The 57,671-nt window shown below is 67.2% G+C and carries 48 protein-coding genes and 1 tRNA gene (1 of these 49 running past the window's edge); 33 read left to right on the top strand and 16 right to left on the bottom strand.

Annotation, left to right across the window (positions count from 1 at the left end; translation table 11 throughout):
* A protein-coding gene (locus GLS40_RS15125; RefSeq protein WP_160383584.1) for an acyl-CoA dehydrogenase family protein crosses the window boundary here: on the top strand, nt 1–1,774 show its 3' portion. The gene continues 416 nt to the left of window position 1, outside the view; only the last 1,774 of its 2,190 coding nucleotides appear in the window; its start codon lies off the left edge, out of view; the stop codon is at nt 1,772–1,774.
* 18 nt (nt 1,775–1,792) lie between these two features.
* Here the strand turns inward: GLS40_RS15125 and GLS40_RS15120 are convergent, their stop codons facing one another.
* Together GLS40_RS15120 and GLS40_RS15115 are read right to left on the bottom strand one after the other, a co-directional pair.
* Nucleotides 1,793–2,416, bottom strand: a complete 624-nt coding sequence (locus tag GLS40_RS15120; protein ID WP_160383583.1) for a TetR/AcrR family transcriptional regulator — start codon at nt 2,414–2,416, stop codon at nt 1,793–1,795.
* Nucleotides 2,417–2,548: 132 nt separating this feature from the next.
* Nucleotides 2,549–4,108, bottom strand: a complete 1,560-nt coding sequence (locus tag GLS40_RS15115) for a carboxylesterase/lipase family protein (RefSeq protein ID WP_160383582.1) — start codon at nt 4,106–4,108, stop codon at nt 2,549–2,551.
* A gap of 301 nt (nt 4,109–4,409) precedes the next feature.
* On the opposite strand from GLS40_RS15115, the gene GLS40_RS15110 reads away from it, so the two are divergent.
* From GLS40_RS15110 to GLS40_RS15100, 3 genes are read left to right on the top strand one after another with little or no spacing between them, the layout of a single operon-like run.
* On the top strand, nt 4,410–6,539 hold the full coding sequence (locus tag GLS40_RS15110; RefSeq protein ID WP_160383581.1) for an acetate--CoA ligase family protein: 2,130 nt from the start codon (nt 4,410–4,412) through the stop codon (nt 6,537–6,539).
* Nucleotides 6,540–6,548: 9 nt separating this feature from the next.
* Nucleotides 6,549–7,727 (top strand): acyl-CoA dehydrogenase family protein, encoded by a 1,179-nt coding sequence (locus GLS40_RS15105; RefSeq protein ID WP_160383580.1) that lies wholly within the window; start codon nt 6,549–6,551, stop codon nt 7,725–7,727.
* 22 nt (nt 7,728–7,749) lie between these two features.
* A complete protein-coding gene (locus tag GLS40_RS15100) occupies nt 7,750–8,523 on the top strand; it encodes an enoyl-CoA hydratase/isomerase family protein (protein WP_160383579.1) in 774 nt (257 codons plus the stop codon).
* A gap of 10 nt (nt 8,524–8,533) precedes the next feature.
* On the opposite strand, the gene GLS40_RS15095 is transcribed toward GLS40_RS15100, so the two are convergent.
* Nucleotides 8,534–9,490: a LysR substrate-binding domain-containing protein gene (locus GLS40_RS15095; protein WP_160383578.1), complete on the bottom strand. Its 957-nt coding sequence runs from the start codon at nt 9,488–9,490 to the stop codon at nt 8,534–8,536.
* Between the two features lie 147 nt (nt 9,491–9,637).
* Between GLS40_RS15095 and GLS40_RS15090 the strand changes: the two genes are divergently transcribed.
* Nucleotides 9,638–10,486, top strand: coding sequence for an alpha/beta fold hydrolase (locus GLS40_RS15090; RefSeq protein WP_160383577.1), 849 nt, complete (start codon nt 9,638–9,640; stop codon nt 10,484–10,486).
* 362 nt (nt 10,487–10,848) lie between these two features.
* Nucleotides 10,849–12,066, top strand: a complete 1,218-nt coding sequence (locus GLS40_RS15085) for a CaiB/BaiF CoA transferase family protein (protein ID WP_328598914.1) — start codon at nt 10,849–10,851, stop codon at nt 12,064–12,066.
* Nucleotides 12,067–12,112: 46 nt separating this feature from the next.
* On the opposite strand, the gene GLS40_RS15080 is transcribed toward GLS40_RS15085, so the two are convergent.
* The 3 genes from GLS40_RS15080 to GLS40_RS15070 form a co-directional block, all read right to left on the bottom strand.
* Nucleotides 12,113–13,699, bottom strand: coding sequence for a carboxylesterase/lipase family protein (locus tag GLS40_RS15080; protein ID WP_160383576.1), 1,587 nt, complete (start codon nt 13,697–13,699; stop codon nt 12,113–12,115).
* Between the two features lie 92 nt (nt 13,700–13,791).
* Nucleotides 13,792–15,042, bottom strand: a complete 1,251-nt coding sequence (locus GLS40_RS15075) for an MFS transporter (RefSeq protein WP_160383575.1) — start codon at nt 15,040–15,042, stop codon at nt 13,792–13,794.
* The gene (locus GLS40_RS15070) at nt 15,039–16,121 is read right to left on the bottom strand and encodes a Zn-dependent alcohol dehydrogenase (protein ID WP_160383574.1); all 1,083 of its coding nucleotides are present in this window, start codon (nt 16,119–16,121) and stop codon (nt 15,039–15,041) included. Before GLS40_RS15070 ends, GLS40_RS15075 begins: the two co-directional genes overlap by 4 nt.
* A gap of 273 nt (nt 16,122–16,394) precedes the next feature.
* Between GLS40_RS15070 and GLS40_RS15065 the strand changes: the two genes are divergently transcribed.
* Nucleotides 16,395–17,171: an SDR family NAD(P)-dependent oxidoreductase gene (locus GLS40_RS15065; protein WP_160383573.1), complete on the top strand. Its 777-nt coding sequence runs from the start codon at nt 16,395–16,397 to the stop codon at nt 17,169–17,171.
* A gap of 43 nt (nt 17,172–17,214) precedes the next feature.
* On the opposite strand, the gene GLS40_RS15060 is transcribed toward GLS40_RS15065, so the two are convergent.
* Nucleotides 17,215–18,453 (bottom strand): MFS transporter, encoded by a 1,239-nt coding sequence (locus tag GLS40_RS15060; RefSeq protein WP_160383572.1) that lies wholly within the window; start codon nt 18,451–18,453, stop codon nt 17,215–17,217.
* Nucleotides 18,454–18,886: 433 nt separating this feature from the next.
* On the opposite strand from GLS40_RS15060, the gene GLS40_RS15055 reads away from it, so the two are divergent.
* The 9 genes from GLS40_RS15055 to GLS40_RS15015 all read left to right on the top strand — a co-directional run bounded on the left by GLS40_RS15055 (nt 18,887) and on the right by GLS40_RS15015 (nt 31,775).
* Nucleotides 18,887–22,402 (top strand): rhamnan synthesis F family protein, encoded by a 3,516-nt coding sequence (locus GLS40_RS15055; protein ID WP_160383571.1) that lies wholly within the window; start codon nt 18,887–18,889, stop codon nt 22,400–22,402.
* Between the two features lie 31 nt (nt 22,403–22,433).
* Entirely contained in the window at nt 22,434–23,348 is a 915-nt protein-coding gene (locus tag GLS40_RS15050; RefSeq protein WP_160383570.1) for an NAD-dependent epimerase/dehydratase family protein, read from the top strand.
* 81 nt (nt 23,349–23,429) lie between these two features.
* Nucleotides 23,430–25,400 carry an acetoacetate--CoA ligase gene (locus tag GLS40_RS15045; RefSeq protein WP_160383569.1) on the top strand — a complete coding sequence of 657 codons (1,971 nt, stop codon included), beginning with the start codon at nt 23,430–23,432 and terminating at the stop codon, nt 25,398–25,400.
* A 255-nt stretch (nt 25,401–25,655) separates the two neighbouring features.
* Nucleotides 25,656–28,517 (top strand): monovalent cation/H+ antiporter subunit A, encoded by a 2,862-nt coding sequence (locus tag GLS40_RS15040; RefSeq protein WP_160383568.1) that lies wholly within the window; start codon nt 25,656–25,658, stop codon nt 28,515–28,517.
* A gap of 1 nt (nt 28,518) precedes the next feature.
* Nucleotides 28,519–28,929 carry a Na+/H+ antiporter subunit C gene (locus GLS40_RS15035; protein WP_160383567.1) on the top strand — a complete coding sequence of 137 codons (411 nt, stop codon included), beginning with the start codon at nt 28,519–28,521 and terminating at the stop codon, nt 28,927–28,929.
* The gene (locus GLS40_RS15030) at nt 28,926–30,602 is read left to right on the top strand and encodes a monovalent cation/H+ antiporter subunit D (protein ID WP_160383566.1); all 1,677 of its coding nucleotides are present in this window, start codon (nt 28,926–28,928) and stop codon (nt 30,600–30,602) included. Before GLS40_RS15035 ends, GLS40_RS15030 begins: the two co-directional genes overlap by 4 nt.
* A complete protein-coding gene (locus GLS40_RS15025; protein ID WP_160383565.1) occupies nt 30,602–31,105 on the top strand; it encodes a Na+/H+ antiporter subunit E in 504 nt (167 codons plus the stop codon). The genes GLS40_RS15030 and GLS40_RS15025 overlap by 1 nt, the downstream gene beginning before the upstream one ends.
* Nucleotides 31,102–31,371, top strand: a complete 270-nt coding sequence (locus GLS40_RS15020) for a K+/H+ antiporter subunit F (protein WP_160383564.1) — start codon at nt 31,102–31,104, stop codon at nt 31,369–31,371. The genes GLS40_RS15025 and GLS40_RS15020 overlap by 4 nt, the downstream gene beginning before the upstream one ends.
* The gene (locus GLS40_RS15015; RefSeq protein ID WP_160383563.1) at nt 31,368–31,775 is read left to right on the top strand and encodes a Na+/H+ antiporter subunit G; all 408 of its coding nucleotides are present in this window, start codon (nt 31,368–31,370) and stop codon (nt 31,773–31,775) included. The genes GLS40_RS15020 and GLS40_RS15015 overlap by 4 nt, the downstream gene beginning before the upstream one ends.
* Here the strand turns inward: GLS40_RS15015 and GLS40_RS15010 are convergent.
* Nucleotides 31,745–32,425, bottom strand: a complete 681-nt coding sequence (locus GLS40_RS15010; RefSeq protein WP_160383562.1) for a TetR/AcrR family transcriptional regulator — start codon at nt 32,423–32,425, stop codon at nt 31,745–31,747. The genes GLS40_RS15015 and GLS40_RS15010 overlap by 31 nt on opposite strands.
* A gap of 139 nt (nt 32,426–32,564) precedes the next feature.
* Between GLS40_RS15010 and GLS40_RS15005 the strand changes: the two genes are divergently transcribed.
* From GLS40_RS15005 to GLS40_RS14995, 3 genes are all read left to right on the top strand, one after another.
* On the top strand, nt 32,565–33,734 hold the full coding sequence (locus GLS40_RS15005) for an efflux RND transporter periplasmic adaptor subunit (RefSeq protein ID WP_160383561.1): 1,170 nt from the start codon (nt 32,565–32,567) through the stop codon (nt 33,732–33,734).
* 31 nt (nt 33,735–33,765) lie between these two features.
* Complete coding sequence (locus tag GLS40_RS15000; protein ID WP_160383560.1) at nt 33,766–36,930, top strand: efflux RND transporter permease subunit; 3,165 nt, start codon at nt 33,766–33,768, stop codon at nt 36,928–36,930.
* A 138-nt stretch (nt 36,931–37,068) separates the two neighbouring features.
* Entirely contained in the window at nt 37,069–37,977 is a 909-nt protein-coding gene (locus GLS40_RS14995) for an NAD(P)-dependent oxidoreductase (protein ID WP_160383559.1), read from the top strand.
* 153 nt (nt 37,978–38,130) lie between these two features.
* Here GLS40_RS14995 and GLS40_RS14990 read toward each other — a convergent pair whose 3' ends face one another.
* Nucleotides 38,131–38,541 (bottom strand): hypothetical protein, encoded by a 411-nt coding sequence (locus tag GLS40_RS14990; protein WP_235905947.1) that lies wholly within the window; start codon nt 38,539–38,541, stop codon nt 38,131–38,133.
* A gap of 322 nt (nt 38,542–38,863) precedes the next feature.
* On the opposite strand from GLS40_RS14990, the gene GLS40_RS14985 reads away from it, so the two are divergent.
* From GLS40_RS14985 to GLS40_RS14960, 6 genes are all read left to right on the top strand, one after another.
* Nucleotides 38,864–39,172 carry a hypothetical protein gene (locus tag GLS40_RS14985; RefSeq protein WP_160383558.1) on the top strand — a complete coding sequence of 103 codons (309 nt, stop codon included), beginning with the start codon at nt 38,864–38,866 and terminating at the stop codon, nt 39,170–39,172.
* Nucleotides 39,169–39,513, top strand: coding sequence for a hypothetical protein (locus GLS40_RS14980; protein WP_160383557.1), 345 nt, complete (start codon nt 39,169–39,171; stop codon nt 39,511–39,513). Before GLS40_RS14985 ends, GLS40_RS14980 begins: the two co-directional genes overlap by 4 nt.
* A gap of 110 nt (nt 39,514–39,623) precedes the next feature.
* Entirely contained in the window at nt 39,624–40,427 is an 804-nt protein-coding gene (locus GLS40_RS14975; protein ID WP_160383556.1) for a hypothetical protein, read from the top strand.
* A gap of 34 nt (nt 40,428–40,461) precedes the next feature.
* On the top strand, nt 40,462–41,268 hold the full coding sequence (locus GLS40_RS14970; protein ID WP_160383555.1) for a transglutaminase-like domain-containing protein: 807 nt from the start codon (nt 40,462–40,464) through the stop codon (nt 41,266–41,268).
* Nucleotides 41,269–41,580: 312 nt separating this feature from the next.
* Nucleotides 41,581–42,066, top strand: a complete 486-nt coding sequence (locus tag GLS40_RS14965) for a hypothetical protein (protein WP_160383554.1) — start codon at nt 41,581–41,583, stop codon at nt 42,064–42,066.
* Between the two features lie 175 nt (nt 42,067–42,241).
* A complete protein-coding gene (locus GLS40_RS14960; RefSeq protein ID WP_160383553.1) occupies nt 42,242–42,553 on the top strand; it encodes a hypothetical protein in 312 nt (103 codons plus the stop codon).
* Nucleotides 42,554–42,909: 356 nt separating this feature from the next.
* Here GLS40_RS14960 and GLS40_RS14955 read toward each other — a convergent pair whose 3' ends face one another.
* Nucleotides 42,910–43,152 carry a hypothetical protein gene (locus GLS40_RS14955; RefSeq protein WP_160383552.1) on the bottom strand — a complete coding sequence of 81 codons (243 nt, stop codon included), beginning with the start codon at nt 43,150–43,152 and terminating at the stop codon, nt 42,910–42,912.
* Nucleotides 43,153–43,303: 151 nt separating this feature from the next.
* Here GLS40_RS14955 and GLS40_RS14950 point away from each other — a divergent pair, with 151 nt between their 5' ends.
* Nucleotides 43,304–44,038 (top strand): Crp/Fnr family transcriptional regulator, encoded by a 735-nt coding sequence (locus GLS40_RS14950; protein WP_160383631.1) that lies wholly within the window; start codon nt 43,304–43,306, stop codon nt 44,036–44,038.
* A 255-nt stretch (nt 44,039–44,293) separates the two neighbouring features.
* Here the strand turns inward: GLS40_RS14950 and GLS40_RS18155 are convergent, their stop codons facing one another.
* Entirely contained in the window at nt 44,294–44,425 is a 132-nt protein-coding gene (locus GLS40_RS18155) for a hypothetical protein (RefSeq protein WP_268892968.1), read from the bottom strand.
* A 296-nt stretch (nt 44,426–44,721) separates the two neighbouring features.
* On the bottom strand, nt 44,722–45,441 hold the full coding sequence (locus tag GLS40_RS14945; RefSeq protein WP_160383551.1) for a helix-turn-helix transcriptional regulator: 720 nt from the start codon (nt 45,439–45,441) through the stop codon (nt 44,722–44,724).
* Nucleotides 45,442–45,528: 87 nt separating this feature from the next.
* Here GLS40_RS14945 and GLS40_RS14940 point away from each other — a divergent pair, with 87 nt between their 5' ends.
* Nucleotides 45,529–45,924, top strand: coding sequence for a RidA family protein (locus GLS40_RS14940; RefSeq protein ID WP_160383550.1), 396 nt, complete (start codon nt 45,529–45,531; stop codon nt 45,922–45,924).
* 117 nt (nt 45,925–46,041) lie between these two features.
* Here the strand turns inward: GLS40_RS14940 and GLS40_RS14935 are convergent, their stop codons facing one another.
* On the bottom strand, nt 46,042–46,431 hold the full coding sequence (locus tag GLS40_RS14935) for an acyl-CoA thioesterase (protein WP_160383549.1): 390 nt from the start codon (nt 46,429–46,431) through the stop codon (nt 46,042–46,044).
* A gap of 356 nt (nt 46,432–46,787) precedes the next feature.
* A tRNA-Leu gene (locus GLS40_RS14930) sits at nt 46,788–46,873 on the bottom strand.
* Nucleotides 46,874–47,034: 161 nt separating this feature from the next.
* Between GLS40_RS14930 and GLS40_RS14925 the strand changes: the two genes are divergently transcribed.
* Nucleotides 47,035–48,018, top strand: a complete 984-nt coding sequence (locus GLS40_RS14925; RefSeq protein ID WP_160383548.1) for a complex I NDUFA9 subunit family protein — start codon at nt 47,035–47,037, stop codon at nt 48,016–48,018.
* 8 nt (nt 48,019–48,026) lie between these two features.
* Here the strand turns inward: GLS40_RS14925 and GLS40_RS14920 are convergent, their stop codons facing one another.
* Complete coding sequence (locus tag GLS40_RS14920) at nt 48,027–48,830, bottom strand: undecaprenyl-diphosphate phosphatase (RefSeq protein ID WP_160383547.1); 804 nt, start codon at nt 48,828–48,830, stop codon at nt 48,027–48,029.
* 221 nt (nt 48,831–49,051) lie between these two features.
* Here GLS40_RS14920 and GLS40_RS14915 point away from each other — a divergent pair, with 221 nt between their 5' ends.
* The 4 genes from GLS40_RS14915 to gltB all read left to right on the top strand — a co-directional run bounded on the left by GLS40_RS14915 (nt 49,052) and on the right by gltB (nt 55,965).
* Nucleotides 49,052–50,494, top strand: coding sequence for an NAD(P)-dependent oxidoreductase (locus GLS40_RS14915; protein ID WP_160383546.1), 1,443 nt, complete (start codon nt 49,052–49,054; stop codon nt 50,492–50,494).
* Nucleotides 50,495–50,582: 88 nt separating this feature from the next.
* Nucleotides 50,583–51,017 (top strand): GFA family protein, encoded by a 435-nt coding sequence (locus GLS40_RS14910; protein ID WP_235905946.1) that lies wholly within the window; start codon nt 50,583–50,585, stop codon nt 51,015–51,017.
* Nucleotides 51,014–51,430, top strand: coding sequence for a GFA family protein (locus tag GLS40_RS14905; RefSeq protein WP_160383545.1), 417 nt, complete (start codon nt 51,014–51,016; stop codon nt 51,428–51,430). Before GLS40_RS14910 ends, GLS40_RS14905 begins: the two co-directional genes overlap by 4 nt.
* Nucleotides 51,427–55,965, top strand: coding sequence for a glutamate synthase large subunit (gene gltB, locus GLS40_RS14900; protein WP_160383544.1), 4,539 nt, complete (start codon nt 51,427–51,429; stop codon nt 55,963–55,965). The genes GLS40_RS14905 and gltB overlap by 4 nt, the downstream gene beginning before the upstream one ends.
* Nucleotides 55,966–56,180: 215 nt before the next feature.
* Here gltB and GLS40_RS14895 read toward each other — a convergent pair whose 3' ends face one another.
* On the bottom strand, nt 56,181–56,966 hold the full coding sequence (locus GLS40_RS14895) for an AraC family transcriptional regulator (RefSeq protein WP_160383543.1): 786 nt from the start codon (nt 56,964–56,966) through the stop codon (nt 56,181–56,183).
* A gap of 99 nt (nt 56,967–57,065) precedes the next feature.
* On the opposite strand from GLS40_RS14895, the gene GLS40_RS14890 reads away from it, so the two are divergent.
* The coding region (locus GLS40_RS14890; protein WP_160383542.1) for an MFS transporter at nt 57,066–57,671 on the top strand (606 nt) is incomplete at its 3' end.

Here is a 57,671-nt window from a genome sequence, read left to right as displayed (position 1 = left end):
CAAGGCGGAACGCGACGGCGACGATTACGTGGTGACCGGGCAGAAAATCTGGACCTCCCACGCGCATGAGGCCGACTGGATCTATGCGCTGGTCCGCACCTCGGTCGAGGACAAGAAGCAGAAGGGCATCACCCTGCTGCTGATCCCGCTGGACAGCCCCGGCATCACGGTCAAGCAGATCCGCACCATCGACAACATTCACCATGTGAACGAGGTCTTCTTTGAAAGCGTCCGCGTGCCGGTGGCGAACCGCATCGGCGAGGAAGGCCAGGGCTGGACCTACGGCAAGTACCTGCTGTCACATGAACGTCTGGGCGGGGCGAATACCGCGCCCACCTTCCAGCTGTTCGACGGGGTGAAACGGCTGACCGAGCGGCACGGCGGATCGGCGCTGCGGCGCGCGGACATCCAGCTGCGGCTGATCGAGATCGAGTCGCGGATGCTGGGGCTCAAGGAGCAGGGCCGCGCCGCCGTCGGGGCCGCCATGCGGGGCGAGAGCCTGGGGCTGATGCCCTCGGGGCTCAAGGTGATCTCGTGCAACATTCAGCAGGCGCTGTGCGATCTGGCGATCGAGGCGGTCGGCCCGACCCATGCGGCCCGGCGCGGCACGGTCGACCCCGACCAGGCGGATGCCGAGGCGCTGCGCTGGATTTCGACCTATTTCCTGAACCGCTCGCGCACCATCGTCGGCGGGTCGGACGAGGTGCAGAAGAACCTGATCGCCGGGCAGCTCTTCAAGGGCGGACTCGACCCTGTTGCGCCTGCACTTGTGCCCGGGCCGGTGTTCGACGCGGCGTTGCGCGCGGGCACGGATGGCGGGATCAACTGGGCCGCCGTCCTTGGCATGGGCTGGCCGATGACGCTGGTGCCCGAGGACCAGGGCGGCGCGGGTGCCGGGCTGGAGGACATGGTGGCCATTGTCGAGGGCGCCGCGCGCGGCACGCTGGATCTGAACCTGGCGATGCATTGCGCCGTCACCCCGCTGCTGCTGAGCCATGCGCCCGCGGGTGCCCTGCACGACCGGCTGCTGGCGGGGCATATGGACGGCTCGGCGGTGGTGCTGACTGCCCTGCTGACCGACGAGGGCGGGCTGGACAGCCGCGATTTCAGTCTCGAACCCGGGGCGAACCCGCTGGTGTCGGGGATGCTCGGCGGGGTCGAGGCGCTGCCGGGCGCGACCCATCTGCTGCTCGCCTCGGCCGACCGGCTGCTGGCGGTGCCGCTCGACGGGGTCGGGATCGCCGAGAATGCCACGCTCGACGGGCGGCCCACGGTCGATCTGCGTTTCGGCGGCGCCCGGGCCGAGGTTCTGGCCGAAGGCACCGCCGCCGCGCGGGCGCTGAACATGGCGCAGCCGGTGGGCACCCTGCTGAGCGGGGTCGATGCGGTGGGCACGATGGTGCCGGTGATCGCCCAGACCGTGGCCTATCTGCAGGGGCGGCGGCAGTTCGACCAGCCGCTGGCCGAATTCCAGGTGCTGCGACACCGGATCGCCGACATGTACCTGACCTATCTGAACAGTTCCGCCGCCGTGTTGCGCGCGATGAACGACATGGCCGAGGGCGAGACCGCGCCACGCAGCCTGGCGATGGCCAAGCTGCGCAGCAGCCGCGATGCCAAGACGGTGGCCCACGGCGCGATCCAGCTGCACGGCGGCATGGGCATGACCGAGGAACTGCCGACCACCCGGCTGAACAAGCGCCTGCTGCAGAGCGGGTTCGACTTCGGCGATGCCATGCTGCACGCCGAACGGCTGGCGGCGGGGAACCTCTAGGGCGCCGACCCCGGGGGTTCAGCCCTCGCGGGTGACGTAAAGCCCGTTCAAGTTCATCTTGAGGAAATGGTCCGCGACCTCCTCGGCCGAAAGCGGGCCGTCGAGGCGGTGCCAGCGCGGGAGGTAGTTCAGCCACGACAGGATCATGAGGGTCATCATGCCCGCGCCCTCGTCCTTCAGGATGCCCTGGTCGATGGCGCGCTCGACCTCGACCCGCAGCAGCCCCTCGAAGTGATCGCGCAGGGCGACCATCTCTGTCCGGTCGGAAATCGCCTCGATCGACCAGAAGATGCGCGACCCGACAACCCAGCCCGAGCGGTCGGATGCGATCTGCCGGGCGCAGCCCAGCACAAAGGCCCGGATGCGGTCCATCGGCTCGTCGCTGTCCGCGGCGTCCAGCGCCGCTTCCATGTGCTGGTTCAGGCGGGTCATGCGGTATTTGACCACCGATTTCAGCAGGCTTTCCTTGTCGGGGTAGTGGTAATACAGCGCCGCCTTGGTCATCCCGCATTTCTGCGCGACATCGCGCAGCGAGGTGCCGACATAGCCCGCGACGGCGAAGAGTTCCGTCGCCGCGCGGATGATCTGCGCCTTGCGCTGGTCCGAGGGCATCTTGGTGCTGGAGGGGGCCTGTTCGGTCACTTGAATCCTTCTCCGGGTTTAGACTGCCCTATGCTCTTTGTGAGCCTTTGCCATAGTTTAGCGGTAACGTCGCGTCAAATAAAGCGATTTGCCGACCGGCAGGCGGGGCCGTTCTGGCGCCTGCCGTCCAATTTACAGGCGGGTGTAGGACCCCGCGCCGATCCGGTGTTCGGCCATCGCGGCCAGTTCCGGCCCCGGCGGATCGAAGGCAAAGGTGGGGTCGCTGTCCAGCAGCATGGTGCCGTGGCTGACGTCGTCATAGGGCGCCCAGTGCGGCAGGCCGGGATGGTTCGGGTCGCCGGTGCGGGCAAAGGCGATCCATGCGCCCATCACCGTCTCGCTCAGCGGGGCCAGTTCCGGCCCGGTGCCGACAAGTTCCTCCGCCGTGTCCATCGTGCCAAAGACAAAGGGCACCTCGATGGTGTGGATGCTCTTCAGCCGCCCCTCGCGCATCGGGCTGCGCCAGGTGAAACGGTAGAGGAAGCATGCGGCGGTGCCCTGTTCGGCCTTCATCGCGGCGACGCGCAGGGTGTTCATGCGGAACCGCTGGTCGGTCAGCATGTCGACATAGACGTCGATGGGGGTCTCGTTGCCCGCCTTGGCGTCGTACAGGTCGTAGATCCGGCTCGCCAGCGACCTGTCCATGTTCGACACCGTGGCAAAGCGGTCGATCGCGCCGTCCCGGGTGATATCGTAGATGCCGGGCAGGCTGGCCAGCCGGTACAGCGCCTCGTCCTGGCAGGTGCCGATCATCAGCGGGATCCGCGCCGACAGGCTGGGCGGATGGTCGGCAAAGGGCATCTCGGGCAGGCTGGAAACGCCCGGCACCGGCTCGAACGCGTCAAAGCCCAGATCGGCCACGGTCTTCAGCCGCGCGGCCAGCACATCGGCGGCGGGCAGGCCGCGCAGCTTGTCCGCAGTTGCCGGGGTCAGGCCGAACTGCGCCAGCAGGTGGGCGGCGGCGGTCCTGGCCTCCTCTGCCGAGACCGAGCGCATGCCGCTCGACTGCATCACGGCGCGGTGGAACAGGCCCTTGGCCGCGGGCATGCCCAGCAGGCGGCCGACCTTTCCGCCGCCGCCGGATTCCCCAAAGATCGTGACCATATCCGGGTCGCCGCCAAAGGCCGCGATGGAGTCGCGCACCCATTCCAGCGCGGCGACAAGGTCCAGCAGGCTGGCATTGGTGCTGTCGGCAAAGCTCTCGCCCGCCTCCTCCCCCGGATGGAAGAAGCCGAAGACGTTCAGCCGGTGATTGACCGTCACCACCACCACGTCACCGCGCCGGGCGAGGGCCGAACCCTCGAACCCCGGGGCCGTGCCCGCGCCGGTCGAAAAGGCGCCGCCGTGGAACCAGACCATCACCGGGCGCTTTGCCGTGTCGGGCGCGGGTGTAAAGACGTTCAGGTACAGGCAATCCTCGCTGATCGGCATGGCCGAGCGATACCAGCGCAGGGGGGCGAATTCCTCGCGCTGTTCCTGCATGGAGGATTGCGGCCAGCTGCGAGCCTCGCGCACGCCGTCCCAGGGGGTGACAGGCTGAGGCGCGCGGAACCTCAGCGGGCCGACAGGGGGCTGCGCGTAGGGAACGCCGCGAAAGACATGCACGCCGTTGCGGCGCACGCCCTGCAGGCGGCCGGCCCCGGTCGAAACGACGGGGCCCTCGGTTTCGCGGTCGCGCGCGGCGGTATCCATCCGTTTCCTCCCAGGTGTCGCCGGCCGGGCCGGCACGGTGGTCCATGCGGCAGTATACCGTTTCCGCGGCCACCTGTCGCCGCAGAGGATCCGGCGCCCCCGCATTTGACACGGATGAGAAGGGCAGGGCCCGCAGCGCCTTGGCGGTCCCGCATCGCCAGCCCCGTGATGGCGGGTCGCGGCTTGTTGACCAGTCGGTAAAACGCCGCTAACAGATCCAAAATGGCATACCATTTGGCGCGCGGGGAGGTGTGGCCGGATCGGAGCGATGCCCAGTGGCAGGGAGGCCCGGGGGGAGATCATGACCGTACAACAACCGCCGCTGACAGAGCGGTTTTTCTGGCCCGAGTCGATGGCCTTTGTCGGCGCGACTTCGGATCTGACAAAACTGCGCGGGCGGCTGTTCGCCTTCACCCGCACCACCGGGTATACCGGCAAGCTCTACCCGATCAGCAGCCGCGAGGCCGAGATCGGCGGCTATCCCTGCCACGCCCGGATCACCGATGTGAAGGCCCCGATCGACCTGGCGGTGGTGGCGGTGCCGGCGAAATACGTGCCCGACGCGGTCGAGGACTGCGCCGCCGCCGGGGCGAAGACCGTGATGATCATCTCGTCCGGTTTCGCCGAGGAGGGCGGCGCGGCAACCGAGTTGCAGGCCCGTATCCTGGACACCGCGCGCCGCACCGGCATCCGCATCGCGGGGCCGAACAGCGAGGGGTTCTGGAACGGTGTCGGCAATGTCTGCGCGACGTTTTCCCCCGTGATAGAGACACTTCCCCATGACGACATGCCCCATGCGGCGCCGCACCGGCGGATCGGCATCGTCTCGCAATCCGGCGGCATGGGGTTTGCCATCTTCACCCGGGGGCGGAACCTGGGGCTGACCTTCAGCCATGTGGTGTCGACCGGGAACGAGGCCGACCTGTCCGCCGCCGATTACATGGGGGCGATGGTCGGCGACCCCGACACCCAGGTCATCGTGATGCTCTGCGAGACGATCCGCGACGGGGCCGGGTTCTGCCGCGCCGCCAAGGCGGCGGCCGAGGCGGGCAAGCCGGTGATCGTGTGCAAGCTGGGCCGCTCGGATGCGGGCGCGCGGGCGGCGGCTTCGCACACCGCCGCGCTGACCGGCACGCATTCCGCCTATCGCGCGGTGTTCCGCAAATACGGCATCCTCGAAGCGACCGACATGGACGAGGCGGTGGCCATCGCCGCAGCCGTCGCCACCTGCCCGCTGCCGCGCGGGCGGCGCGTTGGCATCGTCACCGCCTCGGGCGGGGGCGGCACGGCGGCGGCGGATATCTTCAGCGATTTCGGCCTGTCGGTGCCCGAGCTGTCGCCCGCGCTGCAGGCCCGGATCGAAACGCTGGTGCCGCCGCATGCCTCGGCGCTGAACCCGGTCGACACCACGGCGCAGGGCCAGAGCACGGGGCCCGTCTCGGCCGAGATCTGCGAGATGATGGAGGCCAGCGGCGAGGTCGACATGCTGGTCGCCATCGTCTCGGCCGCGCGGGAAAAGTCGGTCTCGCTGGAACCCGGGCGGATCAAGGCGATCCTGGAACGGGGCGCCCTGCCGATGCTGGCCTGGACCTATACGCTGGCGTCCAAACACGCCAAGCACACGGCGGCGCAGGGCGGCAGCGTGCTGTCGACCGACGCGCGCCATGTCGGGCTGGGCCTGTCGAAACTGGCCGATTACGCCGATCACCTGCGCGCCCCGGCGGATGATGCGGGCGATCCCGGGCCGGTGCTGACCCGGCCCCCCGGCGCCCGGGTGCTGAGCGAATACGAAGCGCGGCGCTGGCTGTCGGGCTATGGGCTGGGTGGCGCGGGCGACGTTCTGGCCGACACGCCCGATGCGGCCATCGCGGCGGCCGAGGGCATGGGCTATCCGGTTGTGCTCAAGATCCAGTCCCCCGACATCCTGCACAAGACCGAGGTCGGCGGCGTTCGCGTGAACCTGCCCGACGCCGCGGCGGTCAGGGCAGCCTTTGGCAACATCGTCTCGAACACGGCGGTGCATGCGCCCGCGGCGCGGGTCGACGGGGTGCTGGTGCAGAAGATGGCGCCCCGGGGTGTGGAGCTGGTGGTCGGCGTGGTCAATGACGCGACCTTTGGTCCTATCGTGATGCTGGGCGCGGGGGGCGTGTCGGTCGAACTTTTCGGCGACGTGGTGCATTACCCCGCCCCCTTCGGCCCCGCCCGGGCCGAGGCGCTGCTGCGCGGGCTGAAATCCGCGCCGCTCTTCGACGGGTTCCGGGGCGCCGCGCCGATCGACCTGGCCCCGGCGGCAGCGCTGATCTCGCGCATCAGCCATGCGGCGGCGGCCGGGCGGGACATCATCGCCGAGATGGAATTCAACCCGGTGATCCTGCACTCCGACGGGTCGGGCATCAGCGTCGCCGACGCCGTCGTCATCTTCAGGGATTAGGACAAGGCCATGGATTTTTCACTGACCGAAGAACAGCAGATGCTCAAGGATCTGGTCCGCAACTTCATGCGCGACAATGTCCTGCCGCTGGAACCCGTTGTCCTGAAGCGCGAGGCCGAGGGCGGCGGCATGGCCATCGCGCCCGAGGAACGCGCCGCGCTGGATGCCAAGGCGCGCGAGCTGGGGCTCTATGCGCTGGACGGGCCCGAGGAATACGGCGGATCGGACCTGGACGCGGTGTCGATGATCGGCGTCTGGGAAGAGATGTCGCAAACCTGTGTCGACTACTACTTCCCGCCCGACAGTCCGAACCTGCGGATGCTGATGCAGACCTGTTCGCCCGATCAGAAGGTGAAGTATCTGGAACCCTATGCCCGGTCCGAGGCGATCAGCGCGATGGCGATCTCGGAACCCGGCGGCGGCGGCGATCCGGCGGCGATGAAGACCCGCGCCGTGATGGACGGCAACGAATGGGTGATCAACGGCCGCAAGATCTGGATCGGCAAGGCGGGCTATGCCGATTTCACCATCCTCATGGCCTCGACCGACCCAGAGAAGGGCGCGCGGGGCGGCATCTCGGCCTTTCTGGTGGACAAGGACACGCCCGGGTTCAACGTGCAGCGCCGGATCCCCATGCTGGGCGGGCGCTACACCTACGAGATCGCCATCGAGGACCTGCGCCTGCCCGCCGATGCCCTGCTGGGCGAGCTGGGCAACGGCTATGGCCCGATGCAGCTGCGCCTGTCGGTGCGCCGGGTGCAGATGGCCGCATGGTGCGCGGGCAAGACCCGGCGCGCGCTGGACATGATGAAGGAATGGGTCAAGCAGCGTAAGACCTTTGGCGATTACCTGTCCAACCGCCAGTCCATCCAGTGGTGGATCGCCGATGCCGAGACGCGCCTGCACGGGCTGCGGCTGATGATGTACAACACCGCCGCCAAGATCGACGCCGGCCAGCAGGCCCGGACGGAGTGTTCCATGATCAAGCTGGCAGGCACCGAACTGGCCTGGGACACCATCGACAAGGCGATGCAGGCCTTTGGCGCAATGGGCATGACCAAGGAGCTGCCCTTGCAGATGATGGCCAACCATGTGCGATTGATGCGGGTTTACGAGGGCCCGAGCGAGGTTCACCGTATGCTCATCGCGCGCCACGCCCTGCAGGATCGCATCCCGGGGCTGGTCTGAACGACGCCCCTGGGAGGACAGAATGAGCGACATCGAGATTACCCGCGACGGCAGCGTCGCCACGGTCGAGCTGCGGCGCGGCCCGAACAACTTCGTCGACATCCAGCTGATTGCCGAAATCGCGGATGCCTATGACGAACTGGACGCCGACATGGCGATCCGCTGCATCGTGCTGTGTTCGGACGGCAAGCATTTCTCGGCCGGGGCGAACCTGGCCCAGCGGGTGAAGGACGACGGCGACTCGATCACGCAGGAGGCGACGCGCCATCTGTACCAGGAAGCGCACCGCCTGATGTCGAATGCCAAGCCGGTGGTTGCCGCCGTGCAGGGGGCCGCTGTCGGGGCCGGGATCGGGCTGGCGCTGACCGCCGATTTCCGCGTCGGCTGCCCCGAGGCGCGGTTCTCGGCCAATTTCGCGCGGCAGGGCTATCACCCCGGTTTCGGCACGACCTACACGCTGGAACGGCTGGTCGGCCCGCAAAAGGCGACCTGGATGCATCTGACGGGCGAACGTGTCGGGGGCGAGGATGCGTTGCAGATGGGCCTCATCGACTGGCTGGTCCCGCAGGACGAGGTGCGCGCCAAGGCGCAGCAGGTCGCGGACGAAATCGCCGTGTCCGCCCCGCTGTCGCTGGTTGCCACCCGCCGCACCCTGCGCGAGGGGATGCTGGAGGCGTTCCGCAAGGCGACCTATAACGAGGCCTTCGAGCAGAGCCTGCTGCGCCCGACCCATGACTTCAAGGAAGGCGTGGCCGCGATGAACGAACGGCGCAGGCCCGGGTTCAAGGGACACTGACGGGCCGACCCTAGCGCAGGGCCAGCTCTCTCCGGTCGAATTCGGCGTCGAAGGGATCGGCCTGCGCGAATGGCCCCGAGATCTTCTCGCCCTCCTGGATCAGCCAGCGCAGGAAGGCCCGCACGCTGACCGACCCCCGGTTGCCCGAGGGGTAGAGCGCGTAGAGGTTCGGATAGGGCAGGTCGAGCCCGGGGAACGGCTCGACCAGGCGGCCGCTGCGCAGGTGCTGTTCCATCAGCTCGTGGCTCAGCAGGGCCAGGCCAAGGCCCTTGAGCACCGCCTCGATCAGCACGAAGACATGGTCGAATTTCATCCGCTTGGCCGATTTCGGCATGTTGAGGCCCCGGGCGCGGATCCAGTCGTCCCAGACGCCGGCCTGGCGCCGCCCGTCGCCGATCAGCAGCGTCTGGTCCAGCACGTCGGAGGGGTCCTTCAACCCCGCGCGTTCGACCAGTTCGGGCGTGCAGACCAGCACCCGGCGGTCGCGGAACAGGGCGCGGCATTCGAACCCGTCCCGCTGCAGCGGGGTGCGCCGCAGGATGATGTCGTTGCTGGTGACAAGCTGGTCGATCGGCTCGCGCGAGGCGGCGAGGCTGACCTCGACCGCCGGGTGGCGCTTCTGGAACTCGCCCAGCCGGGGGACCAGCCAGTGCATCGTCATCGACGGTGTGCCGCTGACCCTGACCAGCCGCGCCGCCGCCGGTTCCCGCAGGCGCGAGGTGGCCTGTGCGATCCGGTCCAGCGCGCCGCTGCATTCGGTGGCGTAGTAGCGGGCCAGTTCCGTGGGCACCAGTTGGCGCCCGTTGGTCTGGAACAGCTTGCAGCCAAAGAATTCCTCCAGCACGCGGACCTGGCGGCTGACGGCGCCGTGGGTGACCCCCAGCTCGGCGGCGGCGTTGTTGTAATTGCCCAGCCGGACGACGGCCTCGAACCCCTTGATCGAGTTCAGTGGCGGCAACTGACGCATAGTCTCCTCCCTGACGGAGCCTGCCTGCGCGGCACATACGAAAAATGCTTCGCCTATTGATAGCGGCGCGGTGTTTCCCAGCCTAACGCGGGACGGTATACCAAATCAACGGCCCTGACCCAGGTGACCGTAGCGAAAGGAGACCCGATGAACATACCTGCCCGCCTCTCCATGCCCGACCCGGTCCTGGACGATCTGGACCGCTGCAGCGAACATGTCTTCACCAGCCATGACGGCCGCCGGATCTCGTGGCGGATGTGGGGCGAGGGCATGCCGCTGGTGCTGCTGCATGGCGGGTCCGGCTCGTGGAAGCACTGGGTGCGCCAGATCGGACCCTTCGCGGCGACCCGCCGGGTGATCGCGCCCGACCTGCCCGGGTTCGGCCTGTCCGACTACCCGGCCGAGCCGGTGAATTTCGAGGAAATGGGGCGGGACGTCGCCGCCGGGCTGGACGAGGTGATGGGCGGCCCCATGACCTATGACATCGCCGCCTTTTCTTACGGCGGGTCGATCACCAGCCAGCTGCTGTTCGTGCATCCCGGGCGGCAGCGGCGGGTGGCGCTCTGCGCGGCGGCGGGGTTCGGTAAGCCCGCCATGCCGCCGATGCGCAAGGTGCGCGGGCTGCAGGGCGAGGAGCTGGTCGAAACCCACAGGTTCAACCTGAATTCGATCATGATCGCGGACCAGGACCGGATCGACGACCTGGCCCTGCGCATCCAGCACGAGAATACCATGCTGTCGCGTCTGCGGGCGCGGGACATGAACCGGGGCGTCAACCTGCTGGACGTGCTGCCGGGTTTCAGCGGAGAGGTCGCGGCCTTCTGGGGGGAATGCGATGCCTTCATGCTGGCCCGTCCGCCCACCGAACGCGGCAAGCTGCTGCGCGAGCTCAGGCCCGATGCCGAGGTGCATTACCTGCCGGACACCGGCCATTGGCTGATCTACGAGGCCGCCGACCGGGTCAATCCGCTGCTCACGGGCTTTCTGAACCGGTGACCGCCGGGCCCGCGGGGTCGCACCGGCCCCGTTTCAGGGACGGGACCGGTGGAATGAACCGCATCCACTGAAGAGCGGGCGGCTCAAGGGAGAGGACCCCGGCGTCAGGCCGCCCGGGTCCGGGCGGAGCGTCAGACCCCGCCCGAAGGCGCGTCTCACGGGTCCGACGCGATCCAGAGCCAAGGCTAGGTCAGCCAACCGGATGCCACAAATTCGTTTTCCTGCGGTCCGGCGCATCTTTTCTGCGACCCGCCGGGGGATGACCCGCCTCTGCATCCGTGTGATGCGCGGCGGCGATCTGGCGCGCCGTGCTGCGGAACGGTATTCCAGGGCAATGCGCTGAGAGACATGGCGGAGGCATCGTGACCCTGTTCGACCAGACCGGCCCCGGACGCGACGGCGCCCCGTCTTCCCCGGGGGCGCCTGAAGGCCCGCTGAGCGGCATCCGCGTCATCGACCTGACGCAGATCTATAACGGCCCCTATGCCACCTTTCTGATGGCCCAGGCCGGGGCCGATGTGATCAAGGTCGAACCGCCCGGGGGCGAACACACCCGCCGCCGCCAGCGCGACGGGGGCGGGGTGCATATCCCCCATGCGATGCTGAATTCGGGCAAGAAATTCGTGATGCTCGACCTCAAGACCGCCGAGGGCAAGGCGGGGCTGGAGGAACTGATCCGCACCGCCGATGTGCTGATCGAGAATTTCCGCCCGGGCGTGATGGCCCGGCTCGGCTTTCCGGTGGAGCATCTACGCGAACTGAACCCCCGGCTGGTCTATGCGGCCTCGTCGGGCTACGGCACCAGCGGGCCATACAGTGTCTATCCCGCGATGGATCTGGCGGTACAGGCGATGTCGGGGGTGATGAGCGTGACGGGTTTTCCCGATCAGGCCCCGGTCAAGGCCGGCCCGGCGATCTGCGATTTCAACGCCGGAACGCATCTCTACGCCGGGGTGATGACCGCCCTGCTGGAACGCGAGCGGACCGGCCGCGCCCGCACCGTCGAAGTGTCGATGTTCGAGGCGATCTACCCCGCCCTGGCGTCCAACATCGGGCTGACCGGGGGCGAGGGCGGCGGCAAGCCGGACGAGCGCACCGGCAACCGGCATGGCGGCCTGTCGATCTGCCCCTACAATGTCTATCCGGCGTCGGACGGCTGGCTGGCGATCCTGGCCAACAACAACCAGCAGTGGGACCGTCTGGTGACATGGTTCGGACAGGCCTGGGCCGCGACCGATCCCCGCTTTGCCACCATGTACGACCGGGTGGTGCATATGGACGAGGTCGACGCCCTGATCGAAAGCTGGACCCGCGACCGCCCCAAGGAAGAGCTGTTTCGCGGCCTTGCCGCCGCCGGTGTGCCCTGCGCCCCTGTGCGCGAGATCGCCGAGGTGATGCGCGACGAGCATCTGCATGCCCGCGGCGCGCTGGTCGAGGTCGACCACCCGCTGTTCGGCAGGCTGGTGCTGCCGACCTCTCCGATCATCTACGAGGGGCTGGAGCGGACGATCCGCTGGCCCTCGCGCGCGCTTGGCGCCGACCAGGACGAGGTGCTGCCAGAGCGCAAGGCGCAGGAGTAGAGACGGCTTTGCCGCGCCGGGTCTGGCCCGGCGCGGCGGATGGGTTTCAGACTGCCGCGCCCAGGGTTGCAGCGCCGGAATCGGTGGAATAGGCCGGGCAGGCCGCGATCGCCTTGCGGGTTTCGGGCAGCGGATCCATCGCAACGTGGCATTCGTCGTCAAAGATCATCGTCGGGCGGGTGGTGGTCTCGTGCACCGGCCAGTCGGGCAGGCCGGCGTGGTTCGGGTCGCCGGTGCGGGCAAAGGCCAGCCATGTGTCCATCACGCTGTCGGCCAGGGCACGCGCCTGTTCGGGCCGTCCAAGCAGCGGCGCCGCGGCCGCGACCGAGCCGAAGATGAAGGGGATGCACATGGTGTGCGGGCTCTTCAGATGCCCGTCCAGCGCGGCGGTCTTCCAGCGGAAGAGGTAGGTCCACACCGGCGCGCCGCCGGCGGCTGTGCGCAGGTCCGCCGCCTCGCGGTCGTTGCGGCGGTACATCTGTTCCGACAGGGCGCGGACAAGGATCTGCGAGGGCAGCTCGTCAGGGTGCCCGGCGCGGATATTGTCCAGCACGGCGCCCGCCAGGTCGGGCGAGGCGCGGCTGAACCCGGCAAACCTGGCGCGGGCCATGTCCATGTCGATCCTGTCGAAATCCACACCCGCAGCGGCCAGGAAGAACGACATTTCGTCCTCGCAGGTGCCGATCATCAGCGGGATATGGGCCGAACGGGCCAGCGAGGCGGGTTCGAACGGGTTGGCGGGCAGGGTGCCCGGATCGACCACGGGGCGGAAATCGTCGATGCCGTCATTGCGGGCCACGGCGCGCAGGCGGGCCTGCAGCACGGTTTCCGGATCGGCGGCCGACAGCGCCTCGGGCGTGGGATCGTCGATGCCCAGTTCCTCCAGCAGCAGGCGGGCGCAGCGGGTGGCGCGCTCGGGCGTGGCCATGCGCAGCAGGGAGGAGGCGCTTTGCACCACGGCCCGATGAAACAGCCCCTCGGCCGAGGGCATTGCCATCAGGATCGCCACCTTGGACCCGCCGCCCGACTGGCCGAAGATGGTGACATTCCCGGGATCGCCGCCAAAGGCCGCGACGTTGTCGCGCACCCATTTCAGCGCCAGCACGATATCGGTCATGCCCGTGTTCACGCCGGTATGGCCCGGGACGATTTCGGGCAGGTAGGTGAAGCCAAAGGCGTTCAGCCGGTGGTTCAGGCTGACAACCACGACGTCGCCCCGCGCCGCCAGATGCGACCCGTCCGCCCCCGGCGAGCCGCCCGAGCCCGAGATATAGCCGCCGCCGTGCAGCCAGACCATCACCGGGCGCTTGCCCGTGGCCGGGATGTCGGGGGCAAAGACGTTCAGCACCAGGCAGTCCTCGCCCGTCGGCGTCGGATCGTTGAGGAAGTTCAGCCAGTCGCCCTGCGCCATGCGGCGGATCTGCGGGCAGCGGGGGCCGCGCGCCTCGGCCCGGTAGGGGGCGGTGAAGGGCGGGCAGGGCTCTGCCGTCTCGAACCGTCGGGCGGTGCCGTAGGGGATGCCGAGGTACTGCTGCACACCCTCGACCCTCAGCCCCGAGATCGCGCCGCAGGGCGCATCCGCCACGGGGGCCGCCCCGGCGCGCCCGGTTTCCAGCATTGCGGGAATTTCCATCTGTCTTCCTCCCTGACCGGGCGCCGCGCGGGCGCCCCCTCTTTATGGTATTCCATTTTCGGGCGCGGGGCGATGCCCGGTTCCGGCTGCCCTCAGACCTTCAGGTCGCGCAGGCGGGGGGCAAAGATCCACAAGGCCACGGCAAAGACGACAACCACCGACGCCATGCCCGACATCGCCCAGCGGGCCCCGATCAGCGCCGCCAGCCCCGCCATCGCCGCCGTGCCCAGCGACACCAGCCCCCGGGTCATGATCAGGGTCGACAGCACCCGCCCGCGGTAATCGTCATCCACCACCAGCTGCAGGATCGTGCTGTTGGTCGAGTTGTAGGCGATGTGCATCGCCCCGGCGATGAAGAGGCAGGGCAAGGCCGCATAAAGCGACGGCATCGCGGCATAGGCGATCAGCGACAGGCCGAACATCCCCATGAAGGACAGCATGATCGACCCGCGCCTGGCATCGCGCTGCAGCCGCGCGGCCAGCAGCCCGCCGCAGAGCGAGCCGAGCGCGGCTGTCGAGGTCAGGATGCCCAGCCCGGTCGATCCGGCGTCAAAGACATCCTTGGCAAAGACCGCCTGGATCGACAGGTAGGGCTGGCAGAAGAAGACGGGCACCAGCCCCACGAGCACCAGCAGCAGCAGGGTCGGTTCGCGGCCCAGATAGGCAAACCCCTGCCGCATGCTGGTCAGCACCTTTTCGCGCCGCGCCTCGCGCACCGGCTTGGGCGGGATGCGGATCATCAGCAGCGACACCAGCACGAAGGTGAAGCTGACCGCGTTCACCACGAAACAGGCGGCAATCGAGAAAAAGGCGATCAGCCCGGCGGCCACCAGCGGGCCCATCACCTTGGCCATCTGGATGGTGACCGAATTCAGCGCCACCGCGCTGGCCACATCGGCGCGCGGGACAAGCTCGAAGATCAGCGTGTGCCGGGCGGGCAGGTTGAAGGCGACGACGACGCCCCGGCAGGTCGCCAGCGCAGCGATGACCCAGATGTTCACCTCGCCGGACCAGACGACGGCGGCCAGCAGGACGGACACCAGCATCGTCGCGGTCTGGGTGGTCATCAGGTACATGCGCCGGTCGTAGCGGTCGGCCATCACCCCGCCGAACATGGAAAACACCATGATCGGGATCCCCCGGCCCAGGTTCACGAGGCCCAGCATCACCGGGTTTCCGGTCACCGTGATCACCAGCCAGTTCAGCGCCACCTGGTCCATCCAGTCCCCGGTGAGCGAGATCATGTTCCCGATCCAGAACAGGCGGTAGTTGCGGTGCTTGAGGGCGGTCAGAACCCCGGCGCGGGGCAGGGGTTCGTCCTGTGGCTTGGCGGCATCCGTCATTCGAAGGTGATCACGCTCCGTGCCACCTCGCCGGCCTGAAGGGCGCGGAAACCGTCGTTGATCTCCTCCAGCTTCAGCCGGCGCGAGATCAGTCGATCCAGCGGCAGGCGGCCCTGCATGTAGAAATCCACCAGCCGGGGAATGTCGGTCGGGAACTGGTTCGATCCCATGAGCGAGCCGATGATCCTTTTCTGCCGCAGAAAGCTGCGGCCCGGGATTTCCAGGATCATGTCCGCGGGCATCACGCCCATCAGCGTCGCCGTCCCGCCCGCGCCCAGCATGTTGAACGCCTGTTCGGCCGTCGGTTTCAGCCCGATGCATTCGAAGGCGTAGTCGACCCCGCCGCCGGTGAGCTCCATCACCTGCTGCACCGGGTCGCCGTCACCGGGATTCACCGTGTCGGTCGCGCCGAATTCGCGCGCCATGTCCAGCTTGGAGGGCAGCCTGTCGATGGCGATGATCCGCAGCGCCCCGGCCAGCTGCGCGCCCATCACCGCCGACAGGCCGACGCCGCCGCAGCCGATCACGGCCACCGTGGCCCCGGGCGGCACCTGAGCGGTGCGAAAGACCGAGCCGGTGCCGGTCAGCACGCCGCAACCGATCAGGGCGGCGCGGTCCAGCGGCATGTCCTCGCGGATTTTCACCAGGGCGTTTTCATGCACCAGCAACTCTTCGGCAAAGGCGCCGAGGTTGAAGGCCTGGCCCACATGCGCGCCCTGCCGGGTCAGCCGTCGCGCGACGCCCGGCGCATGTTTCACATCGGGGTTGGCGCAGAGCACCATCTGGCCCGAGATGCAGTGTTCGCAGGTTCCGCAGAAGACCGAGAGGCAGCCGACCACGTGATCGCCGGGCTTCAGGCGGCGCACCTCGGGGCCCACGGCCTCGACCACGCCCGAGACCTCATGCCCCAGCACAACGGGCATCGGCTGGCTGACGGTGCCGTCGATGAAATGCAGGTCGGAATGGCACAGGCCCACGGCAGCGGTGCGCACCCGCACCTCATGCGCGCCCATGTTGCCCAGTGCGACGTCGGCGATGACCAGCGGCTGGCCGTGCTGTTCCAGGATCGCGGCCTTCATCCTGCGGCCTGCGTGATATGGTCTGTCATGCTCTGCCCCTTCGGTGCGGCGGAACGCGCTCCGCCAGGAATTCATGACTCCAGCATACAATTCGGCGCCGGAGCCGCAACGGATAGGCCGCCCTGCCGGGTCAGATCGCAGAGACGTGGATGATCCCGCCGGGCGGCACGCCGCTGCATCCGTGCGACCGGTGCTGAACCGGCCGTCGTTCCATTGACCGATCGGTAAGCGCCCGCATAGGCTCCGCCCGTCATGGGGAAGGGAGGAGACCACATGCAACTCAGGGACAGGATCGGCATCGTCACGGCCGGGGCCTCGGGGATGGGCCGCGCGGGGGTGCTGCGCTTTGCCGCCGAGGGGGCCGCCGTCGCGGTGGTCGACATCGACGCAGAGGCGGTGGCGGCAACCGTCAAGGCGGTGGAGGCGGCGGGGGGCACTGCGCTGCCGCTGGTGGGCGATCTGACCGACGACAGCTTTTCCCGCGACATCGTGGCCCGCACGGTCGAGGCCTATGGCGGGCTCGACTTCTTCTGGGGCCATGCCGGCCACCCCGGCCCGGCTGCGGTCGAGGATATGGACCCGGCGCTGCTGGACCTGGCAATCGACCTGAACCTGCGGACCATCGTGCACACCACCGCCGCCGCCATCCCCGAGATGCGCAAGCGCGGCAAGGGCGGGCTGCTCTACACCGCGTCGACGGCGGGGCTGGCGGGCTCGCCGCGCAGCCCGGTCTATTCGATGATGAAATTCGGTGTGGTCGGCTGGACCCGCTCGCTGGCCAAGCGGCTGGCGCCCGACAACATCCGCTGCAACGTGATTTGCCCCGGTGGCGTCGACACGCCGATGCTGCGCACCTTCCTCGCCCGGCCCGATGCGCCGCCGCCGAACATGGATCCGGACGAGATGGTCGCCGCCCGCGGCAAGCAGACCCCGCTGGGCCGCAACTGCGAGGCGGACGAGATCGCCGCGACGGCCCTGTTCCTGCTGTCCGACGCCGCCAGCTACATCACCGGCGCGGCGCTGCCGGTGGATGGCGGCATGACCGCGTGACGGCGGTGCCCCGGCCCTGCGCCGGGGCCTCGCTGCCCCGGGGCTAGAGCGTGTCTTCCAGGATGCTGCGGAAGCGTGCGAATTCCAGCAGGTAGTAAAGCATCAGGCACAGCAGAACGGTGACACCCGCGATCAGCGGGATCCGCATGCCGTAGTGATCGGATGCGACGCCGATCAGCAGCGCCCCGATGGCCGGAGAGCCGCGCATCACCAGCCCCAGCACCGACAGCACCCGCCCCCGCAGGTGGTCGGGCACGATGATCTGGGTCAGCGTCTGCCCCGACACGGCGGCCGATACCATCGTGGCACCCGTCAGCATGGCCAGCGGCAGCGCCATCCACAGCGCGGTTGAGGCGGCAAAGAGCAGCAGCACCAGACACATGGCGATGTTCGACCAGACCACGATCCGGGCCAGCCCGTGCGCGTCCTTGCGCGCGGCCAGCCACAGCCCGCCGACAATCGCCCCGACCCCGAAGGCCGAGGTCAGCGCCGCGAAATCGCCCGAGGCGCCGTTGAACGCCCGCGCCGCCCAGCCCGGCAGCAGTTCCAGCACCGGCCGCACGAAAATGCCCGAGACGATCAGCTGCAGGATGATCGCGTTCACCCCCGGCAGGGTGGCGGCATGTTTCAGCCCCTCGACCATGTCGGTCATGAAGCTCTTGCCCGAGGGCGGCGTGCGCGTGCCGTAAAGCCGGACGACGTTCAGGAACATGAAGAAGATGATGAAGCTGAGCGCGTTGATGACAAAGGCCAGCCCCATGCCGCCAAGCGCGATCAGCACGCCCGCCAGGGCCGGCCCGACAAACCGCGCGAGGTTGAAGGTGACCGAGTTGATCGCGATCGCCGCCGTCAGCCATTCCTGCGTCACCAGCCGGGGCGTGATCGACAGGCGGAACGGCTGCAACCCCCCGGTGACGAATCCGTTGAACAGGGTCAGCAGGAACAGGGGCCAGATCGTCAGATGCCCCGACATGTAGAGGATGCCCAGAACCAGCGCCTGGGCAAAGCCCAGAAGCTGGCCCAGCTTCATCACCCGCATGCGTTCCCAGCGGTCGGCGGCGGCCCCGGCGAAGGGGCCGATCAGCATGCAGGGAAACAGGTCCGCAAAGGCGATGGCGCCGACCCAGCCCGCGCTTTCGGTCAGGGTCCAGGCCAGCCAGCCGCTGGCGATCCGCTGCATCCAGGTGCCGATCAGCGACATCGAGTTGCCAAGCGTGAACAGGCCGTAGTTCCGCTGCCCGAGGACCTGGAAAATGCGGTTGAAACCTAGACTTGCGGGCATATGCCGGAACCTTTGCGCCGGGTGCCTTTCGGACCGGCCTCATGTTGCTGGCGGGCCGCGCACGGGATACCTTCGCATCCTGGCGGTGCGATCATCGGGTCCGGACGGCGGCAGGGCGCCTGTTTTATCTCGTCTTATCCCGCCCGGATTACATGCTCAACACATCTTTTTTGGTATTCCATATCCGTGGGTGCCGTGCCGCCCGATCCCGTGGCCTGGATAGGCGCGGCGCAGTGGCGGCGGATCGCGCAGGGGCGATGTCCAATCGGTACGTTTTGGCCGCCGGATCCGTGCGATTGTGGCACCCGGGGCGCGATTTTCCTGTCCTTGCGGCGGTTTGCAATGGAGTCTCGGTTTCGCATGTTGCACCGTGGCAATGTGCGAGTTAGCCGGTTAGAAGCCATTTCCAAGACACGAATTGCCGGAGCATATCTTGGCCGACCGTAATATCGACTATGACTTCCTGACGCCTCCCCTCTACAATGCGATGTCGTCGTGGGTCGAGCATGTCCCCTTTGCCATGTGGCTGATCCGGCGTGCCAGGCCCCGGGTCTTTGTCGAACTGGGCTCGCATTACGGCATGTCCTATTTTGCCTTTTGCCAGACGGTGGCGGCGCGCGATCTGGGCACCCGCTGCTACGCCGTCGACACCTGGGCGGGGGACGAACACGCGGGGTTCTATTCCGACGAGGTCTACCAGCAGGTAAAGGCCCATAACGAGGCGCATTACAGCGAATTCTCGTCCCTGATGCGGATGCGGTTCGACGAGGCGCTGGACCATGTGCCCGACAGGTCGGTCGACCTGCTGCATATCGACGGGCGGCATTACTACGAGGACGTGAAAGAGGATTTCGAGACCTGGGAGCGCAAGCTTTCGGACCGGGCCATCGTGCTGTTTCACGACACCACCGTGCGCGAACGCGGGTTCGGCGTGTGGAAGCTGTGGGAAGAGCTTGCGGGGCGCTATCCCTCGTTCAACTTCCTGCATGGCCATGGGCTGGGCGTGATCGCCCATGGCAAGACCATCCCCGCGGAGATGGCGCCCTTCTTCGACATGGCCAGGGATCCCGAGGCGGTGCGCGACCTGCGCTGGATCTTCCGCCAGACGGGCAAGCTGCTGGGGGACCGCAACACCGCGCAGGACAGTGTGAAAGACACCAAGGTGCTGGTGGCGGACCTGCGCCAGCACGTCGCCAATATCGAGGGCGGGATCGGCGCGATTCACAACCTCTTTACCGGCGACGAGACCACCGATGTCGGGGAACGGCTGCAGGCCATCCTGCAAGGCGCACAGGAGCTGACCGGACTGAACGGCGGCAACCGGATCGAGCCCGGCCAGCTGCGCGCCCGGATCGCCGCGCACAGCGAAGAGGTCGCCCGGCTTGAGGCGCAGATCGCCGAACAGAAACAGGCGCTTGCAGGGGCCGAGGCGCGCGCGGTCGCGGCCGAGGCGAACGCCCGGGCGTCGGTGGAAACCGAACGGCAGATCGCCGTGCTGGCGGCCGAGCTGGCACATGCCCGGCGCAAGGCGTTCAAGACGCTTGGCGATTACCTGAAGTTCAAGATGCTGCGCAAACTGGCGAAATTCAGCCCGCCAATTCCCTCGCGCACCGCCGCGCGGTTCGCCCGCAGCGCCTCCAAGCGCAACCCGATGCGCTCGGTCACCGAATACGCCCGGGCCGACGCGCCCGCTCTGGCCCATGCCGGTTCTGCCGTCGAAGGGCCTGCGATCCGGCCCACGGTCACCGGCGATCCGGCGCGCGAAACCGTGGTGGTCGTCAGCCATGACGCGACCCGGACCGGCGCCCCGGTGCTGGCCTTTAATCTGGCCCGCGAGCTGGAAAAGGACTTCAACGTCGTCTGCCTGCTGATGGGGCCGGGCGAGCTGCACGACGAGTTCGAGGCGCACAGCATCGCGACCTACGAGATCGACCGCCGCTTCATGACCGATGCCCAGATCGGCGAAGCGGTGAACCGGATCTGCGATTTCCACAAACCGGCCTTTGTCATCGCGAATTCGGTCGAATCCCGGCGCTGCCTGCCGCCCTTCAAGGGCCGGGGCGTGCCGACGGTTAGCCTGCTGCACGAATTCGCCGCCAATATCCGCCCGGTCACCGCCTTCCCCGAGGTGTTCGCCACCGCCGATCAGGTTGTCTTTTCGACCCGGATCACGCTGGAGAACGCGCTGGAACAGCATGCGATGGAGCGGACGCAATCCGTGCATATCCTGCCGCAGGGCAAGTGCATGATCCCCGGCTCGATGAAGAACCCCGGCGCGTCCGAGACCGAACGCGACTGGCTGCGCGGCCTGCTGCGCCCGGGCGGCAAGGACGACGATTCCTTCCTCGTGATCGGGGGCGGGGCGCTGGAATGGCGCAAGGGGCTGGATCTCTTTGTCGAGACGGCCAACCAGGTGATCAATGCCCCGGGCGGGGGCAAGTACCGCTTCGTCTGGATCGGCAACGGCTACGATCCCGAAAACGACACGCAGCATTCGGTGCATATCGCCGACCAGATCCGCCGCAGCGGCCTGGGCAGCCAGATGAAGGTCATCCGCGCCACCAGCGAGATCGAACTGGCCTATGAGCTGGCCGACCTGTTCCTGCTGAGCTCGCGCCTCGATCCGCTGCCAAACGTGACCATCGACGCGCTCTGTGTCGGCACGCCGGTTGTCTGTATCGACCGCACGACCGGCATTGCCGATTTCCTGGCCGGCGCCGGGCTGGGCGAGGCCTGCGTGGCCGACTACATGAACCCCGCGTCGATGGCGGCCCGGGTCCGTGCCCTGGCCGAGGATGCGGAACTGCATGCCGAGGTTTCGGCCAGGGGCAAGGCTGCCGCGCTGGAGCGTTTCGATTTCCCCGGCTACGTCCGCAAACTGGTGGCCATCGCCCGCAGCTCTGTCGACACCGAAAAGCAAGTCGCCAAGGATATCGACTATCTCTTGGCCTCGGGCGCGTTCCGCAAGGATTTCAACGTGCCCGCGGACCGGCGTGTGCCGTCGGACCGGGACGCCATCGCGGACTACGTCAAGTCGAACCGCGCCGGGGGCTATCCGCGCAAACCCGCCCCGGGGTTCCACCCGATCCTCTATGCCGCGCATGAGACATTCGCCGACGGCCCCGATCCCTTTGTCCGCTACCTGGAAGCGGGCCGCCCCGCGGGCCCCTGGGCCAGCCAGGTGATCGAGGGCGCGCCCGGCGCGGCGCCCAGGCCGCCCGCCGAGCTGAAGGTCGGGCTGCATATCCATGCCTTCTATCCCGACCTGCTGGCCAAGATGATCGACCGGCTGGAGGGCAACGCCAGCCGTCCCGACCTGCTGCTCAGCGCGCCGGCCTCGCAGCTGGACGCGGTGCGAGCGGCAAGTGCCGCCTATTCCGGCAAGGTGGTACAGGTGCAGTCCGTGCCCAACCGGGGCCGCGACCTGGCGCCGATGCTGACCTTGTTCGGTGCGCAGCTGGTGGCGGACTACGACGTCATCGGCCATCTGCACACCAAGAAGAGCCCGCATGTAACCGAGCGGAAATTTGTCGACAGCTGGTCGAACTTCCTGTTCGAGAACCTGCTGGGCGGGGACAAGGGCGGCGCGATGCTGGACCGGATCCTGTCGCGCATGGCCGAGGACCCGGGCATCGGACTGGTCTACCCGGACGATCCGCATATCATCAGCTGGAACCAGAACCGCCCGCAGGCCGAGCGCATCGCGCGCATGATGGACCTGCCCGCGCTGCCCGATCAGTTCAACTTTCCCATCGGTTCGATGCTCTGGGCGCGCAGCGCGGTGCTGAAACCCTTTGTCGATCTGAACCTCGACTGGTCCGATTATCCAAGCGAGCCGATCCCCATCGACGGCACCGTGCTGCATGCCATCGAGCGCCTGTTCGGCGTGGTTCCGGGCATGAAGGGCCTGAGCACGGCGGTAACCAACGTGCCCGGGGTGACCCGATGACCGGCGCGGGAACAGGCCCGGAGCAGACGGCGTGAAGGTTCTGGTGATCGGCGGCTGCGGCTTCATCGGTTCGCATGTGGTGGATGCCCTGATGGGCGCGGGCCATTCGGTGCGGGTCTATGACCGCCAGCCGGAACGCTTCCGCGCACCGATCAAGGGGGTCGAATACATCTTTGGCGATTTCTCGGACCGGATGACCCTGGCCGAGGCGATCTCGGGCACAGATGCGGTGTTCCACCTGGTCAGCACGACCTTTCCCGGCACCGCCGATCTGGACCCGCCGACAGACGTGACCGAGAACCTCGTCGGCACGCTCAGGCTGATGGACACGATGCTGGGGCTGAACGTGCGGCGGCTGCTCTTCATGTCGTCGGGCGGGGCGATCTACGGCATCCCGCAGGTCACGCCCACGCCCGAGGATCATCCTCTGCGCCCCATCGGCTCCTACGGCATCGTCAAGGCGGCGATCGAAAGCTACCTTGAGATGTACCGCCGCACGCGCGGGCTGTCGCCGGTGGTGATCCGCGCCTCGAACCCCTATGGCCCGCGCCAGGGGCATGTGGGGGTGCAGGGCATCGTGGGCACCTTCCTGCGCAAGGCGTTCCAGGACGAAAGCATCGAAATCTGGGGCGACGGCACCGTGGTGCGCGACTACCTGGCGGTGACCGACCTGGCCGACCTCTGCGTGCGCGCCGGAACGTCGGAGCAGACCGGCGCCTATAACGGCGGCAGCGGCAAGGGCGTGTCGGTGAACGAGATCGTGGCCCATATCGCCGCCGTCACCGGCCGCAAGCTGGACGTGACGCACAAGGCCGCGCGCCCGGTGGATGTGCCGCGCTCGATCCTCGACTGCACCCGGGCCGAGGCCGATTTCGGCTGGCGGGCGCAGTGCTCGATCCGGCAGGGCATCGCCGACACCTGGGACTGGATGCAACGGCAGGGCTGATATTGACACCCGCCCCGGGCGCGCTGATCGTGGCCGCGGACCGCGCCACGGGGAGAGGCGCGCCGCAAGGGGAGAGAGCCAATGACCGACCAGCCGGCGGACCGTCGAATCCTGTGGACGCCCACGCCCGAACGGGCGGCCGCCTCGACCCTGGCGCGCTATATCCGCACTCTTGAGGACCGGCGCGGGCTGACCTTTGGCAGCTATCAGGAGCTGTGGGACTGGTCGGTCACCGATCTTGACGGGTTCTGGCGCTCGATCATCGACTTCTTCGATCTGCCCGTCGCGAACCTGACCGAGGTGATCGGCGCGCGCAGCATGCCCGGCGCCGAATGGTGCCCCGGCGCGACGACCAACATGGCCGGCCATATCCTGCGCCACGGGGCCGAACGGCCGGGGCAGGAGGCGCTGGTGCTGCATTCGCAGACCTTCGAACGGCAGAGCATCGACTGGGCGACGCTCTGCGGCCGGGTTGGCGCCCTGCAGCGCAACCTGCGCCAGATGGGCGTGCGCCCGGGCGACCGGGTGGCGGCGATCCTGCCCAACACGCCCGAGGCGATCGTGACCTTTCTCGCCACGGCTTCGCTCGGGGCGGTCTTCTCGATCTGCGCGCCCGACATGGGGCGCACCGCCATCGTGGACCGGTTCCACCAGATCCGGCCCAAGGTGCTGATCGTGCAGGATGCCTATATGCACGGCGACCGGCGGATGGACCGGGCCGAGCTCTGCACCGGCATCGCCGACGCGCTGCCCGGGCTGGCGCACCGGGTGATGGTCGGCGCGATGGGCCCGGTGCCCGGGGGCTGGACCGACTGGCAAGAGCTGATGCGCGATCCCTGCCCGCCCGAGGTGGTGCAGGTGCCGTTCTCGCACCCGATCTGGATCGTCTATTCCTCGGGCACCACCGGGAACCCCAAGCCCATCGTGCACGGCCACGGCGGCGTGATGCTGGAGGGGGCCAAGCAATCCCTGCATCAGGACATCGACCTGGGCGACAGGTTCTGCTGGCTGACCTCGTCCGGCTGGATCATGTGGAACATCCAGCTGACCGCCCTGTCGCTGGGGGCCACTGTCGCGATCTTTGACGGCGCCCCGCATCACCCCGACATGCTGGCCGTCTGGCGCATGGTGGCCGAGGAGCGGCTGACCTATTTCGGGGCCGGGGCCGCCTTTCTGATGGCCTGTCAGAAACAGGGTGTCAGGCCGGGGGAGGCGCTGGACCTCTCGGCGCTGGAGTCGCTGGGCTCGACAGGCTCGCCGCTTAGCCAGGAGGGGTACGACTGGGTCTATTCCGCCGTGAAACCGGATGTCTGGCTGGCCCCGATCAGCGGCGGCACCGATATCGCGGGAGCCTTTGTGCTGGGCAACCCGATGCTGCCCGTGCGCGCCGGAGAGATGCAGTGCCGCGCCCTGGGCAATGCCGTGCGCGCCTTTGACGACTCCGGGGCCGAGGTGATCGGCCAGGTCGGCGAACTGGTCTGTACCGCGCCGCTGCCCTCGATGCCGCTGTATTTCTGGGGCGACGAAGACGGATCGCGCCTGCGCGAAAGCTATTTCGAGACCTACCCCGGCGTCTGGTGCCACGGCGACTGGATCGAGTTCACCCCCGAGGGCGGATCGGTGATCTACGGCCGCTCGGACGCCACCATCAACCGGCGCGGGCTGCGCCTGGGCAGTTCCGAGATCTACCGCGCCGTCGAGGGGCTGGACGAGGTGGTCGACAGCCTTGTCGTCGACCTGGAGTTCCTGGGCCGCGACAGTTTCATGGCGCTGTTCGTGGTGCCCCGGTCGGGCGCGCTGGACGACGCCCTGCGCGAGCGTATCCGCCTGGCGATCCGCGAAAGCGTCTCGGCCCGGTTCCTGCCCGATGACATCGTGGCGATTGCCGAAGTGCCGCGCACCCTGTCGGGCAAGAAGCTGGAGGTGCCGGTGAAGAAACTGCTGCTGGGCGGCGATCCGGACAAGGTGGTGAACCGGGATTCGATGGCGAATCCCGAGAGTTTCGATGCCTTCCTGCGCTACGCCGCCGACCGGGCCCCTGCCGCCGGGTGACCGCAGGGAACGGGCACGCAACGGAGGCGCATGGCGCGGCCCGCGACCCGTCGCCGCATTCGTCACAAGATCACGACCGGGCCAGTAGATGAAAATGCGTCCCTGACCTATGTTCACTCGGACCCGTCCGGCCGCCGGCACGGGGGCGAAGTCTTGTGACTTCTCCGTGGGTCATGTCGATTTACTGTTGTTCTCGGGGCGGAAATCAGCAGCCTTTCCCGTGGACAGCCCGCTGACACTGGCCAAAGGAGAACCATGTCCCTCTTCCTGATTGTCGCCCTTCCGTTCCTTGGCGCCCTGTTGCCAGGTCTCATGATCCATGCGGGGCGGCAGAGCTGCGCCATGGCGACCTTCTTCGTCACCCTTGCCGCGCTGATCGGGCTGTTGACCCACGTGCCGGCCGTGATGGCCGGAGAGGTGATCACCGCGCGGCTGGACTGGCTGCCTGGGCTGGGGCTGAACGCGAATTTCATGCTCGACGGGCTAGGGCTGCTGTTTGGCCTGATGATCCTGGGCATCGGACTGCTGATCATCACCTACGCGCGCTTCTACCTTTCGCGCGAGGACAACATGGGCGAATTCTTCACCTATCTGCTGCTCTTTCAGGGCGCGATGGTGGGGATCGTGCTCTGCGACAACATCCTGATGCTGCTGATCTTCTGGGAGCTCACCTCGCTCTCGTCCTTCCTGCTGATCGGCTATTGGAAACACCTGCCCGAGGGGCGGCAGGGTGCGCGGATGGCGCTGACCGTCACCGGCATGGGCGGGCTGGCGATGATCGGGGGCATGCTGCTGCTGGGTCAGATCGCCGGCAGCTACGACCTGTCGGTGATCCTTGAAAGCCGCGAGGCGATCCAGGCCTCGCCGCTCTATCTACCGGCGCTGATCCTGATCCTGCTGGGCTGTTTCACCAAATCGGCGCAGTTTCCGTTCCATTTCTGGCTGCCGCACGCGATGGCGGCCCCGACGCCGGTTTCGGCCTATCTGCATTCGGCAACGATGGTTAAGGCGGGCATCTTCCTGATGGCGCGGCTCTGGCCGGTGCTGTCGGGCACGGATGCCTGGTTCGCCATCGTCACCACCGCCGGGCTGGTCACCATGGTGCTGGGCGCGGTGATCGGGCTGTTCAAGAACGACCTCAAGGCGCTGCTGGCCTTTTCCACGGTCAGCCACCTGGGCCTGATCACCATGCTGCTTGGCACCGGATCGGCCTATGGCGCGATGGCGGCGGTCTTTCACATCATGAACCACGCGACGTTCAAGGCCGCGCTCTTCATGACCGCCGGGATCGTCGACCACGAGGCCCATACCCGCAACATCCCCAGCCTGGGCGGGCTGCGCAAGCTGATGCCGGTGACCTTTGTCATCGCGACGGTGACGGCCCTGTCGATGGCGGGTATCCCGCTGCTCAACGGCTTCCTGTCGAAAGAGATGATGCTGGAGCAGGCGGCCCATACGACGCTCTTCGATCTGCCCTGGCTGGTGCCGGTGCTGGCGACGGTTGGCGCGCTGTTCTCGGCGGCCTATTCCTTCCGTTTCATCGTCCATACCTTCCTTGGCCCGGTGCGCGACGATTATCCCAGCCACCCGCATGACCCCGGCTTCGGCATGTGGGGCCCGCCCGCGCTGCTGGCCTGCATCGTGGTGGCCGTGGGCGTCGCGCCCTTCATCGCCGAACCCTTTGTCCATGTCGTCACCGCCGCCGTGCTGGGCGGAACGGCCGAACTGCCCTATGGCCATCTGTCGATCTGGCACGGGGTGACCCCGGCGCTGAAGATGTCGATCGTCGCGGTTCTGGGCGGCGCGCTGCTGCTGATCGCCTATGCCCCCCTCGCCCGTGCCTGGGACGCCGCGCCCCGGCCCGAGGCCAAGGTGATCTTTGACGCGGTGATCGCGGCGGCGGTCCGTCTGGCGCGCGCGGTGACCGAGGGGCTGCACAACGGCTCTCTCACCCGCTACGCCGCGATCTTTGCCGTCACGGTGGTGGCGGTCGGCGTCCATGCCTGGTTCACCGGCACCACCCCCGCCATGACGCGCGAGATGATCGAGATGTCGCCGATGACCGTGGCCGGATGGCTGCTGCTGACGGTGGCGACCGGGTTCCTGGTCTTCGTGCACCGCTACCGGCTGGTGGCGCTGGTGCTGATGGGGGTCATCGGGCTGATGGTCTCGATCGGGTTCAACTACCTCTCCGCGCCCGACCTGGCGCTGACCCAGATCTCGGTCGAGGTGGTGACCATCATCCTGATGCTGCTGGCGCTGAACTTCCTGCCCAACACCACCCCGGTGGAAAGCAGCCTGGCGCGGCGGCTGCGCGACGGGGCCATTGCCGCAGGCGCCGGTCTGGCGGTCGCGGCGCTGATCTACGGCATCCTGATGCGCGATTTCGCGGTGCCCTCGATTTCCGACTATCACCTGGCCAATTCCTACAAGGGCGGCGGCGGCACCAATGTGGTGAACGTGATCCTGGTCGACTTCCGCGGCTTCGACACCTTCGGCGAGATCATCGTTCTGGGGATCGCCGCGCTGATCATCTATGCCCTGACCGAGGCGCTGCTGTCCGGCCCGGTGCGCGCGCGCCTGCTGAACCGCAAGCCCGACCAGCCGCAGGCCGGTGACGCGCACCCGCTGATGATGGTGGTGATGACCCGCGTGATGCTGCCGGTCTTCCTGATGGTGGGGGTCTACATCTTCCTGCGCGGGCACAACGAACCGGGGGGAGGGTTCATCTCCGGCCTCGTTGTCGCCATCGCCGTGGTGGTGCAGTACATGGCCAGCGGCTTTTCCTGGGCCGATGCGCGCCAGCGCTATCCCTATCACGGGATCATCGGCGCGGGCGTGCTGGTGGCCGGGCTGACCGGCATCGGCGCCTGGTACGCCGGGCAGCCGTTCCTGACATCCGCCTTCGGCTATTTCCGCATCCCGCCGATGGAGAAATTCGAGCTGGCGACCGCCATGGGCTTTGACCTGGGCGTGTTCCTGGCCGTGGTCGGCGCCGTGATGCTGTCGCTGCACAGCTTCTCGCGCATCGCGCGGCGGAGCGAGAGCAGTTACAGCGAACACGCGATGGATATCGACCCGTCGCGCATCGACCCCCTGCCGGGCGAGGAGGCCTGAGATGGAATTGCTGCTTGCCTCTTCGATCGGGTTCCTGACTGCGGCCGGGCTGTACCTCGTGCTGCGCCTGCGGACCTTTCCGGTGATCCTCGGCACCTCGCTGCTGAGCTATGCGGTGAACATCTTCCTGTTCGCCAGCGGTCGGCTGGTTGTGAACCAGCCGCCGATCCTGACCGACGGCGTGACCTCCTATACCGATCCGCTGCCGCAGGCGCTGGTGCTGACGGCCATCGTGATCTCTTTCGGGATGACGGCCGTGGTGGTGATGATCGCCGTCTCGGCCTATCTCAGCGCCGATGACGACCATATCGACGACCGGCCGGGTGGCCTGTTCGACGCCGGCAGGGACGCGGGCGGCGAGATGGGCAGCGACACCGCCCGCCGGAATGCCGGGACGGAGGGCAAGGCATGACCCACTGGATCGTAGCCCCCATCGTCCTGCCCGCCATGCTGGCCGCGCTGATCGTGCTGGCGGTGCGTCACCACATCCTGCTGCAGCGCGTGTTCTCGCTCGCCGGCAGCGTCGCCCTGCTGGGCCTCACCGCCGGGCTGGCCTGGCGCGCCTCGGACGGGACGATCACGCTCTACCAGCTGGGCGACTGGGCCGCGCCTTTCGGCATCGTGCTGGTCGCCGACCGGCTGTCGACGCTGATGGCCCTGCTGACCGCGGTGCTGGCGATCCCGGTGCTGCTCTATGCCATCGGATCCGGATGGGACAACCGGGGGCGGCATTTCCACGCCCTGTTCCAGTTCCAGCTGATGGGGATCATGGGCGCCTTCCTGACCGGCGACGCCTTCAACCTCTTCGTCTTCTTCGAGGTGCTGCTGATCGCCAGCTACGGCCTGATGCTGCATTCCGGCGGGACCGAGAGGCTGCGCGCCGGGTTGCAGTACATGATCTACAACCTGCTCGGCTCGACCCTCTTCCTGTTCGCGCTCGGCACGATCTACGCCGAAACGGGGACGCTGAACATGGCCGACCTGGCGCAGCGCGTCGCGGGTGCGGCGGCGGATGAAACGGCGGGCCTGCGGGTCGCGGCGGTGCTGCTGCTGCTGGTCTTTGCGATCAAGGCGGCGCTGCTGCCGCTGCACTTCTGGCTGCCGTCCTCCTATGCGATGGCGCCGGGGCCGGTGGCCGCGCTCTTTGCCGTGATGACCAAGATCGGGGCCTACGGGATCATCCGGTTCTACACGCTGGTCTTCCCCCCGGGCACGGCGGTGACCGAGGGTCTGTTCGACACATGGCTGCTGCCCGCCGCGCTCGCCTCGCTGGCGCTTGGCATGGCCGGGGTGCTGGCCGCGCGCAGCCTGGACCGGACGGTGGCCTTTGCGGTGGTCGGCTCGATGGGCATGCTGCTCACCTCGGTCGCGGTCTTCACGCCCGAAGGGATCGCCGCCGCGCTCTACTACGCGATCCATTCGACGCTGGCGACGGCGGCGCTGTTCCTGCTGGTCGACGTGGTGCGCGAGCGGCGCAAGTCGCGCGGGGTGGACCTGGAGGCCGCGCCGCTCATCCCCGGCGGGGCGCTGGTGGCGGGGCTGTTCTTTGCCGCCGCCATCGCGATGACCGGCCTGCCGCCGCTGTCGGGCTTTGTCGGCAAGCTGCTGATCCTGGACGCGGCATCCGGCACGCCGCTGATGTGGTGGGTCTGGGCCGTGGTCCTGGGCTCGTCGCTGGTCGCCGTCGTCGGCTTTGCCCGCGCGGGCAGCACGGTGTTCTGGAAGGGGCACGAGATCGAGGCCGCCCACCCCGGCAGCGTCGACGATCCCGAAGACAGCCAGGGCGCGCGCGAGCTGCACGACCCGGTGGAGCCCGAACCGGCGCTGCCGATGGTGGCCATCGGCCTGCTCATCGCACTGCTGGTCGGCGTGACCCTGGCCGCCGGGCCGGTGAACCGCTACCTCGCCGCAACCGCCGCGCAGCTGTTCGACCCGGCGCCCTATGTCGCGACCGTGCTGGACACCCCCGGCAAGCAGATCGTGGATCACCATGCCACGGACGGCGCTGAGGATCACGGAGCCGGCGATGACAACCACGGCAGCGACACGCACGGGACCGCGGCCGGCAGCAAGGAGAGCCACTGATGGTATCGCACCTGTTCCGCCGCCTGTTCCCGCACCCGCTGCTGACGCTGCTGCTGGTGATCGTCTGGTGCCTGCTGATCAACGGGCTGTCGCTGGGCACCGTGGTCTTTGGCCTGATCCTGGGCACCGTGATCCCCATTGTCACCGCCGCCTACTGGCCGGACCGCCCGCGCGCCCCGCGCCCCCTGCTGCTGGCCGAATACGTGCTGATCGTGCTGTGGGACATCATCGTCGCCAATGTCGTCGTTGCCGCCATCGTGCTGTTCAAGCGCAATGCCGACATGCGGCCCTGCTGGGTCGCCATCCCGCTGGACCTGCGTTCGCCCGAGGCGATCACCATCCTGGCGGGCACGATCACGCTGACACCCGGCACCGTTTCGGCCGATGTCTCGGACAAGGGGCATGCGCTGCTGGTCCATGCGCTGGACGCGCCGGACCCGGATGCCGTGCGGGACGAGATCAAGCAGCGCTATGAACGCCGGCTCAAGGAGATTTTCGAATGATCGAATACGCCCTGATCTTTGCCTTTGCCTGCGTCGGGCTGTCGATGATCCTGTCGATGGTCCGCCTGATCCTGGGCCCCGGCGTGGGGGACCGCGTGCTGGCGCTGGACACCATGTCGGTCAACGCCGTGGCGCTGATCGTGTTGCTGGGGATCGCCGGCGGCACCCAGATCTATTTCGAGGCCGCCCTGATCATCGCCATGCTCGGCTTTGTCTCGACCGTGGCCTATTGCCGGTTCGTCCTGAGGGGGGACATCATCGAATGACCCTGGAAACCGTCATCGAAGGGCTTGTCGCCCTGACCATCGTGATCGGCGCCATCTTCACGCTTGTCGGCTCTTACGGGCTGGTCAAGCTGGACACGCCGATGCCGCGCCTGCACGCCCCGACCAAGGCGGGGACGCTGGGGGTGGGGGCGATGCTGATCGCCTCGATCCTGTTCCACTTCGCCACCGACGGCGGCTCGCTGCACGAGCTGCTGATCATGGCGTTCCTGTTCGTCACGGCGCCGATCTCGGCCCATTTCGTGGCCAAGGTGCATATCCACCGCGAACATACGGCACAGGAACTGCCCGATCCGCCGCTCGACAATGTCTGGGCCACCCGCGATGTTGCACCTGACGAGGACATGGCCGGCGATCAGGTGCCTGAGCCGTCCGGCGGCCGGTAACCGGCGATCCCGTCCAGGAAGATCGCGATCGCCAGGTCGCGCCTGCGGTCCCGGGTTTCGGGGCCCGGGCGGGCCTGCGGGTCCAGCAGGCAGGTGAGCGCGTTTTCAAACGCCATGTCCATCAGGATGGTGCCGCATTCCTCGATCCCCTGGTCCGTCAGGTCGAGCCCGCCGCCGTCACGCTCGCGCCGCAGCTCGGCGCAGATGCGGGCCAGCAACAGGTGCCGCGAGCGGATGCCGGGCCGGGCGAGATCAGGATTGGTGCGGGCCTGCGCCACGATGGAGCGCAGCCATTCCAGCGAGGTGGATTCCATACCCTTGGGCTTGTGCAGGGTCAGCAGCAGCCGCAGCCGTTCCGGCAGGGGCAGGGCCTGCTCTTCGGGGTCGAGCGGGCGCAGGATCGTTTCGTGGATCCGGGTGAAGCAGGCCGACAGCAGCGCCTCGCGCGTGTCGAACATGGCGTAGATCGTGCGTTTCGACATGCCCGCTGCGGCGGCGATATCCGACACCGTCACATCGCCCAGGCTGCGCCCGGACAGCAGGGTGGCGGTGGCGTTCAGGACAAGCTCCACCCGGCGTTCGGGGTCGATCTGCACGGGGCGGCCACGGCGGCGCGCCCTTTCACCACTGTCGCAGGGATCCTGCGCCATGAATGACCTCCTCCTGACCACTGCCGCCATCTTTCTCGCAGTTGCAGAATAAGTCAACTTTACAAAACCGTAAAGTTTCCTTATCGCGGTGCCAGAGTTACGGCGCGACCGCGCCTGAAGGCATTCCCGGAGCCTCGCCATGCACCCAAGATCGTATTCCAGACCCCTCCGGCTGATCGCCGTGGCGGCGTTTTCGCTGACGCTCGCTTCGCAGGCGGTGGCGCAGCAGGGCGGGCAGCGTCCGCCGCCGGCGGTGACCGTGGTCACGCTCAAATCGGAGGATGTCACCCTGACGGCCACGCTGCCGGGCCGCGTCAATGCCTCGGGCGTGGCCGAGGTGCGGCCGCAGGTCAGCGGTCTGATCACCGAACGGCTGTTCGACGAGGGCAAGCCGGTCGAAAAGGGCGACGCGCTCTACCGGATCGACGATGCCAGCTATCGCGCGGCCAAGGCGGCGGCGGATGCCCAGCTGGCCCAGGCCGAGGCGCAGGAGAAATCCGCCGCGCGCGAGGCCGAGCGTCAGGCCACCCTGCGCGAACGTGCTGTGACCAGCCAGCAGAACCTGGACGACGCCCTGGCGCAGCGCGATGTGGCGGCGGCTGCGGTCAAGGTTGCCGAGGCCAATGTGCTGGCCGCCGAGATCGACCTGGAGCGCACGGTGATCCGGGCGCCCATTGCCGGCACGGCGGGGCTGAGCCAGGTGTCGCAGGGGGCGCTTGTCACATCCGGCCAGGCGACGGCGCTGACGGTGATCCGCAGCCTGGACCCGGTCAATGTGGATGTGACCCAGTCGGCGGCCGAGATCCTGCGCTGGCGCAGGTCTAGCACCACGCTGCGCGAGGACGAGAATGCCGAGGTCACCCTGCGCCTGGCGGATGGCGAGACATACGAGCACACCGGCAAGCTGTCGGCGGCCGAACCGCATGTGAACGAGCAGACCGGCGTTATCGTGCTGCGGCTGCAGTTCCCGAACCCCGACCAGTTCCTGCTGCCCGGCATGTATGTGCAGGTCGAGATGCCGCAGGGCGATATCCCCGATGCGGTGCTTGTCCCGCAAGAGGGCGTCAGCCGCGATCGGCGCGGCCGCCCGGTGGCGATGGTGGTGACGGCCGAGGGCGTGGTGGAATCGCGCGAGCTGACGATCCTGCGCGACAGCGGGTCCAACTGGGTGGTCAGCAAGGGGCTGGCCGCGGGTGACCGCGTCATCGTGGCCGGCCTGCAGAAGGTCGCCCCCGGCATGGCCGTCACCGCCGAGGAACGCGCCCCCGCCCCCACCCCTGCCGCCGACACCGCCACCGTTTCCGACTGACCCCGCCGCGCCCGGCGCAGGAGAGCACATCATGGCACGTTTCTTCATCGACCGTCCGGTCTTTGCCTGGGTGATTTCCATCCTGATCATGGGGGTCGGCCTGCTGTCGGTGCTGACCCTGCCGATCGCGCAATATCCGCAGATCGCGCCGCCCTCGGTCCAGGTCTCGGCGGTCTATCCCGGCGCCTCGGCCGAGACGGTGGCGAACACGGTCACCCAGGTGATCGAACAGCAGATGACCGGGCTGGACGGCCTGCGCTACATGTCCTCCAACTCGACCTCGGCGGGGACCTCGTCGCTGACCCTGACCTTCGAGGCCGGGACCAATGCCGACGTGGCGCAGGTTCAGGTGCAGAACAAGCTGGCCCAGGCCACGCCGCTGCTGCCCGAGGTGGTCCAGCGACAGGGGGTGCGGGTGCAAAAGGCCTCGTCCTCCTTCTTCATGGTGATCGCGCTGCTCTCGTCGGACGGGCGGCTGGATCAGACCGACCTGTCGGATTACATGAACACCAACCTGGTCGACGAATTCAGCCGGATCGAGGGCGTCGGCGGCGCGCAGGTCTTTGGTGCGCAATATGCCATGCGGATCTGGCTGGACCCGTCCAAGCTGGCAGCGTTCGAGATGACGCCCTCGGATGTGGTCAACGCGGTCTCGGCGCAGAATGCGCAGATCTCGGCCGGGGCCTTTGGCACGCTGCCCGCGGTCGAGGGCCAGCAGCTGAACGCCACGATCACCGCGCAGTCCCTGCTGACCACGCCCGAGGATTTCCGCAACATCGTGCTGCGCGCCGAAACCGATGGCGGGCTTGTGCTGCTGCAGGATGTCGCCCGGGTCGAGATCGGGGCGCAGGATTACGCCACCATCGCGCGGTTCAACGGCAAGCCCGCATCGGGCATGGCGCTGCAGCTGGCCTCGGGCGCCAATGCGCTGGATACGGCAGAGCTGGTGAAAACCCGGATCGAAGAATTCTCGCAGTTCTTCCCCGAGGGCGTGGAATACGTCATCCCCTACGACACCACCCCGTTCATCGAGATCTCGATCCACGAGGTGGAAAAGACCCTGTTCGAGGCCATCGTGCTGGTCTTCCTCGTGATGCTGCTGTTCCTGCAGAACTTCCGCGCGACGATCATTCCCACGCTGGCGGTGCCGGTCGTGATCCTGGGGACATTCGCGATCCTGGGCGCATTCGGATTTACCATCAACACCCTGACCATGCTGGCGATGGTGCTGGCCATCGGCCTGCTGGTCGACGACGCCATCGTGGTGGTCGAGAACGTCGAGCGGATCATGGAGGAGGAAGGCCTGTCCCCGCGCGACGCGACGCGCAAGTCGATGGGCCAGATCACCGGGGCGCTGATCGGCGTGGCGCTGGTGCTGTCGGCGGTGTTCGTGCCGATGGCCTTTTTCGGCGGCTCGACGGGGGTGATCTATCGCCAGTTCTCGATCACCATCGTCTCGGCCATGCTGCTGTCGGTGGTGGTGGCACTGACGCTGACACCCGCCCTCTGCGCGACGATCCTCAGGCCCAAGCGGCCGGGCAAGCGGCGCGGTCCGCTGGCCTGGTTCAACCGCGGGTTCAACGGGATCACCCGGGGCTATGCGGGCACCGTCGGCTATGTCATCCGCCGTCCGCTGCGCATCATCGTGCTGTACCTCGCCCTGGGTGGCGGGCTGGGGTGGCTGTTCATGAACACGCCCACCGGATTCCTGCCGAACGAGGATCAGGGCATCCTGCTGACCCTGATCCAGGCGCCCACCGGCGCCACCGCCGAACGTACCCTGGCCGTGGTCGAGGACGTGCAGGCGCATTTCGTGAACAACGAGGCCGAGAACGTGGATTCCTCTTTCGGCGTGGTCGGGTTCTCCTTCGCCGGGCAGGGGCAGAACATGGGCCTGGCTTTCATCCGCCTCAAGGACTGGGAGGACCGCCCCCGCCCGGACCAGAGCGCGCAGGCCGTGGCGGGGCGTGCCTTCGGGGCGTTTTCGCAGATCCAGGACGCTTTCGTCTTTCCCATCGTGCCCCCGGCGGTGCCCGAGCTGGGCAATATCTCGGGGTTCGACTTCTACCTGCAGGCGCTTGGCGGGCAGACCCATGAGCAACTGCTGGAGGCCCGCAACCAGCTGCTCGGCATGGCGGCGCAGAGCCCGCTGATCGCCTCGGCCCGCCCCTCGGGGCTGGAGGACGCGGCGCAGTTCAAGCTGGATATCGACTGGCGGGCGGCCGGTGCGCTTGGGGTGACCCCGGCGGATGTGGGCAACACGCTCTCGATTGCCTGGGCCGGGCGATACGTGAACGATTTCAACGACAACGGCCGGATCAAGCGGGTCTATGTCCAGGGCGAGGCCGGGGCCCGTGCCCTGCCATCCGATATGCGGAAATGGCGGGTGCGCAATGCCTCGGGCGAGCTGGTGCCATTTGCCAATTTCACCTCCGAAAGCTGGCAGTACGGGCCGCAGGGCCTGACCCGTTATTCCGGCATCCCCTCGATGCAGATCCAGGGCTCTCCGGCGCCCGGCGTCGCCTCGGGCGAGGCCATGGCCGAGATGGAGCGCCTCGCCGGGCAGTTGCCGCCGGGCTATGCCATCTCATGGACCGGCCTGTCGCTGGAGGAACGCGAATCCGGCGGGCAGGCGCCGCTGCTCTACGCCCTGTCGCTGGCGGCGATCTTCCTCTGCCTTGCGGCGCTGTACGAAAGCTGGGCGATCCCGCTGTCGGTGATGCTGGTGATGCCCATCGGGGTGCTGGGCACGCTGTTCGGGGCCTATTGGTTCGGGTTCGAGAATGGCGTCTTCTTTCAGGTCGGCCTGCTGACGGTGATCGGCCTGACCGGCAAGAACGCCATCCTGATCGTGGAATTCGCGCGCGAGCGGTATGAGGCCGGTGACAAGCTGCTGGACGCCACGATCACCGCCGCGCGGCAACGGTTCCGGCCGATCATCATGACCTCGATGGCGTTTTCCCTGGGCGTCGTGCCGCTGGCGCTGTCGACCGGGGCGGGGTCGGGCGGGCGTACCGCCGTGGGCACGGCCGTGCTGGGCGGAACGCTCACCGGCACCGTGCTGGGCGTGATCTTCGTGCCGCTCTTCTTTGTCGTGGTGCAGCGCCTCTTTGGCCGCAGCAAACGGCACCAACCGGCGCCGGAAGACCCCAAGGCCAAGCCCGCGACAACCCCGCCGGTGCTCGAACACGGCTGACCCGGCCCGCCACGCTGATGTCATCTGCTTGCGTCCCGCATCGCCGGGGCGCCAGTTTCCGCGCAGGGCGCGACCGGGCCGGATGACAATCCGCGGGCGTGCCTCTAGCCTTGGGCGCAGGGCAAAGGGAGGATCGCAATGCACGGAAAGATCGCGGTGGTCGGCATCGGCCTGATGGGCGGCAACATGGCCCGGCGGCTGCACGAGTCCGGGTGCGAGGTGACCGGCTACGACCTGAGCCAGGAGAGCGTGACCGCCCTGCGGGCCGACGGGCTGGAGGCGACAAACGACCTGGCCCATGCGGTTGGCGATGCCGATGTGATCGTCTGCAGCCTGCCCAATTCGCAGATCGTGCGGACGGCCTGGATGGCCGAGGGCGGCGTGCTGGCCCATGCGAAACCCGGCGCGCTGGTGGTCGAGATGAGCTCGATCGACCCCGATACGATGAAGGACCTCGCCGCGGCCTGCGCCGAAAGTGGCCTGCGCCCGCTGGACGTTCCTGTCAGCGGCGGCCCGGCCGAGGCGCGCGCCGGGTCGCTGGTGCTGCTGGTCGGCGGGGCCGAGGCGGATATCGACGCCGCCCGCCCCGTGCTGGAACTGCTGGGCGCGTCGCTGCTGCACACCGGCGATGTGGGCACCGCCAAGGTGGTGAAGCTGGTGAACAACGTGATGACGATGGGCAATGTGCTGGTGGCGTCCGAGGCCTTTGCCATGGGCACCCGCGCCGGGGTCGATCCCGAACGGCTCTACGATGTGCTGTCGCAGAGCGGCGGGCGCTCGCATCATTTCACCAAGCGTTTCCCGAATGCGCTGAAACGGAACTATGACCCCGGGTTCAAGATGCAGCTGGGGGAAAAGGACGTGGCGCTGGCTGTCGAGGTCGCCCGCGGTCTGGGACAGCCGATGCCGATGGCCTCGCTGGTGCGCGAGATGTACCAGATGGCGCTTGGCCTGGGCTACCGCGACCGCGATATCGTGGCCCTGCTGGACATGTACCAGCGGATCGGGGACGGCACGCTGGGCAATGGGCCGAACACAGGGTCGTGACGCCCGGACCCGCGGTGGAAAACGCCTGAGGTAACGCGCGGGCCGAGCGCTTGTTGCGCTGGCCCGCCATCACGGGCGTGGCTTGCGTCACCGAAGTCCGACCGGAAGCGGCCCCGCCGTCAGTTCACGCAAAGACGGGGCGCCGCGCGCCGCTCAGACGGCCGGCGTTTGCTGATGTGACGTGCGCAACCAGCTGCCCGCATCGTTCAGATAGGTCGAGGCACAGAAAGCTTCGTAGATCGGCACATCGGCTTTTTCGGCCGAGGCGCGATAGCTGAGGATGACGATATCGCCGCATTGCGTCGCCCTGCGCTCGGCCATTGCGACCGACCGCCAGCCGGTTCTGCGCTTGAGGCCATGCCAGATCTGGTCGCCCTGAATGATCCCCGGCGGATAGGGAAAGATCATGACGGCGTAATCGGCCGTCGTGGCGCGGGCATTGTCGGCGCCGCTGGTCCAGAACCGCTCTTCCATGTCCCAGAGGGTGTCCAGGTCCAGCGGAGAGGGCTTGCGGGTCTTGTGTGCGGCGTGGTCGAGTGGGCTGAGGATAGCGGCAGCGGTCATCGTCGTGTCCTTGTCTGGTGGGTCCCGAGTGCGGCGGGGCCGGGGGCCAACTGGCTGGGTGCGCCAGGACCGGGGGCCACGGTTTCGGATTGCCTGCATCCTGCACGATTGCGGGCCCACGCGGGCTGACGCAGATCAGTCCGGTGCCATGCTGTTGCACAGGTCGTGCCTGCGGGCCTGCCATTGCGCGCCAAGCTAACATGGGTCAGGGCCTGTCTGTCCGTCACCGCGTAGAAGTGTGGATGCCAGCAGGCCGAGCCTCTTCCCCGGATCCACGGGGCGCGCTCGGTGCTGGACCTCTGCAGGCAGCACGGAGACCAGTATGGCCATGCGCTCGACCACTTCGACCGTGACCTTTCAACACCCGTTTGTGCTGTCCGGCTACACGGACGAACTGCCCGCCGGCGACTACGACGTGACCGTTCACGAAGAGCTTCTGGAGGGCCTCAGCTTTGCGGCCTACCGGCGGACGGCGACGTTTCTGACCGTTCGCGGCAGGGGACGCAGGGCGGGACGTGTCGAACTGCGATCGACCAGCGAGCGCGACCTGGAAACGCTGCTTGGCCTGGACCGAGGAACTGCGACCCAAAATAGCGAGACGGCGCTTTCCCCGTCGGAGGACTTTGAATGAACACTCCCGAATGGCTCAAACCCGGTATCTATGGCGCGGTAATCGGCGGGATCTTTGTCGGCGTCGTCGGCTTTACCTGGGGCGGCTGGGTGACCGGCAGCACGTCGAGCGACCGTGCCATGACCATGGCCCATGACGATGTCGTCACCGCCATGGTGCCGGTCTGCCTGGAAATGGCACGCACCGATCCCGAGCGCACCACAAAGCTGGCCACGATCAAGGCGGCCTCGACCTATCAGAGGCGCGATGCGCTGATGGATGCCGGTTGGGCGACCGTGCCCGGCAGCGATGCCCCTGACCGCGACATCGCGCAGGCCTGCCTTGCCGAGATCGAACTGTAGGGCCTGCGCATGGCACGGTTCCCGGATGCCGGCACCGCCCGGTTCACGAGCGGCTGGCCGTCCGGGGCCCGCGCGCAGGCGTTCCTTCACCGAAGGCGAAGGGTGATTGCATGAAACACCGCTGGCATCCCAAAGGCCGCTCCCCCGGGCGCGTTCTGGTCAAGCTGATTGCGATGGCCGGCATGATCGCCTCTCTCGCCTTTCCGGTCTTTGCCCAGGACGGGACCGGGCCGGTCCCGGCGAATGCGCAGCCGCGCAGCTATGGCGGGGGGTGGAACTGTGACCTCGGCTACCGGATTGATGGCGCGGACTGCATTGCCATCGACATCCCGGAACATGCCTATGCCTCGGCTCGATCCTACGGGGCGGGGTGGCAATGCCTGCGCGGATACAAGGAATCGGGCGGGACATCCTGCAAAGCGATCCCCGTGCCCGCCAATGCCTTCCTGCAGTCTTCGGGTTACGACTGGCAGTGCGAACGCGGGTATCGGCAGGACCGTGACAGCTGCGTGTTGATCGTCCTGCCCGACCACGCCTTCCTCACCGAAAGCACCGGGGGCACCGGCTGGACCTGCGACCGCGGCTTCACCGTGGACGCTGGCGCCTGCGTTCCGATTGCGGTGCCCGAAAACGGTTACCTGACCAATTCCGATTACGGCGATGGATGGCGCTGCGAACGAGGGTTCGTAGAGGTTGCTGGCCGCTGCGATGCCGTCCTGCTGCCGGCCAACGCCCTGCTGGACACGGATACCTACGGGCCGGGATGGCGGTGCGAGCGCGGATACGAGCGCCAGGATCGCAGCTGCGTCGCGATCAAGCTGCCCGAGAACGCCCATTACGACCGATCCGGCAACCGCTGGACCTGTGATCCCGGTTTTCAACTGACTGATGGAGTCTGCGCGCTTGAACGATAATCTGCCCCTATCCGACCCGTCCCAAACGCCCGGCATGCGCATGAGCATTGGCTGCCGCCTGCGGTACGAGTTCACCCAGCCGACGCCGATGATTGCGATGCTGAATGTGCATTACTCGCGCTTCGGCGATCTGGAGCGCGCCGACTATCTGGTGACCTCTCCCAGTGTCCCGCTGGAAAGCTACCGCGACGGGTTCGGGAACTGGTGCACGCGGATGGTTGCGCCGGCGGGCGAATTCACCTTGTCCTCGGATGGTATTTTCCGGGACAGCGGGATGCTGGACCCCGTCGCGCCGGATGCGGCGCAGCACGCGGTGCAGGATCTGCCGTTCGATACGCTCGTCTACCTGCTTGGCAGCCGGTACTGCGACACGGATCTTCTGTCCGACCAGGCCTGGCGGCTGTTCGAAAACACAGAGCCCGGGTGGAGCAGGGTCCAGGCGATCTGCGATTTTGTCCACCAGACCGTGGTTTTCGACTATATGGCGGCAAACGCGACCCGCACCGCATCCCAGACCCTGGCCGGGCGGACCGGCGTGTGCCGCGATTTCACCCATCTCGCCATAACCTTCTGCCGCTGCATGAACATTCCGGCCCGCTACTGCACGGGCTATCTGAGCGATCTTGGCGAGCCCGAACCCTATCCGCCCGGGGATTTCGCGGCCTGGATGGAGGTCTATCTGGACGGTGGCTGGTGGGTCTTTGATCCGCGCAACAACACGCCGCGACTGGCGCGGATCCTGATCGGGCGCGGCAGGGATGCCGCAGATGTGCCTTTGACGCAGACCTTCGGGCCGAACACGCTGCTGGAATTCGTGGTCTGGACCGACAAGATGACCTGATCGGGTGCCTATCCAGTCGGATGATGATGGTAATTCAGGGGGGCCATCCCCATATCCTGATAAGCCCCCGGGGTTTTCCGCACAGGACTACCCGGGCTCGGGGGGCAAGAATTCGACGCTGCGCCGCTCAAAGCCCTGACATTCGGGGTGGCGCATCCTCTGAACTGCGCCTTTTCCGCATTTTCGATGAAACCTCGGAGTTTCCGGCATCACGGACCCGAGTGACGGCGCTGCGTTTGCGCGTCTTTCACCGGAAGAGGCCGAAGTCAGAGAATGAGATCACCGATCCGACCGCAATCAAGGAGGCCGCAGATGGAACACCACAGACTTAGAAGCGTCGCGGTCTTTGCAAGGCCGTTCACCGTGCCGGGTTTTGACGAGATGCTCCCCGCGGGGGCCTATGACATTGAAACCGAGCTGAGTTCGCCGCCCGACGATGGCAACCCCGGGGCCTGGAAGGCCTCGGTGCTGGTCAATCTGCATCCGCGACATTCGCATCCCGGACTGGCGAGAACCCTGACGGTTTCCCTGGCCGACCTCGATGCAGCGCGGGCAAAGGATGAACTTACGGGGAAAGAGCTCACGCAGGTCTTCCTCGAAGAGATGTTGGCCGACCCTATGGTGCGGCTGGTGATGCAGGCCGATGGCGTGTCGGATATGCAGCTGCGTCACCTCTATTCGGGCAAGCGTTCGCCAGAAGAACCGGCAGGTCTTCCATTGTGCGGCGTCAAGACTCTGCAAGAGGTGTCCGCGATCCTTGCCGCCGAAAACGAAGGGCTGCCGCCGCGGCCCAACTGAGCCTTGCCGAACTGCGCATGCCGGTCATTCGCCGCCCTGCCGCACCAGACTTCTCCGCGCCGGAAAAAGGGGACTGCATCATGCCTGCAAGTTGGACTGTCGCGATCAGAGGCATCGCCCCCGCCCGCCGGGGCCGACCCTGCGGTCGAATGCCGATGCAGCGGAGGCACGAGCCATGACCGAGGATCCGGTTGACCTCGACACGAGGCGCAGCGCCGAAGGCAGGATGGCGACAGATATCCGGCGGCACTCTCTCAAGGATTTCGAATCCGATCAAAGGGCGCTCCGCCTCAGGCAGGAGGAACTTGAAACGCAGCTCCTGGCCGAACCTGCCGCCAATTGGCACGAGGCCGCGCTCAAGGCGCAGTATCTGATACGGCGGTACTCGGAAACTGCCGACGCCCGCGATGCCAGGCGGCAGGACCTTATCGAGCGCGCGCTAGGCGATCTGGCCCGGCTGATCGAAGAAGAGGGTGCAGGTCGATGAGCGAACCCGTGGACCAGCACAACGGGCCCGTGCGGGCCCTCAAGGATGTCCCGCAGGAACGTCTCTGCCTGCGTTGCCGCAGGCCGTTTCCGAGCGAAGGTTTTGGCGAACGGATTTGCCCGCGATGCAAGGCGTCGCGCACTTGGCAATCCTCGGTGCAGCCCATGCGGTCGTCAGGTCGATCCTGAGGGAAGCCTGACACGTCCTTACGGGCGCACCGCGCGGCCCGGCATGCCACGGGGCCGCGTGTGACAGTTGATTTCCCTACCCCTCCAATCATCGTCGCCGGGGCCGCTTGCCGCCTGAACGGCACGGCAGCGTCATGGGTGAAACAGACCGCTCCACGATAAACTCCGTCACGCGGTGGGTCTGCGCACGGAATGGCTGCTGGCGATGATCTGGTTGATGATGGCCGCCACGGCGCGGTGGATGTCGGTGTCAGGCTCGCTGCCGACGGCCTTCTCATGGGTGGCCGCGGCGTCGCGCAGAACCCCCAGGATCTCGTGCTCGGGCAAAAGCGCGCGATCGTTCAAGGCCAGCAGAAGCGACTCGCAGATAGACAGGGCGGCCAGTCCTGCAGCATCGCTCGACGTAGACATGCGGTGTATTCCTTTCATCGCGTCGCATTCCGGCTGAAAAGCCGGCATGATGCGTTCCCCTTTCTGGCACGGAATGCTCTATGCTGGGCTGATCGAGAGCAGTCCTTTTGCCGATCTCGACATCTTCTCCGCAACCGAAAGGGAATGGGTCATGACACCGGTTGCGGCAAGCCCGCTCACGCTGAAGCTTTCGGCATTCGTGGCGCTGTCAGAGGCCGAACTTGCCGTCTTGGCGCGTCTGCACGGGCGGCGGCGGACCTTTGCCGCAGGGCGCGACATGGGTCATCAGGGACAGCCGGATCAGGCGGCTTACATCCTGTCCTCGGGCTGGGTCTGTTCCTACAAGATCCAGCCGGACGGCACGCGCCAGATTGTCGATTTCCAGGTCCCCGGCGATTTCCTGGGGCTGCGCAGCGTGCTGTTGCGCACCTCTGACCACAGTTTCGAACCGATCGGCGACATTCAGGCGGCCGAGGTCCTGACCAGCGATCTGCTTGAGGCCTTCGTACAGACCCCGCGGCTGGCGATGGCCATCCTGTGGGCGGCGTCGCGGGACGAGGCGATGGTGGTCGAACATCTGGTCGGGATCGGGCGGCGCGACGCGGATGCCCGCATGGCGCATTTCCTGCTGGAGCTGGGATCGCGGCTGGCCCTGGTGGGCATCGGCAGCAAGGAGGGCTACGACTGCCCGCTCACCCAGTACCACCTTGCCGACGCGCTTGGCCTGAGCGCGGTGCACATCAACCGCGTGTTGCGGCAGTTGCGCGAAAGCGGGCTGGTGACCTTTCGCGACGGTCGCGTGACATTTGACAACTACAGCGGGCTGGTGGATTTCGCCGAGTTCGATCCGGCCTATCTGGATCAGACCGGGCCGCTGTTGAAATGATCGAACCGTCCGCCCGTCCCTGGCAAGCCACTGGCGGACGAGAGGGGCTGGAATGTGCCCGGTCTTTTCCTGTCGCATAGCTCCGCGTACCGCCGCGTCACCCGACAAGGGTGAGGCGCGTGTACGCCAGAGGTGGAGTCACGCCAGCGCCCCGGCGTCTGGTTCGGGCCCCTGCTGGCAGGCAGGTCCGTTTCCCGTCTCCGGGGCGCCATGCGTGTCATGTCCCGGTCCGGCGATCGCCCAGGGCGCGCCGGATCAGGCTTTCTTGCCCTTCGGCTTTGTCTCGATCGTCAGACCCTTGCTGAAGGAGGGCGCGGGGATCGGTTCGGCCTTCTTCTGCTTCGGTTTCTTCTCTTCCCGGCCGCGACGGTTTTTGCCCTTCGCCATTGTGTTCTCCAAAGTCTGTGCTGTGCGTGAAAGTTTCCTGCGCCTCGGTGAGGCAGGGACCGCATGCGTCGGGGGCCATGGATTCGCGGACCCCGCAGTCGCGCATCTCTTCACGAGTATCGCCGAGGTCCGCCGCTCGAATGCTGATCCAAATCAGCGTTCCGCAAAGAGTTTATCGCCTGCCTGTCCCCGGGGCCCGACCGTCCCGGGCAAGGACGGCGGTGCCGGACAGCCTCCAAACGCCGGCCCAGGGGGTTTGCCGATGCTGCGCGACCGGCGACCGCTGGCTGCGCCGTTCAGGTCTGCAGGTCGGTATAGGGGCAGACATCGGCGTCGAACGGCACGTGCCGGCGGCGAAATGTCGTGTCGGGAACGGCCTCCGGATTGCTGATCCGGTCCATGCGGAAATGACGGAAATCCCCGCGCGCGGGATCCCAGCCGACAAGGTACCACAGGGGCGGCAGGATCAGCATGGCCTGCGGCTCGACCTGACGCCGGGTCTGGCGCCCTCTGGCATCGCGATAATCGAAGCGGATGAACTGGCGCCCGAGGAAGGCGGTTTCAAAGGCGGGCAACAGCTCCGGCACCATCCTCCCCATGTCCGACAGGTCCTGCAACGGCGACAGCTGGCCGATATGCAGGCACCCCAGAAAACTGCGCAGGTCTTTCACCTTGTCCGCGGGCAGGGCTTTTTCGATCTTGGCCAGCCCCGCATCGGCCAGCTCGGAAAATGGCAGGTTCCCCGCAGCCCGCATCGCCGCGACGCTGATGAGCAGGGCGAACACCTCGGGCACCGACAGCTTGGCCCGGGTCTGCATGGACTGCGGATCAAGCTGAAGACCGCCGCCGCGCCCGACATCGGAATGGATCACATAGCCTTCGTCCCGGAGCGCGCTGATGTCGCGCAGCACGGTCCTGCGGGAGGCGCCGACCTCTCTGGCCAGGGCGTCAACGGTCGATGTGCCGTTGCGCCGGAGCGTTCGCACGATGGCGTCATGTCTGAGTCTCACCGTCATGCCGGCACCCTAGCACAAATGGTGACACATTTTGGCACTATTTGGATCTACTCCGTTTCCAGCAACAGCAAGCAAGGAGATTGCGACATGGAACGGACAGCGGTGAACCCCTGGGACTGGTCGATCAAGCTGGGTTACAATCAGGCCGAGGTGATCGAGGGCGCGACGCGGCAGGTCATCTGCGCGGGCCAGACCGCGGTGGACGGGACCGGCGCGCCGCAGCATCCCGGGGATATGCGTGCCCAGATCGGCCTGGCGCTCGACAACCTTGAGGCTGTGTTGCAGGGCGCGGGGATGGAGCTGAGCCATGTGATCAGGCTTGGTGTCTATGCAACGGATGTGGACGAAGCGCTGAAGAATTTCGACCTGATGGGCATGCGGTTCGGCCCCCATCGGGTGGCCCCGCCGATGACCCTTCTGGGTGTCACGCGCCTTGCCATCCCCGGATTGCTGTTCGAGATCGAGGCAACAGCCGCCGCCTGAAACAACGCGGGGCGGCCGTTCGGCGGAGAGACGACCGACCGCCCCCTCGGCGCTGCTGCCCCAAACCGACTCGCGGCGCCGGCAATTCGCCCTGGCCCGGCTTGCCGGTTTCCCGCGCTAGCTTCCCTTCACCGGCCTTGGCCGGCCGGAGGCATCCAGCGCGACGAAGGTAAAGGTCGCCTCGGTCACCTGCTCGCTGCGCGCGTCGTGTCGTTCGCGCCGCCAGGCCTGGACATGAATCCGCATCGAGGTGCGCCCGATCGCCTGGATCGAGGCATAGAGAGAGACCTCGTCGCCGACCTTCACCGGGCGCAGGAACTTCATCGCATCCATGGCAATCGTGGCGCTGCGGCCCTTCGACGTCAGCGCCGCGAGGGAGCCCGCCGCCAGGTCCATCTGGCTCATCAGCCAGCCGCCAAAGATGTCGCCCGCCGGGTTGGTGTCGGCGGGCATCGCCACGGTGCGGATGACCGGCTGCTCTGCCGGAGGGCAGGGATCAGACGACATGGGGGCATGCCGAGGCAGGGGTTCGCGTGTCCATGTTCCGCCCTCTGTTCAGGTGATCGCCGCTATCAGAAGTCGAACCGATCATGCGGCCATCGGGGCATACCGTAAAGGCGGCGTTCCCCGGATCGTGCTTTTTGCGCGCGCCGGATCGGGTATCCTGCCACAAAAGCGACAGCGGCCAGGCCGCGAAGCCCGAATCGACGTTGACGCGGTCCACCGGGCGCAACGCCCAAGGGATCGCGGGCCGCCTGTCACGAGAAAGCACGAGCGTCGGGCGCTCTCGCGGTTTCAGGAAAACCTCTGCCGCGTCGTCTTTTTGCTGGAAGGAGTGCCACCTTTCGCCTTGCGAAAGGTTTTGGTGCCCAGGAGAGGACTCGAACCTCCACGGCCTTGCGGCCACTGGCACCTGAAGCCAGCGCGTCTACCATTCCGCCACCTGGGCACAGATGTCGTGGAGCAGGCGTTTATCTTTGGCTCGGGGGCGTGTCAACGGGGATTCAGCGCATTTTTCCTCTACCGCGCCGGGGCGACGGCATATCGCCTTGCCCGGGCGGGGGCGTGAGGCTAGGAACAGGGACAAGAGCTAAGTCCGGAGGGCGCACCATGTCCAAGCTTGTGACTATTTTTGGCGGTTCGGGGTTCCTCGGCCGGTATATCGCGGGACGGCTGGCCAAGGACGGCTGGCGCGTGCGCGTGGCCGTCCGCCGCCCGAACGAGGCCGGATTCGTGCGCACCTACGGCGTGGTCGGCCAGGTCGAGCCGGTGTTCTGCAACATCCGCGACGATGCCTCCGTCCGCGCGGTCACGACCGGGGCGGACGCGGTGGTGAACTGCGTCGGCACTTTCGACGCCAAGGGCCGCAACAATTTCGACGCCGTCCAGCACCTGGGGGCCGAGCGCATCGCGCGTATCGCGGCCGAACAGGGCGTCGGCACGATGGTGCATATCTCGGCCATCGGCGCGGATGCCGAGGGCGCCAGCGCATATGCCCGCACCAAGGCGGCGGGCGAGGCCGGCGTTCTGGCCCATATGCCCGGCGCCGTGATCCTGCGCCCCTCTGTCCTGTTCGGGGCCGAGGACGATTTCTTCAACCGCTTCGCCGGGATGTCCCGCATGGGCCCGATCCTGCCGCTGGTGGGCGCGGATACGAAATTCCAGCCGGTCTATGTCGACGATGTCGCCGCCGCCGCGCAGATGGCGGTGGAGGGCAAGGCGCCCGCCGGTGTCTACGAGCTGGGCGGGCCGGACGTGAACAGCTTCCGCGAGCTGATGCAGCAGATGCTGGGCGTGATCCAGCGGCGCAAGGCGCTGGTGAACATGCCGTTCTTTGTCGCCCGGCTCATGGCCTTTGGGCTGGACATGGTGCAGGCGGCGACCTTCGGGCTGGTCCATAACTCGATCCTGACCCGCGATCAGGTCAAGCAGCTGGCCAGCGACAATGTCGTGTCCGGCGGGGCCAAGGGTTTCGCCGACCTCGGGATCGACCCCGTCGCGCTGGAATCGGTGCTGCCGGATTACCTGTGGCCCTACCGCCCCTCGGGCCAGTACGCGGCGATCAAGGATTCGGCCAAGAACCTGCGGGTCTGACCCCGGGCCTAGGAATAGGCCCAGTAGAGCAGCCCGATACCCAGCACCACGCGGTAGGCGACATAGGGTGCAAAGCTGACGGTGCGCAGCAGCTTCATCATCAGCCACAGCGCCAGAAGGGCCGAGGCAAAGGCAAAGACTGCCGCGATGGCGCCTTCGTGCAGGCGCGCGGTGTCATGGTTGCGCACAAGCTCCAGCCCCAGCAGCCCCGCGCTGGCGATGATCGTCGGGATCGACATCAGCATCGACAGGCGGGCGGCATCCTCGCGGCGATAGCCCAGCTTCAGCGCGGCGGTGATCGTGATGCCCGACCGCGAGGTGCCGGGGATCAGCGCCAGGCATTGCCACAGCCCCATGATCCAGGCGTGACGCAGGGTCCAGTCCTCGGCCTGCGCGCCGGTAGAGCCGCGCCTGTCGGCCCACCACAGCACGATGCCGAAAATCAGCATCGCCCAGCCGATCACCGCGACCGATCGCATGGCCTGGTCCAGCCCCGCCCGGTGGATGGAGTAGCCGACGATCATCACCGGGATCGTGGCCACGATCAGCAGCAGGGCCAGCCGGGCGCCCGGGGTATCGGCCTTGCCGCGCACCAGCCGGCCCAGCCCTCCGGCGGCCTGCCCGACATCGCGGCGAAAGAACAGGATCACTGCGCCCAGGGTGCCCAGATGCACCGCCACGTCGATCGTCAGGCCCTGGTCAGGCGTGCCGGTCAGATAGGGCAAAAGGATGAGATGGCCCGAGGACGAGATCGGCAGGAACTCTGTCACGCCCTGAATCACGGCGAGAAGCAGAATGTGGAGCAGAGACATGCAGAAACCGTTCTGGCCGCGTTTGCCAAAGCCTTACAATGGGCTGGTAACAAGGGAAAGAATCGAATTAGGTCCGTTGCGGTACCGATTTCGACCGTTTTTTGCGGCAAGTGGGTATGTCAGGCGGTTTAAAAGCAGTTATACGTCAGCACTTCTGACTTTCATTTCTGTTTCGCTTTCCGTAAAGAGGCCGAAAGACCCTGATTCCGAAAGGCAGCGACGTGGCAAAGCAACCTATGCTGAAATTCGTAACCGTGGGCCGGGACATGCCGGAAAAGCGTGCCCCCGAACTGCGGAACAAGGATTTCGACGAGATCTACGCGGAATATGCTGCTGCCAAGGCCGAGGAGCAGTCGGCCCGCTGCAGCCAGTGCGGCGTGCCCTATTGCCAGAGCCATTGCCCTCTGCACAACAACATCCCCGACTGGCTGCGCCTGACCGCGACGCACCGGCTGGAAGAGGCCTATGCCGTCAGCCAGTCGACCAACACCTTCCCCGAGATCTGCGGCCGCATCTGCCCGCAGGACCGGCTGTGCGAAGGCAACTGCGTGATCGAGCAGTCGGGCCACGGCACCGTCACCATCGGCGCGGTCGAGAAATACATCACCGATACGGCCTGGGAAAAGGGCTGGGTCAAGCCGGTGACGCCCTCGGTCGAGCGCGACCAGTCGGTCGGCATCATCGGCGCGGGCCCGGGCGGGCTGGCCGCGGCGGACATGCTGCGCCGGGCCGGCATTCAGGTCACGGTCTATGACCGCTACGACCGCGCCGGCGGGCTGCTGACCTATGGCATCCCGGGCTTCAAGCTGGAGAAGGACGTCGTGATGCGGCGGATCGACCAGCTGGAACAGTCCGGCGTCGAATTCGTGATGAACTGCAATGTGGGCGACGATATCTCGTTCGACGCGATCCGGGGCAAACACGACGCCGTGCTCATCGCCACCGGCGTCTACAAGACCCGCGATCTGGGCGGCCCCGGCTCGGGCGCCGAGGGGATCGTGCGGGCGATCGACTATCTGACCGCTTCGAACCGGGCGTCGAACTTTGGCGATGACGTGCCCGAGTTCACCAGTGGCGAGCTGAATGCCAAGGGCAAGAAGGTCGTCGTGATCGGCGGCGGCGACACCGCGATGGACTGCGTGCGCACCGCCGTGCGGCAGGGCGCGGAGTCGGTGAAATGCCTTTACCGCCGTGACCGGGCCAACATGCCCGGCTCGCAGCGCGAGGTCGCCAATGCCGAGGAAGAGGGTGTCGAATTTGTCTGGCTTTCGGCCCCGGTCGGCTTTGCCGGCGATGCCGTGACCGGCGTCATGGTGCAGAAGATGCGCCTGGGTGCCCCCGATGCCAGCGGCCGCCAGAGCCCCGAGGTGATCGAGGGCAGCGATTATGTCGAAGACGCCGACCTGGTGATCAAGGCGCTTGGCTTCGAACCCGAGGACCTGCCCAAGCTGTGGGACACCGACGGGCTGGAAGTCACCCGCTGGGGCACCGTCAGGGCCGAATTCGGCAGCGGCAAGACCAGCCTCGACGGGGTCTATGCCGTGGGCGACATCGTGCGCGGGGCCAGCCTGGTTGTCTGGGCGATCCGCGACGGGCGCGACAGCGCGGCGGCGATCCTCGACTACCTCGACGGCGGCGCGGCCAAGGCTGTCGCGGCCGAGTGAGGCACGGAGTTCCGGGCCTGGCCGGGAGGGACCGGCAGGCCCGCGCGGACGGGTCAGGGACGCTGACCCGACATCAGGAGCAAGAGCCATGACCGACAAAACGGGTCAATGCATGTGCGGGGCGGTCGAATTCACCGCCGCCAACGCGCCCGATAGATTTGGCGCCTGCCATTGCGAAATGTGCCGCCGGTGGTCCGGGTCGGCCTTCCTGGGCTTCAGCGTCCAGGCATCCGACGTCACCTGGAAGGGCGAGGCGCATATCCGCACGCTGCAAAGCTCGGACTGGGCGGAACGCGCGTGGTGCGGGCGCTGCGGCAGCGGGCTCTACTACCGCCTGACGGGCGAGGACGGGCCGGGCGCGGGGTCGATGCAGATCCCGCTGGGGCTGCTGGACGACTCCGCCGGCATGACATTCGCATCCGAAATCTTCATCGACCACAAGCCCGCGGGCTTTGCCTATGCCGGCGAGCGCCCCACGCTGACGCGGGCGGAGGTGATGGCGAAATACGGGGTCGATCTGTGATCGAGGGGCGCTGCCTCTGCGGTGCGGTTCAGGTGCGCGCCGAACGGCTGTCAGACGGCATGTCCGCCTGTTTCTGCACCAATTGCACACGCTGGGGCGGTGGCCTTCAGCTTGCGCTCAAATCCCTCGGCGGGGTCGAGGTGACCGGCCCGGTCAAGGTCTACCGCGCCGTGCCCTTTGCCGAACGCGCCTGGTGCGACACCTGCGGCTCGTCGCTCTGGCTCAAGGATGACGACGGGCCCCATGAATTCTGCCCCGGCCTGTTCCCGAACGCCGCCGGGGCCGGGCTGAGCCATATCGTCTATGCCGACCGGATGCCGGATGGCCTGGACTTTGCCAATGTGACCGACCGCGTGAGCGCGGCGGAATACGAAAGAGACAACCCATTTGTCCCTGAAGGAGACATGCCATGACCACTTACGATGAAAACTGGGTCCGTGAGCAGGAAACCAAGCGCAAGTGGATGGCCGAAAACGGCATGTTCTCGTTCGAGGACGAGAAATCGTCCTGCGGTGTCGGCCTGGTGGTGTCCATCGACGGCAAGAAAAGCCGCAAGGTGGTCGAAAGCGGCATCGCCGCGCTCAAGGCGATCTGGCACCGCGGCGCGGTGGATGCCGATGGCAAGACCGGCGACGGCGCGGGCATCCACGTGCAGATCCCTGCCCCCTTCTTCTATGACCAGATCAAGCGCACCGGGCACGAGCCGCGCACCGACGAGCTGATGGCCGTCGGCCAGGTCTTCCTGCCCCGCACCGATTTCGGCGCGCAGGAAACCTGCCGGACCATCGTCGAGGCCGAAGTGCTGCGGATGGGCTATTACATCTACGGTTGGCGTCACGTGCCGGTGAACGTCTCGTGCCTGGGCGACAAGGCCAACGCCACCCGCCCCGAGATCGAGCAGATCCTGATCAGCAACTCCAAGGGCGTGGACGAGGAACAGTTCGAGCGCGAGCTCTACGTCATCCGCCGCCGGATCGAAAAGGCCGCGCTGGCCGCGCAGGTGGGGCATCTCTACCTTGCCTCGCTGTCGTGCCGGTCGATCATCTACAAGGGCATGATGCTGGCCGAGCAGGTGGCCGACTTCTACCCCGACCTGCAGGACGAGCGGTTCGAGAGCGCATTTGCGATCTACCACCAGCGCTATTCCACCAACACCTTTCCGCAGTGGTGGCTGGCGCAGCCGTTCCGCATGCTGGCCCATAACGGCGAGATCAACACGCTGAAGGGCAACGTCAACTGGATGAAGAGCCACGAGATCCGCATGGCCTCTTCGACCTTTGGCGACCTGGCCGAGGACATCAAGCCGATCATCCCCGGCGGCTCGTCCGACTCGGCGGCGCTGGACGCGGTGTTCGAGGTGTTGGTGCGTGCCGGCCGCTCGGCCCCGATGGCCAAGACGATGCTGGTGCCGGAATCCTGGTCCAAGCAGGCGACCGAGCTGCCGCAGGCCTGGCGCGACATGTATTCCTACTGCAACGGCGTGATGGAGCCCTGGGACGGCCCCGCCGCCCTGGCGATGACCGATGGCCGCTGGGTCTGCGGCGGGCTGGACCGCAACGGCCTGCGTCCGATGCGCTATGTGGTGACGGGTGACGGCCTGCTGATCGCGGGGTCCGAGGCCGGCATGGTGCCCTCGAACGAGGCCACAGTGCGCGAAAAGGGCGCGCTTGGCCCGGGGCAGATGATCGCCGTGGATACCAAGAAGGGCAAGCTCTACCACGACACCGAGATCAAGAACAAACTCTCGGCCGCGCTGCCGTTTGGCGAATGGGTCGGCAAGATCAAGGACCTGGACGACGTGCTGGGCAATGTGGCCGAGGCGCCCCTGTATGAAGGTGCCGAGCTGCGCACCCGTCAGATCGCGGCCGGCTACACGATGGAAGAGCTGGAACAGGTGCTGGCCCCGATGGCCGAGGACGGCAAGGAAAACCTGGCCTCGATGGGCGATGACACGCCGTCGGCGGTGCTGTCGAACAAGTACCGGCCGCTGTCGCATTTCTTCCGCCAGAACTTCAGCCAGGTGACCAACCCGCCGATCGACTCGCTGCGGGAATACCGGGTGATGTCGCTGAAGACGCGGTTCGGCAACCTCAAGAACGTGCTGGATGAATCCAGCGCCCAGACCGAGATCCTGGTGCTGGAGACGCCGTTCGTGGCCAACCAGCAGTTCGAAGAGCTCAAGCAGCATTTCAACGCCAACCTGGTGGAAATCGACTGCACCTTCCCGGTCACCGATGACGAGGACGCCCTGCGCAAGGGGCTGGAGCGGATCCGGGCCGAGGCCGAGGATGCCGTGCGTTCGGGCGGCGGGCATATCGTGCTGACCGACCAGCATCAGAGCGCCGACAAGGTCGCGATGCCGATGATCCTGGCCACCAGCGCGGTGCACAGCTGGCTGACCAAGAAGGGCCTGCGGACGTTCTGCTCGCTTGGCGTGCGCGCGGCGGAATGCGTCGATCCGCATTACTTCGCCGTGCTGATCGGCTGCGGCGCGACCATCGTGAACCCCTACCTGGCCGAGGACAGCATCGCCGACCGAATCCGGCGCGGCCTGCTGGACGGCACCCTGACCGAGAACATGGCGCGCTACCGCGAGGCCATCGACCAGGGCATGCTCAAGATCATGGCCAAGATGGGTATCTCGGTCGTGTCGTCCTATCGCGGCGGCATGAACTTCGAGGCCGTGGGCCTGAGCCGCGCCATGTGCGCCGATTATTTCCCCGGCATGACCAGCCGGATCAGCGGGATCGGCGTCAGCGGCATCCAGAAGAAGATGGAAGAGGTCCATGCCCGCGGCTGGACCGCCGGGCAGGACGTGCTGCCCATCGGGGGCTTCTACAAGGCGCGCAAGTCGGGCGAGACCCACGCCTGGGAAGCGCAGACGATGCATATGATGCAGGCCGCCTGCAACCGGGCGTCCTATGAGCTGTGGAAACAGTATTCGGCGCGGATGCAGGCCAACCCGCCGATCCACCTGCGCGACCTGCTGGCGATCAAGCCGCTTGGCAAGGCGGTTCCGATCGAAGAGGTCGAAAGCATCACCTCGATCCGCAAACGCTTTGTCACGCCGGGCATGTCGCTGGGCGCGCTCTCGCCCGAGGCGCACAAGACGCTGAACGTCGCGATGAACCGGATCGGCGCCAAGTCGGATTCCGGCGAGGGCGGCGAGGATCCGGCACATTTCGTGCCCGAGCCCAACGGCGACAACCCCTCGGCCAAGATCAAGCAGGTGGCCTCGGGCCGGTTCGGCGTCACCGCCGAATACCTCAACCAGTGCGAAGAGCTGGAGATCAAGGTTGCCCAGGGCGCCAAGCCCGGCGAGGGCGGCCAGCTGCCCGGCATGAAGGTCACCGACTTGATCGCCCGGCTGCGGCATTCGACCAAGGGCGTGACGCTGATCTCGCCCCCGCCGCACCACGATATCTATTCGATCGAGGATCTGGCGCAGCTGATCTATGACCTGAAACAGATCAACCCGACGGTGAAGGTGACCGTGAAACTGGTCGCCTCTTCGGGCGTGGGCACCATCGCGGCGGGCGTGGCCAAGGCCAAGGCCGACATCATCCTGATCTCGGGCCACAACGGCGGCACCGGGGCGTCGCCTGCGACCTCGATCAAGTTCGCCGGCCTGCCGTGGGAAATGGGGCTGACCGAGGCGCACCAGGTTCTGGCGATGAACAACCTGCGCAGCCGCGTGACCCTGCGGACCGACGGCGGGCTGCGCACCGGGCGCGATATCGTCATGGCGGCGATGATGGGGGCCGAGGAATACGGCATCGGCACCGCCGCGCTGATTGCCATGGGCTGCATCATGGTGCGCCAGTGCCAGTCCAACACCTGCCCGGTGGGCGTGTGCACCCAGGACGACAGCCTGCGGGCCAAGTTCACCGGCAATGCGGACAAGGTGGTGAACCTCATCACCTTCTACGCGACCGAGGTGCGCGAGATCCTCGCCTCCATCGGCGCCCGTTCGCTGGACGACGTGATCGGCCGGGCCGACCTGCTGAGCCAGGTCAGCCGTGGCGCGGATCACCTGGACGACCTGGACCTGAACCCGCTGCTGATCACCGTCGATGGCGCGCATAACATCGTCTACAACCGCGACAAGGACCGCAACGCGGTGCCCGACACGCTGGACGCCGAAATCGTGCGCGACGCGATGCGGTTCCTGCGCGATGGCGAGAAGATGCAGCTGTCCTATGCGGTGCAGAACACGCACCGGACGGTGGGCACGCGGACCTCGTCGCATATCGTGCAGAAGTTCGGGATGCGCAACGCGCTGCAGCCGGATCACCTGACCGTCAAGCTGACCGGATCGGCCGGGCAGTCGCTGGGGGCCTTTGCCGCCCCGGGGCTGAAGCTGGAGGTGTCGGGCGAGGCCAACGACTATGTCGGCAAGGGCCTGTCGGGCGGCACCATCGTGGTGCGCCCGCCGATGTCCTCGCCGCTGGTGGCGGATCACAACACGATCATCGGCAACACCGTGCTTTACGGCGCGACCGACGGCTACCTGTTTGCCGCCGGCCGGGCGGGCGAGCGCTTTGCGGTGCGCAACTCCGGCGCCAAGGTGGTGATCGAGGGCTGCGGCTCGAACGGCTGCGAATACATGACCGGCGGCATCGCGGTGATCCTGGGCTCCATCGGCGCCAACTTCGGGGCCGGGATGACGGGCGGCATGGCCTATCTCTACGATCCCGACGGCACCGTGGGCGACATGATGAACATGGAGACGCTGGTGACCTGCAAGGTGACGGTGGATCACTGGGTCCAGCAGCTGGAGGGGCTGGTCAAGCGGCACCTGGCCGAGACCGGCAGCCGCAAGGCCGCCGATATCCTGCAGCACTGGGATGTGGAACTGGGCCATTTCATCCAGGTCTGCCCGAAGGAGATGCTGGTGCATCTGCCCTACCCGCTGGAGCTGGAAGACAAGGCGATGCCCGCCGAGTGATCGCGGCGCGCCCCGCAGCTGCGCAGTGCCGTTTCCAGGCCATGCCCTCTCCCCCCCAGGGGGAGGGGGCTTTTTCTGGCTGATGGGGGGCGCGCTATCCTTCGGTGGCTGCCTGCGGCGGCGGGGGGAGGGGGGCTGTCTGCCCCCCTCTGCCGCGCTGCGCGCGCCATTCACCCCCCGAGGATATTTCCGGCCAGAGGAAGACCGGGGCCGGGTCAGGTGGCGGTGGTGCGCTGGTAGTCGCGCGGGGTGCGGCCCAGCATGCGGCGGAACATGGTGGTGAAGGCGGCGGGGCTGTCGTAGCCGAGGTCGAGCGCCACCGCGGTGACGCGCTCGCCCGCGACGAGGCGGGGGAGGGCGGCGAAGACGCAGGCCTGCTGGCGCCATTGTTCCACCGGGAGGCCGGTTTCGGCGCGGAAATGGCGCGTGAGGCTGCGCCGGCTCATGCCTGCGCGCGTGGCCCAGTCATCGAGCGGGGCGCGGGCATCGGGCGCGGCGAGGAACTGCTGGCAAAGGCGCAGCAGCGACCGGGTGCCTGGCAGGGGCAGGGCGAGGGGCTGTTCCGGCAGGCGCGGCAGTTCGTGCAGCAGGAAGTCGGCCAGCCGGTCGGCGCGGGGGCCGGTTTCGCCTGACTCGGCGATGGCGACCGCTTCGACCACCAGGGCGCGGACCAGCGGGGTCATGCCCAGCACGCGCGGTTCGGCAGGGGCGCCGGGCATGGCGTCGGGACGCAGGTAGAGCGAGCGCATGCGCACGGGGGCCAGGGTGCCGACGGAATGTTCGCTGCCCGCCGGGATCCAGACCGCGTGTTCCGGCGGGACGATCCAGTGCCCGGCCACGGTGCTGACCCGCAGCACGCCCGAGATGGCATGCATCAGCTGGTGCCGGTCATGGCTGTGCGGCGGCACGCGGCTGCGCGCGGGATAGTCGGTTCCGGCGGCGAAGATCACCCCGCTGGCGCGGGCCACGCGGTCGATGCGGGACTGGATGGTTTCCGTCATCGTGCTGCTCGCATTTGGCCCGATCGCAAAGATAATTGACCGAACCACGAAAGCGCGCCGGGGGCAAGGCGGCTAGATCTGCCGCTGAAGGAGACTGCCATGACCGACACCACACTTGCCCCGGCCCGCCCGGCGGCGGATCCGGACAGCCGCGCCCATGTCGCCATCCTGCTGGCGGTGAGCCTGTGCCACATGCTGAACGACGTGATGCAGTCGCTGCTGGCGGCGATCTACCCGATGCTCAAGGCGGAATTCGCGCTGGATTTCTGGCAGATCGGGCTGCTGACGATGGTGTTCCAGGTCACCGCCTCGCTGCTGCAGCCGGTTGTCGGGCTGGTGACGGACCGCAGGCCGATGCCCTGGTCGCTGCCGCTGGCCATGGGGTCGACCCTGGCGGGGCTGCTGGTGCTGGCCGTGGCGCCGGTCTATGGCCTGCTGATCTGCGGGGCGGGGATGATCGGCATCGGCTCGGCCGTGTTCCACCCCGAGGCCTCGCGCGTGGCGCGGGCGGCGGCGGGCGGGCGGTTCGGCACGGCGCAATCGGTGTTCCAGGTGGGCGGCAATTTCGGCTCGGCCGCCGGGCCGCTGCTGGCGGCATTTGTGGTGCTGCCACTCGGCCGGGGCAGCGTGGCTTGGTTCGCCCTGGTGGCGCTGGCGGCGATGCTGATCCTGACCGCCGTGAGCCGCTGGCACAGCCGGGCCCAG

It is taken from the genome of Pseudooceanicola pacificus (assembly GCF_009789075.1).
Taxonomy (GTDB): Bacteria; Pseudomonadota; Alphaproteobacteria; order Rhodobacterales; family Rhodobacteraceae; genus Pseudooceanicola; species Pseudooceanicola pacificus.
This window is presented reverse-complemented; position numbering and strand designations above follow the sequence as displayed.

Excerpts from the sequence above, each read along its gene's own strand:
- GLS40_RS14945 (WP_160383551.1), bottom strand. The coding sequence starts at position 45,441 with ATGACGGTGAGACTCAGACATGACGCCATCGTGCGAACGCTCCGGCGC.
- GLS40_RS15045 (WP_160383569.1), top strand. The coding sequence starts at position 23,430 with ATGACCGACCAGCCGGCGGACCGTCGAATCCTGTGGACGCCCACGCCC.
- GLS40_RS14935 (WP_160383549.1), bottom strand. The coding sequence starts at position 46,431 with ATGTCGTCTGATCCCTGCCCTCCGGCAGAGCAGCCGGTCATCCGCACC.
- GLS40_RS14940 (WP_160383550.1), top strand. The coding sequence starts at position 45,529 with ATGGAACGGACAGCGGTGAACCCCTGGGACTGGTCGATCAAGCTGGGT.
- GLS40_RS14895 (WP_160383543.1), bottom strand. The coding sequence starts at position 56,966 with ATGACGGAAACCATCCAGTCCCGCATCGACCGCGTGGCCCGCGCCAGC.
- GLS40_RS14925 (WP_160383548.1), top strand. The coding sequence starts at position 47,035 with ATGTCCAAGCTTGTGACTATTTTTGGCGGTTCGGGGTTCCTCGGCCGG.
- GLS40_RS15090 (WP_160383577.1), top strand. The coding sequence starts at position 9,638 with ATGAACATACCTGCCCGCCTCTCCATGCCCGACCCGGTCCTGGACGAT.
- GLS40_RS15030 (WP_160383566.1), top strand. The coding sequence starts at position 28,926 with ATGACCCACTGGATCGTAGCCCCCATCGTCCTGCCCGCCATGCTGGCC.
- gltB (WP_160383544.1), top strand. The coding sequence starts at position 51,427 with ATGACCACTTACGATGAAAACTGGGTCCGTGAGCAGGAAACCAAGCGC.
- GLS40_RS15110 (WP_160383581.1), top strand. The coding sequence starts at position 4,410 with ATGACCGTACAACAACCGCCGCTGACAGAGCGGTTTTTCTGGCCCGAG.
- GLS40_RS14995 (WP_160383559.1), top strand. The coding sequence starts at position 37,069 with ATGCACGGAAAGATCGCGGTGGTCGGCATCGGCCTGATGGGCGGCAAC.
- GLS40_RS14990 (WP_235905947.1), bottom strand. The coding sequence starts at position 38,541 with ATGACCGCTGCCGCTATCCTCAGCCCACTCGACCACGCCGCACACAAG.
- GLS40_RS15000 (WP_160383560.1), top strand. The coding sequence starts at position 33,766 with ATGGCACGTTTCTTCATCGACCGTCCGGTCTTTGCCTGGGTGATTTCC.
- GLS40_RS15040 (WP_160383568.1), top strand. The coding sequence starts at position 25,656 with ATGTCCCTCTTCCTGATTGTCGCCCTTCCGTTCCTTGGCGCCCTGTTG.
- GLS40_RS15100 (WP_160383579.1), top strand. The coding sequence starts at position 7,750 with ATGAGCGACATCGAGATTACCCGCGACGGCAGCGTCGCCACGGTCGAG.
- GLS40_RS15115 (WP_160383582.1), bottom strand. The coding sequence starts at position 4,108 with ATGGATACCGCCGCGCGCGACCGCGAAACCGAGGGCCCCGTCGTTTCG.
- GLS40_RS14920 (WP_160383547.1), bottom strand. The coding sequence starts at position 48,830 with ATGTCTCTGCTCCACATTCTGCTTCTCGCCGTGATTCAGGGCGTGACA.
- GLS40_RS14985 (WP_160383558.1), top strand. The coding sequence starts at position 38,864 with ATGGCCATGCGCTCGACCACTTCGACCGTGACCTTTCAACACCCGTTT.
- GLS40_RS15010 (WP_160383562.1), bottom strand. The coding sequence starts at position 32,425 with ATGGCGCAGGATCCCTGCGACAGTGGTGAAAGGGCGCGCCGCCGTGGC.
- GLS40_RS15020 (WP_160383564.1), top strand. The coding sequence starts at position 31,102 with ATGATCGAATACGCCCTGATCTTTGCCTTTGCCTGCGTCGGGCTGTCG.
- GLS40_RS14965 (WP_160383554.1), top strand. The coding sequence starts at position 41,581 with ATGGAACACCACAGACTTAGAAGCGTCGCGGTCTTTGCAAGGCCGTTC.
- GLS40_RS15060 (WP_160383572.1), bottom strand. The coding sequence starts at position 18,453 with ATGCCCGCAAGTCTAGGTTTCAACCGCATTTTCCAGGTCCTCGGGCAG.
- GLS40_RS14980 (WP_160383557.1), top strand. The coding sequence starts at position 39,169 with ATGAACACTCCCGAATGGCTCAAACCCGGTATCTATGGCGCGGTAATC.
- GLS40_RS15075 (WP_160383575.1), bottom strand. The coding sequence starts at position 15,042 with ATGACGGATGCCGCCAAGCCACAGGACGAACCCCTGCCCCGCGCCGGG.
- GLS40_RS15080 (WP_160383576.1), bottom strand. The coding sequence starts at position 13,699 with ATGGAAATTCCCGCAATGCTGGAAACCGGGCGCGCCGGGGCGGCCCCC.
- GLS40_RS15065 (WP_160383573.1), top strand. The coding sequence starts at position 16,395 with ATGCAACTCAGGGACAGGATCGGCATCGTCACGGCCGGGGCCTCGGGG.
- GLS40_RS15025 (WP_160383565.1), top strand. The coding sequence starts at position 30,602 with ATGGTATCGCACCTGTTCCGCCGCCTGTTCCCGCACCCGCTGCTGACG.
- GLS40_RS15005 (WP_160383561.1), top strand. The coding sequence starts at position 32,565 with ATGCACCCAAGATCGTATTCCAGACCCCTCCGGCTGATCGCCGTGGCG.
- GLS40_RS15015 (WP_160383563.1), top strand. The coding sequence starts at position 31,368 with ATGACCCTGGAAACCGTCATCGAAGGGCTTGTCGCCCTGACCATCGTG.
- GLS40_RS15035 (WP_160383567.1), top strand. The coding sequence starts at position 28,519 with ATGGAATTGCTGCTTGCCTCTTCGATCGGGTTCCTGACTGCGGCCGGG.
- GLS40_RS14955 (WP_160383552.1), bottom strand. The coding sequence starts at position 43,152 with ATGTCTACGTCGAGCGATGCTGCAGGACTGGCCGCCCTGTCTATCTGC.
- GLS40_RS15095 (WP_160383578.1), bottom strand. The coding sequence starts at position 9,490 with ATGCGTCAGTTGCCGCCACTGAACTCGATCAAGGGGTTCGAGGCCGTC.
- GLS40_RS14975 (WP_160383556.1), top strand. The coding sequence starts at position 39,624 with ATGAAACACCGCTGGCATCCCAAAGGCCGCTCCCCCGGGCGCGTTCTG.
- GLS40_RS14950 (WP_160383631.1), top strand. The coding sequence starts at position 43,304 with ATGACACCGGTTGCGGCAAGCCCGCTCACGCTGAAGCTTTCGGCATTC.
- GLS40_RS15105 (WP_160383580.1), top strand. The coding sequence starts at position 6,549 with ATGGATTTTTCACTGACCGAAGAACAGCAGATGCTCAAGGATCTGGTC.
- GLS40_RS14910 (WP_235905946.1), top strand. The coding sequence starts at position 50,583 with ATGACCGACAAAACGGGTCAATGCATGTGCGGGGCGGTCGAATTCACC.
- GLS40_RS14960 (WP_160383553.1), top strand. The coding sequence starts at position 42,242 with ATGACCGAGGATCCGGTTGACCTCGACACGAGGCGCAGCGCCGAAGGC.
- GLS40_RS15070 (WP_160383574.1), bottom strand. The coding sequence starts at position 16,121 with ATGAAGGCCGCGATCCTGGAACAGCACGGCCAGCCGCTGGTCATCGCC.
- GLS40_RS14970 (WP_160383555.1), top strand. The coding sequence starts at position 40,462 with ATGCGCATGAGCATTGGCTGCCGCCTGCGGTACGAGTTCACCCAGCCG.
- GLS40_RS18155 (WP_268892968.1), bottom strand. The coding sequence starts at position 44,425 with ATGGCGAAGGGCAAAAACCGTCGCGGCCGGGAAGAGAAGAAACCGAAG.